We start from the raw sequence: 57671 nt of genomic DNA, 5'->3' as shown, positions 1-57671 counted from the left end.
GCCTCTGAGAGGTAAGCAACGCCGTCGGCATGGCTGTCCTCGTACCCGGCCGCCTTCGCGAGGTGATTGTTCGGCGCCCACATCACGCCGCCGCCTGCCGCCGTCGTGCCGCCCAACAGCGACGCCTTTTCAACCACCAGGACACTGAGCCCGGCGTCGGCTGCGCGGACGGCCGCCACTAGTCCCGCCGCGCCACTGCCCATAACCACGACGTCGTAGGTTGGGTTGAGCTGGCTGGTTTCGGTGAGGACAGGGGTACTCATGCGACACCAGCCGCAGGCATCCCGATGAGGATCTTGCCGATCTTTTCCGTGCGTCCCTGCATGAGCTGGAATGCCTGCTGGAGATCAGAGAAGGCGAAGCGGTGCGTCATGAGCGCCCGGGCTTGTTCAGGATGGCGTGACAACAATGCCAGACCGTCGGGAATGAGGTTCAGGCTCATGCGGCTGCCCATGATGTCCAGTTCCTTGTAGGGGATGTCCTTCATGGAAACGTTGGCCTGCCGGGGCGAAATACCCACTTGGACGATCCTCCCGGCGCTGGCAACAAGCCTGATCGCGTTTTCCAGTGATGAGGGCACGCCCGTTGCCTCCATGACCAGTTGTGGCCCGTAACCGTCGGTTAGTGCGTTCAGGCGCTGAGTCTGATGTGCGTCCGGGAACTCGATTCCTGGAGTCACCAGGAGGGTGTCTGCAGCCCCGAAGTCGATAGCGAGGTCCAAGCGGTGCTGCTCGGTATCGGCACAGATCACCTTGACGCCCAATTCCGTCAGGTAGAGCGTGGCCAGCAAACCGATAGGCCCGCTTCCGAGCACCAGCGCCGTCTCCCCGGTCTCGGGCCTGCCCCGGTTCACCGCTTGCATGGCGATGGAAGCAGGTTCGCCCATGGCTGCGATGTCCAAAGGCAGTTCGTCGGGAACAGGGTGGAGTTTGCCCAGCGGGACGCTGATCAGTTCAGTGAGCGCACCGTCGGAGTAGCAGCCCAGGCAACCGACATTCCGGCAGACGTTGTACCGGCCGCTCAGGCACGGGCGGCACTGGCCGCAGGAGATGATGGGGTTCACGGCAACGCGATCACCCACAGCGAAGCCTTCGCTGTTCCCAGGGGCAAGGGCCTCCACAACCCCGGAGAACTCGTGGCCCTGGATCAGCGGCAACTCTGTGGGGTAGTCGTCCTCCCAAATGTGGAGATCGGTGCCGCAGAGGGTGACGTTGTGGACTCGCACCAGTGCATGGCCGGGTTCCATTGAAGGCTCGGCGGATTCCCGGAATTCGATGGTTTCCCGGGTGACGGTGATGGCTGACAGCATGGGGAAACCTCAGTTCCGGCCGGCGGGTTGCGCTGGCTGCACCGGCTGCGCGGGCTGCGCCGGCTGTACGGCGTCGGCGCCGAAGAAGATGTTCCACTGCCTCACGGTGCGCTCTTCAATGAGGCCGGCTTCGTGGAATGGATCCCGGTTCATGAGGGATTCGACGTCGTCCTTGGATTCACCGGCAATGATCAGGAGGGCGCCCGGAGCTTCGTCCGGTCCGAAGGGACCGCTTTTGAGGAGCCGACCGTTTTCGAACTGGGCTTTGAGGAACTCCACGTGGGCAGGCCGGACAGTGTCCCGGCCAGCGGACGTGGCGTCTGAGTAGGTGTAGGTGACAGCAAAGGTGGCCATGAGGGTGTCCTCTTCATTGAGTTGATGGGGCTCCCTCAATGCTGGGCAACGTATTAGGCCTTGTCCAATACTTAGTTGGTCAAGAACTATGTGAAAATTCTACATAGTGGGGCCTTAGCCCGCCGGAGTGGGAAGTACTTCCTCGGCTACTTGAAGGGCGGCGCGGAGAGCCGGAGACAGACCGCCCGGGTTCCATGCCAGACCGGAGAACAGCAGCACATCGTCGCCGTCGAGGGGCAGGAACACGGTGCCGGTTGGCATGATCCCCTCGATCGATTCCGGCATGAGGCTGATCCCCACCCCACTGGCCACCAGGGAAAGCGCCGTGTAGGGATCGGCAACCTCCTGGCTGATCCTTGGCCGGAAGCCCGCGGCTGCGCAGGCAGCGAAGGTCACCTCCCGCAAGGTGGACCCCTGTGCAGCGGGCATGGTGATGAAGGGGTCCCCGGCGAGGTCCGTCAGGCCCACTGAGGAGCGGGCTGCCAGCGGGTGATCCGTGGGCAAGGTGGCGCCCAAACGCTCAGTGGCAATGCGGCGGGTGGCCAAGGACGGGGCGTCCACGGGAAGGCCGATGAATGCAAGGTCCAACGCCCCGTTACCCAGTTGCTGGAGAGCTTCCTGGGTCAGCAATCCACCGTGCAGCGTCACATCGAGTTGGGGATACTCCTGGCGCAAGGCGCGGGTCAGCGGGGGCAGCGTGGTGTGGTTCAGGGCACCGGAGAAGCCGATGGCCAGCTTGCCGTAAACGGTTCCGTTGCCCGCATTTACGGCCCTCTGCGCCAGATCTACTTCTTCAAGGATCCTGCGGGCATGTGGGAGCAGTGAGTGACCCGCAGTGGTCAGCGTAACGGACCTGGTGTTCCGCTCAAAAAGTGGTGCGCCCAGGCCTTTTTCGAGTTTCTTGATGGTCTGGCTCAGCGGTGATTGTGCCATGCGGAGCCTCTCAGCAGCCCGGCCGAAATGCAGCTCCTCGGCCACAGCCAGGAAGGCCTCAATTTGCCGCAGTTCCACAGTGCCTCCCACGTTTTACGGATCCAGTGCAAGGCTATATTGGGTTCTGGTTCCGGGTGAAAGCAGCCGGACGGTTCAACGGAGGCACCATGGCTAACTCGGCGTCGGGGGAGTCCGTCATTGAGCGCGTTGTGAAGATCATGGATGCGTTCTCCAAGGGCCAGCCGTGGCTTCCCCTGAAGGAACTCGTCCGGATTACCGGTATGTCCAGCAGTACGGTTCATCGCTTGGCCATGGACTTGGCATCCAACGGCCTCCTTGAACGCAATGAAGCCGGCGAATTCGGCGTCGGAATGAAGATGTGGGAGCTGGCATCCCGCAGCAACCCGCTGGAGGAGTTCCGGCGTCGTGGCCTGCCGTTCCTGGAAGGTGTCCATGCGGCCGTCCGGGAACATGTGTCCTTATCCATCCCGGATATCGAGTCCAACAGCGTCCTCTACCTCGAACGGTTGGACCGGCACGGGACGGTGATGAACCTGGCCGAGGTCGCAGGGCGCTTGGACATCCACACCACGTCCTCGGGAATGGCCATGATGGCGCATATGCCCGGCTGGGTCCAGGATCGTTTCGTTGCCGGAAAGCTGGAGAAGACAACCCCTGCAACGGAGACAGATCCTGCCCGCCTCAGGAGCAACCTCGCCCTGATCCGCGAGCGCGGTTATGCCCGTTTGGTGGGTGTGCTGGTGGCTGAAAATACTGCGTACTCGGTGCCCGTGTTCGGCCAGGGCCAGGCAGTCATTGGTGCGATTTCCGTCGTCGTGCCTTCCGTTGACGAAGACGCGGGCCTGATCCTGCCGGTCCTTGTGGCCGCAGGCCGCGGCCTGTCCAGAACCATGGGTGCCGAGCGCCGGCCTTACGGCTCCCGGCCCTGGCTGTCGCAGACTGGTTCCGCGTAGTCAAAGAGCCTGTCCCGTTCAACGGGAAGTTCGTCCACGCGGTGTGACCTGGGTCCTACAGTCGATCTCAGAGGAACAATCGTCAGTGATCTGGAGCACACATCCGGAGTCGTTATCAACGGCAACATGATGGGCTGCACAACAAAGCGGCAGCCGGCGATCCGGACCTCATCCAATTCTTTGCCGGGCAAGGCACCATGGCGGTGCCACTTCCCGCGGCACTCAATGAGGAGACAGTATGGGACACGTGCAGCAGCACTCGCCCTCGGATGTAAACGAACCGGAAGCACTGCTTGGAACAGCGCCGGTTGAACACGTCAAAATGCCCAAGAAAGCGGCACTTGCCTCCTTCCTGGGATCCACCCTGGAGTACTACGACTTCTTCATCTACGGCACGGCCGCAGCGCTGATCTTCCCCAAGATCTTCTTCCCGGGAGGCGACCCCGTGGTTGCCTTGCTCGGAGCCATGGCGACGTTCGGCGTGGGCTACCTTGCCCGGCCGCTGGGCGGGCTCGTGATGAGCCACTACGGCGACAAGATCGGACGCAAGCAGGCGCTGATGGTCACGCTGGTGATCATGGGCCTCGCCTCGATCGGTATCGGGTTCCTGCCCACGTACGGGCAGATCGGCTACTGGGCAACAGCGCTGTTGCTGGTAGGCCGCCTTGCCCAGGGCTTCTCCGCCGGTGCCGAGTCCGCTGGCGCCTCCACCCTGACCATGGAGCACTCACCGGAAGGCCGCAGGGCTTTCTTCACCAGCTTCGTCATGACCGGCTACGCCTCGGGAATGGTGTTGTCCACCATCGTCTTCATCCCGCTCGCAGCGCTCCCCGAAGACCAGCTTCTCAGCTGGGGTTGGCGGGTACCGTTCTGGCTCTCGGTTGTGGTGCTGGCTGTGGCGTACTGGATCCGGACCCGTTTGGACGAGCCGCCCGTCTTCGAAGAAATCGTGGAGAACAGCAAGCCCAAAGCCATCCCCGCCGTCGCCGTCCTCAAGACCCAGTGGCGCGACGTCCTGCGCGTTGGCGTGGTGATGCTGTTCTCTGTCATGCAAACCACCTTCACCGTCTACGCCTTGGCCTACGCAACCGGACCGGCCGTGGGCATCGACCGCACGCTCCTGCTCACGGTGAACGCTGTGACGATCGGCCTTTCGATGGTCACCATCCCCATCTCAGCCATGATCTCCGACCGCGTTGGCCGGAAGAAGGTCCTGCTGGTGGGTGCCCTCGGCTGCGCACTGACCACGGTGGGCTACTTCTGGGCCATCAGCGAGCAGAACATTGCCTTGGTCTTCCTGTTCGGCTTCCTCAACATGACAGTCTTCTATTCCTGCTGGAACGGCGTGTGGACGGTCTTCTTCCCCGAGATGTTCCCCGCCGCTGTCCGCTACTCCGGCATGGCGATCGGCAGCCAGATCGGCCTCATCCTGGCCGGATTCGCACCCGCTATCGCTACGCTGCTGGCCCAGCCCGGGCCGAACGGTTGGATGCCCGTGGCGGGCTTCACCATCCTTTGCCTGGCGGCCTCTGCCATCGCCATCATGACGGCGCGCGAGACCTACAACGTCCCGCTTGAGGATCTCGGCAAACCGCGCGCGGCACGCAACTAACGAACAAACCACGACGCCGGGCGGCACCTTCCAGCCGTCCGGCACCCGCCGCCGGCGCCAGCCGGCTTCCGGCCCGGCGGAGCGCCTGCGGCTTACGCCCCGGGCGCCGCGCCTGCCCGGCGCCGCGCCGTCCCCGCGACGTGCCACAACCACCAAGCAACCCCAGTTCCGAAAGTTGGATACCCCATGACTTCCCCAGCACCGGCAACCCGCACCTTCCGCGTTGGAATCGCGGGTTGCGGCGCCATTTCCCGCAACCACCTGGAAGCTTTCAAGGCCCTGGACAACGTCCAGGTGATTGGCGTCTGCGACGTGGATGCAGACCGCGCCGCGGCAACAGCGAGAGCCTGGGACATCCCCAACGCGCTCACCAGCGTGGATGCGCTCCTGGCGCTGGACCTGGACATTGTTTCGGTCTGCACACCGCACCCCACGCACGAGGAAGTGGTCCTGAAGGCCGCGGCCGCTGGCGTCAACGTCCTCTGTGAGAAGCCCATCGCCACCAAGCTGGAGTCCGCCGAGCGCATGGTCGCAGCCTGCGAGGAAGCAGGAGTCCAACTGGGTGTCCTGTTCCAGCGCCGATTCTGGCCGGCGTCGCAGAAGATCCGTGCAGCCATCGACGACGGCACGTTGGGCAAAGCCATCATGGCGCAGTGCTCAGTGATGCTTCACCGGGCGCCGGACTATTACAACCGTGACGCCTGGCGTGGTACCTGGGACAGCGATGGCGGTGGGGTCCTCATGTCCCAGGCTGTCCACCAGATCGACCTCCTCCAGTGGTACCTCGGCGACGTGGCCGAGGTCTACGGGAAGGTCAACACCTACCGCCACGGTGACTACATTGAGGTAGAAGATTCCGCGACGGCGGTGATCACCTTCACCTCCGGCGCGATGGCCACCTTGGAGGCCTCCACTGCCGTATCGCCAAACCTGGGGATCCAGCTCCGTATCACCGGGGAAACAGGTGCCTCGGCTTCCCTGACGGAGTTCCCGGAAGGCAGCGACGGGCGGTTGGACCTGTGGGCGGTGGGCGAGCGGATCGTCGTCGAACCTGTCCACCCTGAAGGCGTGGAGCCGAACGTCGATCTTTCCGCCATCAACGGCCAGCTGATCCCATTCCATAAACTCCAGGTCCAGGACTTCGTCCAAGCACTCGAGGCTGGTACCGAACCGGCCATCACCGGTAAGGACGCGTTGAAGTCCCTCCGCATTCTCCTCGCCGTGTACGAATCTTCACGGACCGGCCAACCAGTCCGCTTCGCACCCGTTCACCCCGCACACCAGGCGATCCCGGGGCTCCGCGACCTCCAGAAGGTGGCTGGCTGACCATGGCACAGACACGAATCGCCGGAACACCCGTGACCCTTGGCCGCAACGGCCGTACTCCCAAGACCCTCCGCAACCGACTGGCCTCCGCGCCCATGGAGCGCAACTACGGCACCCCGGACGGCTACATCACGGAGCAATACATCGACTACCTGGTCACCCGTGCCAAAGCCGGACTGGGCATGGTCACCACTGAGGCCACCTACGTCCGGGCCGACGGCAAGGGCCGAACCCACCAACTTGGCCTGCACACGGATGACATGATCCCCGGACTTCGCCGGCTCACTGAAGCCCTGCACGCAGAAGGTGCGCTCGCCGCCGTCGAACTTAACCACGGCGGCCGCACCGCGCAGGCCGCAGTTTCCGGTTTCAAGAACCTCGCGCCGTCGCCGGTTCCATGTCCGACGGCGGGAGGCGAGGTTCCGCGCGAACTCACCGCTGCCGAGTGTTACGAGCTTGTGGCAGCGTACGCGGCCGCGGCCCGCCGCGCTGTTGCCGCCGGGTTCGATGTCATCAACCTCCACGGCGCGCACGGGTACCTGATCCACCAGTTCATGTCGCCCATTTCCAACCACCGCACCGACGAGTTCGCAGCTCCCTGGTTCTTCATGAACCTGGTGATCGACGCCGTGCGGGAGGCCGTGCCGGACACGATTGTGGGCATGCGGGTTTCGGTGGTGGAAGGCCCGGCCGACGGCATCAGCGCCGAGCAGCAAGTGGCCATCATCGCCAAGGCGCACCTGGACAAACTCGACTTCCTGGACATCTCGGCCGGCAGTTACGACGCCGGTGAATGGATCGTTCAGTCGGGGGAGTGGAAGCCCGGAATCCTGGCCGACTATGCCAAGGCGTACAGGCAGTTCGGGCTTCCCCTGGGCATGGCTGGCCGCTTGAATTCGCCGGAAATCATCGAAGAAGTCCTGTCCCAGGGCACCTGCGACTTCGTGAGCCTGGCCCGTGCGATCCATGCAGACCCTGCCTTTGTTGGCGGCGTCCTTCGGGGCGAACGCTACCGGCCCTGCATCGCCTGCAACGTCTGCATCGACAACCTCGGGCTCGGCCAGGTCACCTGTACGGTCAATCCGGCCGTCGGACGATCACGGGTTCCAGTTCCTACTCCAGCTGTTCGTCCCGACTCTAAGGTGCTGGTGGTGGGGGCCGGACCCGCAGGCCTTACCGCCGCCCGGGAACTCGCCGAAGCCGGTGCCCGGGTGACGCTGATGGACGACGGCGTGCGCCCCGGCGGGCAATTCGCAATGGCTGAGCGCATGAAATCGACGCCGGACTTCCACCGCTTTGCTGAGTGGTCCAGTTCGGAAAACGAGCGGCTGGGCGTGGAAGTCCGTTTAGGAGCCTGCGTTGATATCTCCGACGCCGGCAAGCTGGCCCGCGAGGTCGGCGCCGATGCCGTGGTCCTTGCTACGGGTGGGCTGCGGCCGACGCCAGGGTTTATCGGGGCCGACTTGCCGCAGGTGTCCGATGTCCGGGACTGGCTGTCCGCCCATCCGGACATCCTGGACGGCGATGCCTCGGCTGCTGTTCCCGAAGCTGTGACCATATGGGGTGCTGATTCCGTGGCCATGACTGTTGCGGACACCCTCGCTTCCTTGGGCACAGCCGTGCTGATCGTGGGCCCGCAGGCGGCGCTGGCTCCTGAGTCGGGGCGCCGTGCCAAGATCCTTGCCGTGCCACGGCTCGAGGCCAACCCCCAGGTGCGGATTTTCCTGTCCAGCACCATCGAGGAGTATGACGGTTCCCGGGTCCGGATCAGCCGAGCGGGTGTTGAGGACCAGTGGGTTGAGGCTCCGGGCGATCTCCTGGTTTCACGTTCCGTGCTGCCGCTGGATGGTTCCCTCACGCTGGAGGAACGGGAAGCAGGACTCAGCGTGGCTGCGTCCGTGCCGGTCGCGCTGGCCGGGACGGTTGTGGATACCTCTCCGGCTATGGTGTCCAACGCTGTGAAGAGTGGGTACGACGCAGCCCAACGCATCGCTTCGACGCTGGCCGGACGCGGGATGGGCGCCGAGTTCGCGGGAACGGTGCCAGGTCGCTGGAGCTTTCCAGCGAAGCCGCAGGCTTCCGGCGATTTCGGCGCACAGCAGAGCGAACGTCAGCCCCGGCGGCTCGGATTGGCCCAGCTTTCCCTTGTCGGCACCGCGCCTCCTGACCTGGTGAGCATCGCAGCCCAGGCAGGATTCGATTTCATTGGCGCACGGGTCCGGCCGGTTACTGCATCCGAGCGACCCTATGACCTTCAACCGGGCTCGCCCATGCTTCGCGAAACCCTGGCCCGCATGGCTGACACAGGGATCACGGTTGAAGACATCGAGTTCCTGCTCTTGGACGGAACAGGGTTGCAGAACGGGACCGATCAGCGCCAGGCGTGGCTGCAGATGATGGAAGCCGGCCAAGCCTTGGGTGCCTCGACCCTGACGGTGGCATGCGCGGACCCGGACCTTGATCGCTTTGGGGACCACCTCGCGCAGATGACCCAGGACGGCAAGGCCTACGGCATCATGCCCACCTTGGAACCCATTGCTTACCAGGCAGTCCGTTCCATACCGCAGGCGGCAGCGCTGGCACGCCGGGCGGGCTGCAGGATCGTAGTGGATGCCCTCCACGTCAACCGCTTCGGCGGTTCACTGGATCAGCTTGAGGCCGCGGCGGACCTTGTTCCTTTGATTCAACTTTGCGACGGACCTTCCTCACCGCCAAGCACCAGGGACGGACTGATCATGGAGTCCCGCTCCGAGCGCGGCGTCCCCGGGGAAGGCGAATTCGATCTTGCGGCCCTCGTAGCGGCGTTCCCCGCGGATACACCTGTCAGTATCGAAACCCCATCGGACCGCCGGGTCGCAGCACTGGGCGAATCCGGATGGGCCACGCACCTCAAAGCGGCAGCCGGAGCTGTCCTCAGCACCCTCGCCATCCACAACGCAGCACTTACCGGGAGCAACAAATGAACACCAAGCAACCTCTGCCTACCGTGGACTGCGACGTCCTGGTGATCGGCTCAGGGGCCGGGGGCCTTTCAGCGGCAGTGACGGCCGCGTATCACGGACTGAAAGTCATCGTGGTGGAAAAGGCTGACGTGTGCGGCGGGGCAACATCGTGGTCCGGCGGCTGGGCCTGGGCACCGGGGAATCCCCTGGCCCAAAAGGAAGGTGTCAGGGAGGACAAGGACACCTTCCGCACGTACCTCAGAGGGGTCCTTGGGGAGGACTATCAGGAGGATAACGTGGATGCCTTCCTGGAGGCTGCCCCGCACATGGTGGGTTTCTTCCACGACAAAACATCCCTGCAGTTCGTTCCCGGCAGCAAGATCAACGACATCTACGGCAAGCTGCCCGGAGCAGGAACCGGCAACCGGTCCGTAGGCCCCAAACCCCTGAACGCCCGCGCCATCAAACCCACCGTGCGAGCCAGGATGCGCCACCAACTGTACGAAACATCGTTCCTCGGCATGGGCATCATGGCAGGCCCGGACCTCAGCAAATTTCTCTCGGCATCACAGGGAAACCCCAAAGGACTGTTCCACGCGGGCTGGCGTTTCGGCTTCCACCTCCTGGACCTCCTGACGCACCGCCGCAACATGCAGTTGGTCAACGGCACAGCGCTCACAGGCAGGCTCATGAAATCGGCTGATGACCTCGGCGTCGACATCCGCGTTTCCACACCGGCCACAGCGTTACTCAAAGACGACGACGGCACAGTGACTGGCGCCGTCGTGCGTTCACCGGAAGGTGAGCTGCAGATCAACGCTGCCCGCGGCGTCGTGCTGGCGTCCGGCGGCTTCCCCAACGATGTGCAGCGACGGAAAGAGTTGTTCCCCAAAACCCCAACGGGCCGTGAGCACTGGACGCTGGCGCCGGGGGAGACCACCGGCGACGGCATCAACCTGGCCCAGTCTGTGGGGGCCAGCTTCAAAACTGCGGTGAAATCGCCTGCCGCGTGGTGCCCGGTGTCCTTGGTGCCCTACCGCAACGGCAGGACGGGGGTGTTCCCGCACATCATGGACCGGGCCAAGCCGGGCAGCATCGGTGTCCGCGCGGACGGTCAGCGGTTCGTGAACGAGGCCAACGGCTACTACGACTACGTCGAGGCGCTCCTGGCCGCAACGCCTGAAGGCGAAACCGTGGAGTCGTGGCAGATCGCGGACAGCCGCTTTGTCCGCAGGTTCCCGCTGGGCATGGCCAAACCTTTGCCCGTGCCTCTGTTCCCGTACCTCCGCTCGGGATACCTGATCAAGGGCAGGACGATCGAAGAACTGGCGGAGAAGTGCGGCATAGACCCCGCCGGTCTACGTCGAACAGTGGCCAGATTCAACGCCAACGCGCGTGCCGGCGTCGACCCCGACTTCGGCCGGGGCGAGACCGCCTTTAACCGGTACGGCGGCGATGCCGGCAACAAGCCCAACCCGTCGTTGGGTCCGATCGAGAAGGGCCCGTTCTATGCCGTGCGGGTGGTTCCGGGCAGCTTCGGCACGTTCGCTGGCGTGGAGACGGACGGCCGCAGCCGCGCCCTCAACCACGACGGCGAACCCATTCCCGGTTTATACGTCACCGGCAATGACCAAGCCAACGTCATGGGCGGCCACTACCCGGCAGGCGGCATCAACCTAGGTCCCGCGCTGACGTTCGGCTACATCGCCGGGCGGGATCTCGCCGGCGTGGACACCTACCGCGGCGCAGTAGGTGCAGGGGTGACCGGAGCCGGTGGGGGAGCCGGTGCAGGGAAGGGACCACTGGGGTAGAGCGCCGTGGCTTCCATCATGTAGTTTGCCCACTGTGGACCTGCGATCATGTAGCCGTCCAGCGACCTGTAGAACTTGCCGTTGATGGTGACGTTTTGGCCCGCCCGTTGCTGGCCCGCCGAGGTATCCCCGAAGAACGACGCCGTAGCGAGCGCCGTGGTGAAGCCGGCCACCCAGGTGGCTCCGTTGTTGTTCGAGGTTCCGGTTTTTGCTGCGACAGGGACCTGGTTCTGAACCTTGGGTTCGATGTAGACGCCGGAACCCATCTTCAGTACGTCCTGCAACACGGCGTTGACTCCGCGGGCAACGGAAGGTTTGACGGCATCCCGGCACTCGGGTTGCTGGGCATCGTATTGCCGCCCCTGGGCGTCCTTGATTTCTGTGATGGCGATGGGGGCGCAGTAGGTGCCGTCGTTGGCGAAGGTGGCGTAAGCGCTCGCCAGGACCACGGGCGCCACGCCGATGGAACCGAGCAGGTTGCCGATCTGGTGCATGTTGACCGGCGCGTTGTCCAGGCCGCTGTGCAGGCCCACGGTGTCCACCATCCGCTGGATGCCGCAGAAATCCAGTTGCGCGGCAGTGGCGAACGTGGCCGTATTGATCGAGTTGTAGAGCCCGTAGTTGATGGGCATGGGACGGTAGTAGCCGGGGTCGTTGTTTTGCAGGTCGTCGTCGGCGCCCAGGTTGGCCGCTTTCTGGGCCGTGCTGTAGCCACCCATCACTTTCCCGCAACTGTCACGCCACGGGAAGCCCACCGGGTAGACCCGGCGGGAAGCATCCACCACCGCGGTTGGATTCTTGCCCTCGTTGAGCCACTCGGCATAGATGAACGGCTTCATGGTGGACCCGGGTTGGAAGCCGCCGGCCCCGTTGAGGTCGTAGCCGTTCGCGTCCTTGGCGTCCACGTTGAAGTTCAGCTGGGTATCGTACTTCCCTTCCTCCGGGACGAACACCGTGTTCTGCGCCATCGCAAGGATTTTGCCGGTACCGGGCTGCACCGTGGTCATGGCTGCGCCCCACTTGTCAGGATTGTCGCCTGCCGAGGCATCGACCTGTTTTTGCGCGGCGGCCTGGAGCCTGCTGTCCAGCGTGGTGGTGATGGTGAGGCCGCCGCGGAACAGGAGCCGCTCGCGTTCCTCCAAAGTTGAGCCATAGGCGTCGTTGTTGAGGATGAGATGCGAAACGTAGTCGCAGAAATACGTGGCGATGGTGGCCCCCGCGCAGCCCTGCATGGACGGGGTGATGTTGAGTTCCAGCGGTGACGCCACTGCAACCCCGTGGTCCACAGCGGTGATCTTGCCCTGCTCCAGCATCCTGTCCAGCACCAGGTTGCGCCGGGCGACTGCGGCGTCCGGGGCAACGGTTGGATCGTAGACGCTGGGCCCGTTCACCAAGCCGGCCAGGAGTGCGGCCTGCGGCAAGGTCAGGTCCTTGGCGGACGTACTGAAGAAGTAGCGCGACGCCGCTTCGATGCCGTACGCGTTCCGGTTGAAAAAGACAATGTTCAGGTAGCCCTCAAGGATTTGGTCCTTGCTGAACCGCTTTTCCAATTCCAGGGCCAGCTTGATCTCGCGGAGCTTGTCTCCCATGGTCTTTTCGCCGCTCAGGACCACATCCTCCGGACGTCCCTGGGTGAGCCTTGACTCGTTAAGGACATTCGTCACGTACTGCTGCGTCAGCGTGGAGGCGCCCTGCCTGGTTCCCTTGGTCAGGTTGGAGCTCAGCGCCCGCATGATGCCTTGGGCGTCCACACCCGGATGCTCGTAGAACCGGCTGTCTTCAATGGCGACGATAGCCTCACGGATGAAGGGTGACATTTCCTCCAGCGGAACCTTCACCCGGTTCTCGGCATAGAAGGTGGCAATGTGTTGGCCGTCGGCAGTGACAACGGTGCTGGAAAGGGACGGCGAGTCGACGTTGAGTTCGCTGGGCAGGCTCTCGTAGAACCCGATGGATCCACCCACCGTGGTGCTGGTGAAGGCGACTACGGGCACCACGAACCCGGAGATCAGCACGCCGCAGAGGATGCTCACGGAAAAGAAACCGAAGATCCTGAGCAGGACCCTACCGAGAGCTGGCTTACGACCCTTGTTCCGCGCCATTTTCGATGCCATTCCGTAGGGATATGAGGCTGAAAAGTAGGTACAGAATACGTCCGGCTCTGCCGCCGATCCATGGGGTCGAAGCCTAAATAAGGTTCCAAATAGGACTCAATCCAGGGGAAGGGTGACCCTTACGCTGGTGCCCCGTCCAACCTCGGAGTCGATGTCCACTGTCCCGCCGGCGTCGTGCACTGCGATCGACATCATGAGGAGCCCGAAACCGTGCCGCCGTCCACTGGGCGCGGCATGGATTTCGAAGCCGCTGCCATCATCGGTGATGGTGAGTTGGATGCCGTGGTAAACCGCGTTGAGGCGGATGGTGAGCTCGCTGGCTCCCGCATAATTCAGAGTGTTGCTGAAAGCTTCCTGGGCCACGTGATACAAAAGGGCCGCCGCGGAGGACGAGATTTCGATTCCATGGTGCGGGGTGTGCCAGTGCACTGTCACACCGGCCCTGCGAAGCGGAGCAGCCAGCCGGTCGATGCATCCTGCGACACCCAGCGCGTAGAAATCCACGGGGTGTTGATCCTGGATGATGCCCTTGACGGCCATCACCTCACTGAGAGCTGCTGACTGGTCCATTGGGTCCCCCACATCGTCGTCTTTCATACTGGAAATTCGATGCCGAAGACTCCGTGTATTGGTGCTTCGACTGCTTCCAGCGTGGCGCTGATGTATCAAGGAACCTTTTCGATTAGCTCAAGTTCGTATCAAGTTTGCGGGGCGAACTTGCGCCGGTCGACTTCCCGAATAACAGCGCCCGACGGCGGTACGTGAGTACCGTCGTCGGGCGCTGTCAGGGTGTCAGCGGTTGCTGTGGTCTGCCTCCACTGCGGCCTGCTCGATGCGGGCCCGGTACGCTGCCCACTCCTCCGTGGACTTTCCCGGTATGTTGAGATCCCCTGGCCGCTGGCCTGCCGAACCGTCAATGAGTTCACGGAGAATATCCGCATGCCCGGCATGGCGGGCCGTTTCGACGCACATGTGCACCAGGATCTGGTGAAGCGTTACGTTCTTCTTTGCCTCGTTCCACCAGGGCACCACGCCTGCCGCGTCCAACGGCAGTGCCTCGATGGTGGCGTCGCTGTGCTCGGCAGAGAAACGGTGGAGTTCCATGATCTCTTCGCGGCTTTCGTTGGCCGGAACCCACATGTCCCCATCAGGCTCGGCACCATCGGCAAACCACGGCAGTTCCCGGCCACTGGGCCGCCCGAACGTCACACCGAAGTAGTCCAACTGGACGCTGGCGACGTGCTTCACGAGCCCCAACAGATTAGTGCCGGTGGGCGTCATGGGCCTGCGGGCGTCGTACTCGCTGAGGTCCTCGACTTTGCTGAGGAGATCCTCCCGCCGATTCCTGAGGTATGTGAGCAGCGTCGCTTTGCCATCCATGTTGTGCACTCTACAGAAGGGGACCGACAGGAATAACTGCTTTATTCCTCCCCTCCTCCTCGCGTTGACTACAACCCAAGCCAGTGGAGGGCCCCGGCCAAAGGATGCCGGACCGTGTCCATCCACGAGTGTTAGGAGCAACTCCTTGTCACTTCAATTCCCTCGCCGGACCCTTCTTCAGGGAGCCGGTGCCCTGTCCCTCGCAGCAGTGGTCAGCTCGATGTTTGCCGAAAATGCGTGGGCCGACACACCTCCGGATGCCTCGGAGTTCGCAGCGTTGCGGAACCGCTGGGTGGACCAGATCACCGGCCGCAAGGTCATCCAGGCCGGTGATCCGGATTTTGCCGCGGCGATCGCTGCCCTGAACAGCAAGGCCGCTGATTCCTTGGCAAAGCTCAACCGGGTGTCCGGCCGTGCATCGGTTTTCACGGACCTGTCCCTGGCCAAGGACGCCGAGATGGTCACCACCTATACACGTCTTTCCCAGCTGGCCACGGCCTGGGCAACACCTACTGCGGCCGTGTTCGGAGATGCCTCGGTGTTGGCTGACATCAAAGCCGGCCTCGCTGATGCCAACGCCCTTTGCTATAACGACACCAAGGAAGAAGTTGGCAACTGGTGGTCGTGGGAAATCGGCGTGCCCCGCGCCTTGGCCGACGCCATGGTCCTGCTTCATGGGGAGTTGTCCGCGGCTGAGATCCAGTCATATTCGGCAGCCATAGATCACTTTGTTCCGGACCCTTGGCTGCAGTTTCCACCGAAGCGCGGCAAGATCACCTCCGTGGGCGCCAACCGGGTGGACCTGTGCCAAGGAATCATCATCCGGTCCCTGGCCGGAGAAGACACGGGCAAGCTCCAGCACGCCATTGCCGGCTTGAGCCAAGTGTGGCAGTACGTCACCAGCGGGGACGGCATCTTCCACGACGGCTCGTTCATCCAGCACAGCACCACGCCCTACACCGGTTCCTATGGGGTTGTCCTGCTTACTGGCCTTTCCAAGCTCTTCGCGCTCCTGGGCGGTACGGCGTTCCAGGTTTCGGATCCGTCCCGCAGTATCTTCTTCGACGCAGTGGAGGGATCATTTGCTCCGGTCATGGTGAACGGGGCCATGGCCGATGCCGTGCGAGGCAGGAGCATCAGCCGGGAAGCCAATACCGGATACGACCTGGGGGCATCAGCGATCGAAGCGATTCTCCTCCTCGCCCGCGCAATGGATACCGCTACCGCCGCCCGATGGAGGGGGCTGTGCGCAGGGTGGATTGCGCGCAATACGTACAGACCAATCCTCAAGGGCGCCAGCGTGCCAAGGACCGCGCTGGTGAAGGAACTCCAGTCCGTAGGGGTTGCACCGGTGGCTGAACAGGCCGGGCACAGGCTCTTCCCGGCCATGGACCGCACCATGCACCGGGGGAGTGGTTGGGCGCTTTCGCTTTCCATGTCCAGCAACCGCATCGCCTGGTACGAATGCGGGAACGGCGAGAACAACCGCGGCTACCACACGGGTTCCGGCATGACGTACTTCTACACCTCGGACCTGGCCCAATACGACGACGCCTTCTGGGCCACCGCCAACTACAACCGACTTCCAGGCACCACGGTGGACACCACGCCCTTGCCGGACAAGGTAGAAGGCGAATGGGGTGCTGCCGTTCCGGCGAACGAGTGGACCGGGTCGGCGGCGCTCGGTGACGTGGCCGCCGTCGGGCAGCATCTAGTGGGTCCGGGCCGGACCGGACTGTCGGCACGGAAGTCCTGGTTCGTGGACGGGGACGTCACCGTTTGCCTTGGTGCCGACATCACCACCGCTTCCGGTGCCACGGTGGAAAGCATCGTTGACCACCGCAACCTGCATCAAGGCACCAACGCACTCACGACGGCGTCGGGCACCATAGCGGACACGACGGGTAACGCCGTTGTGCTGAGTGACGACCGGTGGGTCCACTTGGAAGGGTTTGGCGGTTACGCCGTGCTGGATTCATCTCCCCTTACGGTGCTCAGGGAAAGCCGTTCCGGAAGCTGGTCGGCAGTGAACACCAACGGCAGCAGCACTGTACAGAACCGCAATTTCGCCACCCTCTACCTTGACCACGGTGCCGGTGCTTCACCAAAGAGCTATGCCTACCTGGTGGCCCCGGGAGTGTCCGCGAAGGAATGCAGCAAGCTTGCCAAGGGCGGGCAGTACGTGGTGATCCGAAACGACGCCACCGCGCAGTCCGTGGAATTCAAGGCTGCAAAGACCACTGCAGCGACGTTCTGGAAGCCTGGGACCGCGGGCGACCTCGGAGCCTCCGGCCCGGCGTGCTTGGTGTATTCCAGGCACGGCAACATGCTGAGCCTGGCCGTCAGCGAACCAACGCAAAAGGCCGCCAGCCTTACTTTGATCTTGCCGGAAGGTGCTTGGTCAAGCGTGGTGGAAGGCGCAGGCACCCTGGGAACTGACGCTTCGGGCAGGACTACCCTGACGCTGGACATGTCCGGCCTTGGTGGGCAGGCGCGGGTGGTCAAGCTCCGCCGCTAGGCCCCGGGGCTAGGGACGGGTGACTGCTTTGGACCCACAGGAATCACGAACCACGATCCTTGGCCGCAAACGGATCTGGTACAGCGGGCAAGCATCGCCCTCGGTCAGCCGGCGCAACAGGACATCTGCTGCCATGACACCGAGGCGATGCTTGGCCGGTGATACCGCGGTCAGGGGAACCTGGGCGAGGTCGGCCATTTCGTCGTCATAGGAAACCAAAGCCAGGTCCTGCGGAACCCTGACACCGTGCCTGGCCGCGGCACCTTCCAACAGCGCAGCTTCCCTGTCCCCGAACACCAACGCTGCAGTGGCGCCGCTGCCGGACAGAAGCTGAAACATGTGCTCGGCCTGATCCGCTTCCCATTCCGGCTTGGTGGCGCTGAAAGCCATGGTGTGGCCCTTGTGGTCCAAGCCCAATGATTCGACGGCGGCGGCGTACCCCGCGATTACCGCGGCCTGGGTGGGGTTGCTGCTTCGTGCGGCTTCGTTGGCCCGCGTGAGCAGCCCAATCCTGCGATGACCCAAGCGATAAAGGTGCATGACGGCGTCGTACGCGCCGCCCTGGTGATCGGAGCAGACGTGTTCGGTGCGGTCTCCCGGTCCCAGGTCGTCCAGGCTGCGTTCCAGCAGGACAACCGGAACCGGAAGGGCCATCAGCTCCGCCACCCGCTGCTGGGGATTGGCCAGGCCGGTCAAGGTCGGCACCAGGATGAGCCCGTCCACGCCGGCGTCCAACAGGAACTCGATACTGTCGTTTTCCCGGGTGAAGTCGTAGTGGTACGTGGAAAGCTGAAGGCTGGCACCGCGGGACGACAGATGCTCCTCGATGCCCTGGAGCACCTGCGGATAATAAAGCTGAGTGTCGGGCAGGAGGACGCCAATCACGTATCTCGAACGCTTTGGCGAGCGCTGCGGTGCAGCCACGAAGCTCCCGGCGCCTTGCCTCCGGACGACGAGCCCCTTGTCCACAAGGTCCTCGAAGGCCCTGCGCACGGTGGTCAGGGACAAGCCGGTTTCCACGGACAGCTGCTGCTCGGTTGGGAGCTTTGTGCCAACAGCCCAAGTGCCCGCCAGGATGCCCCTGCGCAGGTTGTCGCTGAGGTTCTGGAACTTCAGGTTTTGCTTTGCCGTGTCGCGGATGGTGGCGGAGGCGGGAGCAGCCTGCTCCGGCCCGGGTGTTTTCCTTGGCATGCTGGGGCTCCGCGTGTCGGCGGTAATTCCTCCCATCTTGCCGCATCAAAGAGAGAGTATTTAGATATTAATTTCGCCTTTTAGTGACGTAATCCTGAATGCTCATTGATTCCTCGCTTCCACGGCACATAGCAATGAAGGGTGTCCAACGAAAAGCCGAATATTATCTTCATCCTCAGCGACGACCAGGGTGCCTGGGCCTTGGGGTGTGCTGGAAACAGCGAGATCCATACGCCAAACCTGGACGCCCTCGCGGCAGGCGGCACACGTCTGGAAAACTTCTTATGCGTCTCGCCCGTCTGCTCGCCGGCCCGTGCAAGCCTCATGACGGGGAGTATCCCTTCACGCCATGGCGTCCATGATTACCTGGCAGGCGTGGAAACAGGCCCGGGAGCGGTGGACTATCTTCAAGGCCAACCTCTCTTCACCGACGCGTTGGCCGAGGCCGGATACCGTCTGGGGCTCTCGGGCAAATGGCACTTGGGCGCCAACGATGTTCCCCGGAAAGGCTTCAGCCACTGGTTCGCGCTGCAGGGTGGAGGCAGCCCTTACGACCGATCGGTGATGTACAGGTTCGACGGCGGCTCCAGCAGCCGGGAGACGGTCACCGAGTACCTGACGGATGCGATCACTCGCGATGCCATCGCCTTCGCCACCGATGCCGTTGAGCAATCCGGGCCCTTCTTCCTTGCCGTCAACTACACGGCACCCCACAAGCCCTGGAAAGGTCAGCATCCGCCGGAGTTTGAAGAGCTTTATGCCCATTGCGACTTCACCAGCTGTCCCCAGGAACCCCTCCACCCATGGACTCCCACCGTGGATGGGGTACCGATCGGGGGCGAGCCGGACGTGAGGGCTGCCCTGGTGGGATACTTCGCGGCTGTCAGTGCCATGGACGCCGGAATAGGCAGGCTTCTGGATCACCTGGACCACCTGGGGATCAGGGATAACACCCTGGTGATCTTCAGCAGCGACAACGGCTTCAACTGTGGCCACCACGGCATCTGGGGAAAGGGCAACGGAACATACCCGCAGAACGTCTACGACTCCTCCGTTAAAGTCCCCGCGATCTTCGCCTTCCCCGGCCGGATCCAGCAGGGGGCTGTCCGGGAGGACCTGCTGTCCGCCTACGATGTCGCCGCCACCGTTCTGGAACTCGCAGGCCTGGACCCGGAACCCTTCGACAACGGACCTGGCCAATCCTTCGCGGGGTTGCTTCGCGCACTGCCGGAGGCGGCAGTCAACGGCACCAACGTGAAGCCCGACGACGGACCGGCCAACGCTGCCGGGGGACGCGCCGTCGTGGTCTTTGATGAGTACGGTCCGGTGCGCATGATCCGCAGCACCGATTGGAAGTACGTCCACCGGTACCCGCTCGGTCCCCACGAACTTTACGACCTGCGGGCAGACCCCCAGGAAAGGACGAACCTCGTGGATGACCCGGCGTACGCCATCCAGGTGTCGGGTATGAGGGCCCAACTCCAGGAGTGGTTCCGACGCCATGCGCTTCCCGGGCTGGATGGGAGTTGGCTCCCGGTAGCCGGTGCGGGCCAGACTGCGACCGTGCTGGAGGATCCCCTGGGGGCTTTCACTCCTCCCAATTGGGACGGCACGGCCGCGGCCCGGCGGAACCGTTAGCGGGTGTGGCTCAGGATCTTGCGATCTGCAGGTGATGCCAGCACCACTTCGTTGCCGGACGCGGCTGCCTCGTAGGACGCCAGGACCACTTCCACAATGTGGCGGGCGTGTTCAACGCTGACTTTCGGTGATCCGCCGTCGAGTGCGTTGACGAAGTCACTGAGCTGCCGGAAGAAGCCCTCCTGGATATCTTCCGGCTTCGGCACCCACACGGTCCGTGTTTTTCCGTCGGACCGGACCTGGGTTCCATGGTTGGGGCTGCAGGAGACTGTGCCGCGCTCGCAAACGATGAGCACCTCATCCATGCGTTGGGCGGCATCAGAGACCACCACGACGCTGACATGGACGCCGTTGCGGAGCGTCAAGGAAATAGTGCCGTCCGTTTCTACAGGAACCCCGAAGCGTTTGAGGGTCGAGGCGGTCAGCGACTGGACGGTTGCGTCGCCGAACCAGATGCTGCGGTCCAGGCAGTGGCCGCCGATATTCATCAGCGCCCCGCCGCCAGCCATGGCCTCGCTGAAGAACCAGTCGGGGCGGGTGCCGGGCCGGTAGTCGGTAGTGCGGTAGTCGCGGATCATCAGGACCCGGCCGAGTTCGCCAGTAGCCAGTACTTCCTCAACGGCCAGTTTCTCCGGGAGGAAGTGCTGGATCTGTCCAATCACCAAGGACACCCCTGCGTTGCCGCAGGCCTCGATCATGCGATCGCAGTCCACCACTGTGGTGGCCATCGGCTTCTCCACCAGCACATGCAAACCCTGGGCTGCCGCGGTCAGCACCATCTCTAAATGCAACCCATGTGGGGTATTGATGATCACCGCATCCAGACCGGCTTCACGGAACATTACCGTGTAGTCCGTATATACGCGGGCGCCCCAAGGTGATGCGACCTTGTCCGCCGCTTCCCGTTGCAGATCGCAGACAGCAGCCAGTTCCACGTTGCTGATCCGCCCGGCGGATTCCGCGTGGAAGTGCGCCACGGCACCGGCACCAATGATTCCCAGTCGTATCAATTTCCCTCTTTAGCTCTGAGCCAAAGCGCGGCAATGCCTGCCCGCGCAGATCACCTTGATTGTTGGGGAGCATCAAGGGAGGAATAAATGCCTAATCCCTCGAATCCTCTGTGGAGCATTCCGGGAAAACAACAGACTTTGCGAAGTACTCATTGAATCCTGCTTTCCGTGACTGTGAGAGTCGTCTCACCGAACCGCATCCGGCCGGTTCCCCCACTCTCGAAAGGTGATCCCCATGGGCAAACCAGCCCGTCATCTTCGCTCACTGGCTGCCCTGATGGGCGTCGCACTTGCACTGACCACGACTGCCTGCGGTGGAGCCACTGACGCCTCCACCATGGCGGATACCGTAGACATCTCCGGCTCCATTTCCGGGCAGACCATCAACTATTGGTCAATGTGGAAAGACGGTGAGCCACAGCAAAAGGTCATTGCTGCTGCCATCGCCGACTTCGAAAAGGAAACCGGGGCCAAGGTCAGCGTCCAATGGCAGGGCCGCAGCAATAGTGAAAAGCTCGTTCCTGCATTGAACACCAACAATGTGCCTGATTTGGTGGACGGAACACTGGCCAAACTCGCGCCCGTCATCGGCGAAACCGGACAGGCCAGCCCGCTGACTTCCGTGTACTCCTACAAGGTTGATGACACTTCAATCAGTGAGGTGATTCCGCAGAAGTTCACCAGCAACGGTGCCTTCAAAGGGGAAGACGGCCAACCGTGGATGGTCCCCTACAGTGTCAGCTCGGATGGCATCTGGTTTGATGCAGCAAAGCACCCTGAGCTCAAGGACAAGCCCCCTGCCACCTGGGATGAATTCATCAACGTACTGGACAAGCTGAAGGCAAGCGGGACAGCTCCCATCGCCGCGGACGGTGACATTGCCGGTTACAACGCCACATGGTTCGTGACATCTCTGCTCCGGCTCAAGGGTGCAGGAAGTTTCAAAGCACTGGTGGAGGACAAGTCCGGCGACGCTTGGGACGCCCCTGAAGTCCTCGAAGCAGCCCGCAAGGTAGAAAACCTGGTCAAGGGCGGGTACCTCAACAGTGGCTATAACGCGAGCAAGTTCCCTGCACAGCAGCAACTGTGGGCGAACGGCGACGCGGCCCTCATGCTCAACGGTTCCTGGACGCCCACCGAGACCGGTTCCTACGCTGTCCCGGGATTCGAATACTCGTCATTCCAGTTCCCGGCCATGAGCGATAAGCCAGCAAGTGCCCGCGTGGACTTCATCGGCTTCGCAGTGCCCGCCAAGTCGAAGAACCAGGTTCCCGCACAACGGCTCGCAGCCTTCATGCTCAACTCCAAGTACCAGAACGCCCTCGGCACAGAAGCCAAAGTGCTCCCGGTCAGGCCGGACGCACCGGTTGCAGCCGCCGTCGAGTCCGTCAAGGCGGCCATCGACGCGGCCCCCGCAACCCACCTCCAAAACGACGGCGTGACTTTTCCCGGTTACATGGAAAAGGTCTTCTTCCCCAAAGACGACGAGCTGTTCCTCGGGAAGAGCACGGCAGATGAGTTTGTCGGAAAGATGAAGGCCGCCCAGATCCAGTATTGGAAGGACAACGGATGAGCCTGAGCCTGAAGGATCACCGGGTAAACCGCACGGCCGATCGGGGACCGGAATCCGGAAAACCGCTTCAGCACACATCACGGCGCGGTAGCCAACGCGGCGGAAGTTCCATCGACGTGCAGCGCAAGAAACTGCTGGTTCCCTTCGTCGGTCCTGCCTTCGTCCTGTACACGGTGCTGTTCATCGTCCCCGCCCTGGGAGCAGTATGGATCAGCCTGCATAAGTGGGCCGGTTCGGGCCCCATGAAATTCGTGGGGCTGGACAACTACGGCAGGATCTTCCGCGACCAACTGTTCATTTCCTCGTTCGGGAACACACTGCTCCTTCTTTTCGTAGTGGGGGCGGCAATCTTCATCCTTGCCTTCGCCTTGACGCTGGTCCTCCGGGACATGGCGGGGAAGAAGATTGCCCGCAACGTCATCTTCTTCCCGCACCTCATCAACGCACTGGTATTCGGCGTCCTGGCCGGGTTCATCTTCAATCCCGGTGGGATGGTCAACAGCCTCCTGGCTCCGCTGGGCGTGACGGATCCGCCAAAGTGGCTGGCGCAGGACAACATTTTCCCGCTCATCATGGTCACCCTGGTGTGCACCACCACCGGTTACTTCACCACCATCCTGATGGCCGGTGTCGACCGAATTCCGCCCTATTACTACGAGGACTGCGCCTTGGCCGGAGCCACGGCCTTCCAACGGCTGCGGTACGTCATCCTGCCGTTGACCTGGGATGTCTTTGGCACCTGCGCGGTGCTGTGGACGATCTCCTCCGTGAAGATCTTCGAGATCGTCTGGGTCTTCGGTGGAAGCTCCGGTGCCGGTGTGCCACCGACGCAAAGCTGGACGGCCGCTGTCTACACCTACGTCAATGCGTTCTCAGGACAGTCAACGCCGGCTTATGGCGCGGCAACAGCGTCAGCGGTGCTGTCCCTTGCCCTGATCTCCGTCCTGGTGGTCCTGTTGCGCCGCGCCATGCGGCGGGACGCCGTCGAATTCTAGAGGAAATGACATGACTGAAGTTGAACTCCTGGTCCCTGCAAAGTCCATCCGCCGGAGGGGGCGGCGTGGGGTCAGCCCGGCCCTGCGCGGAGAACGCAACGTTGTCCGCGGGGCAGGGGTAGCACTGCTGTGGCTGGTGGTCGTCATTAGCATCGCTGCCTTGGTGTGGATGGTGGCCCAGGCGTTCCGTGACACCCGGTCCATCCTCGATGACCCCTGGGGTGTCCCAACGTCCCTGGATTTCGGGAATTTCGTCCGTGCCTGGACCGTGGGTGACTTCGCCGTCGCAACGTGGAACAGCCTGCTGACCACTGTGGTTTCCTCGGTCCTGACGGTAGCCATCGCGGCCCCGTGCTCCTATTACCTCAGCCGCGTGGACAACAGGCTCACCCGAGGCCTGAGCCTGTACTTCATCCTGGGCTTGGGCATTCCGGCGCAAGTCATCCTGATCCCGCTGTTTGTCATGCTCAACAAGGTGTACCTGACCGACAGCATCATCGGGTTGAACCTGGTCTATATCGGGGTCTCGATGCCGTTCACGGTCTTCCTGTTGACGGCGTTCTTCCGATCCCTGCCCCTGGAGATGGAGGAAGCTGCGGCCTTGGATGGGACCACAGCGTTCGGCACGTTCTGGCGCATTACGCTGCCGCTCGCCAAAGGTGGCATCCTGACGGCGTTCATCCTCCAGGTCATCTCGCATTGGAATGAAACGCTCCTGGCCCTTACCCTCCTGCAATCCACGGAAAAATACACCCTGCCAGTAGCCCTGATTTCGTTCGTGCAGCAGCAGACGTACTCCGGGGCTGACTGGGGCGGACTGTTCGCCGGACTCGTGATCGTGGTCCTGCCGATGCTCATCATCTATGTATGGCTGGGTCGCCGGCTGACCGAGGGACTCACGCTTGGGATGGGCAAGTAGCCGGATCGCCATCGGCCGTCGCCGCTAAACAACTGAAGCACCGAGTCCGCCGGAAAACGACGAAATCGCCGGAAAACTCCAGCGAACTGGCAGCTTTCCGGCGATCTCGGCGTAGGCGCAATGCTTAGGTCAGCTTCACCTGGCGGTTCATGTCCTTGTACAGCAGGTAGCGGAACTCGCCCGGACCACCGGCGTAGCAAGCCTGCGGGCAGAAGGCTCGCAGCCACATGAAGTCGCCGGCCTCCACCTCAACCCAGTCGTTGTTGAGCAGGTACATGGCCTTGCCTTCAAGGACGTACAGGCCGTGTTCCATGACGTGGGTTTCCGGGAAGGGGATCACACCGCCGGGCTGGAACGTGACGATGTTGACCTGCATATCATGGGCCAGGTCGCTGGAATCCGTGAAGCGGGTGGTCTTCCAGACGTCGTTGGTGTCCGGCATGGAGGTGGGCTCCACGTCCTTCTCGTTGGTGACGAAGGACTTCGCTTCGAACCCTTCGAGCCGCTCGTACGCCTTGCGGATCCAGTGGAAGGAAACGATGTCGTCGGACACGTTTTCCAGGCCCCACTCCGCACCGGCTGCGAGGTAGGCGTAGCCGCCCTCTTCGAGGTGGTGCAGCTCGCCGTCGAGGGTCAGGTTGACCTGGCCCTTGGTCACGAAGATGACGCCTTCAACGCCGGACTCGAACTCGGCCTTCGGTGCGCCGCCGCCCGGGCCGATCTCCACGATTAGCTGGGAGAACGTGGTGGCGAAGCCGGAAATCGGCCGCGCGATGATCCAGGAGCGGGTGTTGGAGAAGCCCGGCAGGTTGCTGGTGACGATGTCCGTCATGACACCCTTGGGGATCACCGTGTAGGCCTCGGTGACGATGGCCCGTTCGGTGGTCAGGTGGGTCTGCGGGGGCAGCCCGCCCTCGGGGTAGTAGTACTTGCCCATGCGAAATGCTCCTATCAGTGGGAAGTCGGTTGTTCGAGCCGCGGGTGCGCCAGCGCGGTCAGCTGTGAAAGTTCGACGCCGGCAAGCGCCTTGACCTCGTCGGTCCCCACTGCGCCGCACTGGACGCCGCGGAGGACGAAGCCAGCCAGCGCGCGGGCCGTGGCGGGCTCATCCATGACGCCGCCTTCGGTGCGCTCCACGTAGTTGCGGAGGCGCAGAGCCGCGGCGGGCAGGCCTTCGCGGTAAAACGCGTACGACGCCGAGAAGCGGCTGGGCAGTTGCGCGGCGTGGAGATCCCAGCCCTGGTAGTAGCCGTTTTCCAGGGAACGTCGGACCAGGCGGCCGTGCAATTTCCATGCATCTTCCACGGCGTCTCCGACGGGGATGATGTTGGTGGAACCGTCGGACAGGCGGATGCCTGTGCCCGCGACGGCCAGTTGCATGACCTGCTTGGCGAAGTCTGCCACGGGGTGTTCCATGGACTGGTATTCCGCAGAGATGCCCAGCGACGCGCTGTAGTCGTAAGTCCCGTAGTGCAGGGCGCTAATGCGGCCGGGCACCACGTGGGGGAGCTGGGCCACAGGCGAGGTTCCATCCGCGCCGATGATGAGCTGCGGGGTTTCCACCTGCACCTCAAAGCGGAGCCGGCCAGCGGGGAGCCCAAGGACTTCCTCCAGGCGGGACACTGCGTAATCCATGGCCTGGACCTGGGCCACAGTGGTGACCTTGGGCAGGGTGAGGATCAGGCCCGGCGGGAGCTCCCCGGCTGCTGCGAGCGTGGACACGAACAGGTCCAGGGTGCGCAGGCCGCGGGCCCGGGTGGGGGCTTCGAAGCACTTGAAGCGGATACCGATGAACGGCGGTGCTGTTCCGGCTGCGACAGCAGCTGCAACGGCGTTGGCGGCAGCAACGGCGTCGGCGTCTTCTGCCTCGTCGCCGCGGTCACCGTAGCCGTCTTCAAAGTCCAGGCGAAGGTCCTCAATGGGCTCGGAGGCCAGCTTGGAAGCTACCCGGGCGGCAACGGCTGCAGCCAAGTCGGGCTCCTGGCCCAACAGCTGTCCGAGTTTTTCGAGACCGCCGTGGGCTTCCGCCGTCGCGAGTGCCTGGGCGCCCCAGTCCGCCAGGAAAGTGGGCGTGAAGCGGTCCGCCGGAATGTAGAGGGTGTGGATGGGCTGGCGGGAGCCGTCGTCGCCGGGGTAGTTGCGGTCTAGCAACTGGTCCGTCGCGGTCAGCTGTTCCTCGATGTGGGCCAGGTCAGATGAACTCAGTGAACCCATCTCAGCCCACCAGCTCATACGCGGGCGTGGTCAGGAAGTCCGTGTACTCATCGGAGAGACAGATGTCCTCGATCAGCTTGGACGCGGGCTCGTAGTACTTGGTGAAGTTCTCGTCACCGAATTCGATGCGCAGGCGCTCGGTCTCTTCGCCCAGGATGCGGGTGACCAGTTCGCGGGTCACTGTGTTGCCGGTGTCCGCGAGGATCGACTTGTTGCGGAGTTGCTGCCACACCTGCGAGCGGGAGATCTCCGCAGTCGCGGCGTCTTCCATCAGATTGTGGATGGCCACGGCACCACTGCCGGAGATCCACACGCCGGTGTAGGCGACGGCGACATACAGGTTCAGGCGCAGGCCGGCTTCGGTGACGGTACCGCCGGCGGACGCGACGTCGATCAGCTGCTCAGCAGTGACGTTCACCTCGGGGCGCTGCTTATCCAGCTGATTCTTCTTACCGCCGTTTGCAGGGTCGCCAAGCACGGAATCGAAGACTTCGCGACAGGTGGGCACCAGGTCCGGGTGGGCAACCCAGGAACCGTCAAAGCCATCGTTTGCTTCGCGGGTCTTGTCGGCGCGGACTTTGTCGAAGGCTGCGGCGGTGACGTCCGGCTGCTTGCGGTTGGGGATGACGGCGGCCATGCCACCCATGGCGAAGGCGCCGCGCTTGTGGCAGGTCTTGACCAGGAGTTCGGTGTAGGCACGCATGAAGGGTGCCGTCATGGCAACGGTGGCGCGGTCCGGGAGGACGAACTCTTCGCCGGCATCACGGAAGTACTTGATGATGCTGAAGAGGTAATCCCAACGCCCGGCATTGAGGCCGGAAGCGTGGTCACGCAGTTCGTAGAGGATCTCGTCCATCTCGAACGCTGCCGGGATGGTTTCGATCAGCACGGTGGCGCGGACGCTGCCCTGCGGGACGCCGAGGTAGTCCTGTGCGAAGACGAAGACGTCGTTCCAGAGGCGTGCCTCAAGGTGGCTCTCCATCTTGGGCAGGTAGTAGTACGGGCCGTGACCGTTTTCCAGCAACTGCTTGGCGATGTGGAAGAAGTGGAGGCCGAAGTCCACCAGCGCACCAACGGCGGGTTCGCCGTCGAGCAGTACGTGGCTTTCCTCCATGTGCCAGCCGCGGGGGCGGGCAACAACAACGGCCAGGGGAGCATCCGTGCGGAGCCGGTATTCCTTGCCCTCGGGGGAGGTGAAGCTCAAAGTGCCCCGGGCGGCGTCGCGGAGGTTCAGGATGGCGTCGACGACGTTAGGCCACGTGGGGGTGCTGGCGTCTTCGAGGTCGGCAAGCCATACCTTCGCGCCCGAATTCAGGGCGTTGATGGCCATCTTGGCCGGGGTTGCCGGACCGGTCATCTCAACGCGGCGGTCCTGCAAAGCTGCAGGAGCCTCGGCGACTTTCCAGTCGCCGTCGCGGATTTCCTGGGTTTCCGAAAGGAAGTCGAGGCGGGACGTGTCCGCAACCTTCTGGCGCTTGACCTTCCGTGCCTGGAGAAGCTCGTTGCGGGTGCCGGCAAAGCGGGTGTGCAGTTCTTCGATGAAGGCCAGTGCCTCCGGGGTGAGGATCTCCTCGGCGCGATCGATCGGCCGGGGATCAGTGACTCTAATAGCCATGTGAGCGGATTCCTTCTTCTAGGGTGCGCTGGTGCTACAGCGCGCTGGCGGCGTTTGCGTGCGCGGCGGCTGCCACCGCAGCAGCAACATCGGCAGCAACGTGGGGATCGAAGACGCTGGGGATAATGTAACTCGCGTTCAGTTCATCGTCAGCCACCCGGTTGGCGATCGCCTCGGCGGCGGCCACCAGCATGTTGGGCGTAATGTCCGATGCCCCTGCGTCCAGCAGCCCGCGGAAGAATCCGGGGAAAGCCAGCACGTTGTTGATCTGGTTGGGGAAGTCACTGCGGCCGGTAGCTACGACGGCGGCGTGCTTGGAAGCGATCACGGGATCGATTTCCGGCGTCGGGTTGGCCATGGCGAACACAATCGCATTTTCGGCCATCGAGGCGACCTGGTCCTCGCCGATCACGTGCGGTGCGCTGACGCCGATGAACACGTCAGCTCCCTTGAGGGCATCGTGCAGGGTGCCGGAGAAGCCTTTTTCGTTGGTGTTCGCGGCGATCCAGCTGCGGTGCTCGTCGCTGTATTCCTCGCCCGAGTGGATGGCGCCCGAGCGGCCTGCGGCGATAATGTGCTGCGCGCCCTGGGCCTTAAGGAGCTGGATGATGGCGGAGCCGGCAGCACCGACGCCCGAAACCACGATCTTGACCTCGGACAGCTTCTTGTCCACGACGCGCAGGGCGTTGACCAGGGCTGCGAGCGTAACGATCGCGGTGCCGTGCTGGTCGTCGTGGAAGACCGGGATGTCCAGCTCTTCGCGGAGGCGGTTCTCGATTTCGAAGCAGCGCGGTGCGGCGATGTCTTCAAGGTTGATGCCGCCGTAAACGGGGGCCATGGCCTTGGCGATCATGATGATCTCTTCGGTGTCCTGGGTGTCCAGGCAAACCGGCCAGGCGTCAACGTTGGCGAACTGCTTGAACAGCGCAGCCTTGCCTTCCATGACCGGGAGGGCCGCGGCCGGGCCAATGTTGCCCAGGCCCAGGACGGCGGAACCGTCAGTGAGGACAGCAATGGTGTTTCGCTTGACCGTGAGGTTGCGGGCGGCGGCCGGGTCTTCTGCGATGGCCATGCAAACGCGGGCGACGCCGGGAGTGTAGGCGCGCGAAAGATCGTCGCGGTTGCGCAGGGCTACTTTGGGGACGACCTCGAGTTTGCCGCCGAGGTGCATGAGGAAAGTGCGGTCCGAAACGTGCTGGACGGTGACGCCGTCGAGTGCGTTCAGGGCGTCCTTGACGCGGGCTGCGTGGTCGTCGTCGGTGGTGTTGCAGGTGACGTCGACAACGATCTTCTCGTGGTGGGATTCCGTGACGTCCAGGGCGGTGATTGCTGCACCGGCTGCGCCGACGGCTGCTGCCAGTTCGCTGGTAGCGGTGAAGCTCGACGGTGCGGCGACGCGCAGGGTGATCGAGTTTCCGGGGCTCGGATTCGCCATTGAAATTCCTCCTGTTAGGCCCGTTCCCGGGCCGCCGTTCCTACAAAATGTTTTCGTATTATGGATATTATTATCTACAAAGTGGAAACACAACCCCTTGCTTGGTCATGTTCGGTGTCATCGCGCCGCTTGCATGCGTGCTGTATGTTGGGTGTTCTAAGCAATTCTTTTCACGATGCGGATAAGAGTTGTCGGAATCTGAGTCATTGGAGACAAGGGAATGGCTGAAAAAGCCTCCGGAGGCGTGCAGTCCGTTGAGCGCGTCTTTGAACTGCTGGAACTGATCACGGACGCCGGTGGCGACGTCACCCTGAGCGAGCTCTCCTCGTCCACGGATTTGCCCCTGCCTACCATCCATCGCCTGTTGAGGACCCTGGTCTCCCTTGGGTACATCCGCCAGCTGCCGAATCGCCGCTACGCCCTGGGCCCGCGGCTTATCCGGCTCGGTGAAGGTGCCAGCAAGCAACTCGGTGCCGTAGCCCGCCCTCAGCTCAAGACCCTCGTAGAACGACTCGGAGAGACCTCCAACATGGCGGTCCTGGACTCGGACATGGTCATCTACGTGGCCCAGGTTCCGTCCATGCACTCCATGCGCATGTTCACCGAGGTTGGCCGTCGCGCCCACACGCACGATACCGGCGTCGGCAAGGCCATCCTGGCCCAGCTGGATGACGATGTTGTCCGCGGCATCGTGGCCCGCACCGGCATGCCCACCCCGACGGCGAAGAGCATCGGGGACATCGACTCCCTGCTCGCTGACCTGGCATTGATCCGTGAGCGCGGCTACTCCATTGACGAGGAAGAGCAGGAGCTCGGCGTGCGTTGCTTCGCCATGGCCGTCCCGAACGCGCCCACGCCCACCGCAATCTCCGTGTCCGGCCCCATCACCCGCGTGGACCAGAGCTTCGCCGATCGTGCTGTGCCCATGCTGCGTGAGGCGGCCAAGGCGATCTCCGCGGAGCTCAACCAAAACTAAGACCCTGCCGAGTGGCATTTGATGGCAATGTTCCCCGCGAACATTGCCATCTTTTGTCATCTGGGCGGTCCCCGGAAGGTGAGTGGTGCACCCAAGGCGAGTGCCGACGTCGTGCGCTTCCCTGGCACCGCGAAAGGCGGCAGTGTCCCCCAAGGAAACACTGCCGCCTTTCATCCGCGGAAGAGTGGTCAGTGCTCTGACGCGCTGGAAGTCTTGAGCGGGACCTCGTTGCCGTCGGCGTCGATCAACTTGCCGTTCTCAAAGCGGTCGCCTTCGCTGAGGCACTTGATGTCCTCTTCGCTGACAATCCGGTCCGTTCCTGCGACGAACACCGACTGGTTGTCCGAGTTGCCGGCCTTGAAGTGGTTGAACAGGATGTTCAGCAGGATCGCCATGACCGCGGCCGAGCTGATGCCGGAGTGGAATATCGTGGAGAACCAGGACGGGAACTGGTCGTAGAACTTCGGGGCGGCGATCGGGATCATGCCGAAGCCGATCGATGCCGCCACGATGATCAGGTTCATGTTGTTCTTGTACTCGACCTTGGCCAGGGTGCGGATACCGCTGGCGGCAACCGTACCGAAAAGTACGACGCCGGCACCGCCCAGGACGGGCGTCGGAACCGCAGCGACCACGCGGCCGAGGATCGGCAGGAGGCCCAGGACCACCAGGATGAGGCCTCCGGCGCTGACCACGAAGCGGCTCTTGATGCCCGTGATGGCAACGAGGCCAACGTTCTGGGCGAAGGCGCTCTGCGTGAAGGAGTTGAACAGAGGGGAGATGGCGCTGGAGAGCATGTCGGCGCGGAGTCCGTCACCGATGCGGCGGGAATCAACCTTGGTGTCCACGATCTCGCCCACCGCGATGATGTCCGCGGAGGTCTCGGTGAGGGTCACCAGGATAACAATCAGCATGGAGATGATGGCTGCGACTTCGAACGTGGGGGCACCGAAAGCGAAGGGTGTGGGGAAGGCGACGACGTCGCCCTGGCCCACCTTGGAGAAGTCGGCCATGCCGGCGATGAGCGCAATGATGGTGCCGATCACCATGGCCAGCAGGATCGAGAGCCGGGAGATCGCGGCGTTGCCGACCTTGCTTAGGAGCAGTACGACGCCCATGGTTGCTGCGGCCAGTCCGATGTTGGCCATGCTGCCGTAGTTGTCAGCCTTGGCGTTGCCGCCCATGGCCCAGTTCGCGGCCACCGGCATCAGGGTGAGCCCGATGGTGGTGATTACTGTGCCGGTAACAACCGGTGGGAAGAATTTGATGATTTTCGAGAACAGGGGAGTGATGGCCAGGCCGATCAGCGAAGCCACGATCACCGAGCCGAACACCGCCTGGATCCCGCCGCCACCCTGGACGATCGCCACCATGGTGGAAACGCCGGCGAAGGACACGCCCTGGACCAGCGGCAGCTGCGAGCCGAACCACGGGATGCCCACCGTCTGAAGGATGGTGGCGAGCCCGCCTACGAACAAACAGGCGGCGATCAAAAGGCCGATGTCCTGTGAGTTCATGCCGGCCGCTGCACCGATGATCAGCGGCGGGGCAATGATTCCGCCGTACATGGTGAGGACGTGCTGGAAGCCGTAGGCAAACGTGCTTCCGATGGAGAGGCGCTTGTCCTCGGGGCGTTCGGGCTTGTTCGCGCGGTCCGTCCGGGACGAGGTGGTATTCGCAGTGCGGGATTTCTTCTTGATGTTCATGGCAGACTTTCTGGGTTCATGGCAGACGTCTTCGTCTGGCTAACTGTGTCTGGCTAACAAATCTTGGGGTTTTAGGGGTCGGGTTTGTGTACAGGTGATGCCTTTAAAGGGGCTCTTAGGGGCATCACCTGTACACAAACCCGGGGGTTGGCTTTCGCCGGGTGGTTAGCAGAAGCCGGCGATGCCGCTCCATGCAACGGGTGCAGCGTCGATGTCTTCGCGCTGGACGGTTGCTTCGATGAGGCCGTACGGGCGATCAGCCGCGAAGAAGACCTCGTTGGGGTTGTCCAGGCCGAACGGGCTCAGGTCAACCAGGAAGTGGTGCTTGTTGGGCATGGAGAACTTGATTTCGTCCACTTCGCTGTGTGCTTCGAGGACCTTCTTGCCCATGTCGAACAGCGTCTGCTGCAGGGCGTGGGAGTAGTTCTCGGTGAAGCCTTCCAGCAGGAGCGCCCGGATGTCCTCGTAGCTCTTGTTGAAGTCCGTACCGGCGAAGTCCAGGTTGGTGTTGTAGCGCCAGCGGGCGGATACGTCGGTGGCAAGGATGCGGTCGGTGGTTTCCGGCAGGGTGGTGTACTTATCCCGCGGGTAGCCGACAAAACCTGACTGGGTGGTCTTCAGGACGGTCAGGTCCTTGAGGCCGCTGATGAGGTGGGTGGTTGCGCCATCACGGACGACGACGGCGGTACGCACCTCTTGTCCGTTGCGGACGAAGCTGTGGTCGTGTCCCTCGCCGTGTGCCTGGATGCGATCCCAGCTGTAGGCCTCGGCTTCCCAGCGTCCGCCGGTTACCCAGTCGAACCCACCGGTGAAGTGATCGGCAAGGCGCAGGAGGAAGGCTTCGGGGGAGCCGATGCCTTCACGAGCGAAAGCGTAGACCGTGTTCTTCTGGGTGTCGGTGGCAACGACGTGGCCGTTGTCTCCTTCGAGGTGGGCTGCCTGGAAGTCGCCCCGCAGCTGCGAGGTGACGTTCAGGTCTTCGATGTGGTGGCGGTCCGTATCCCGAGTGACCTTGACGACGCGGACTTCTGCTTTGCCGTACTGGTTTTCGCCGAGGACGATGTTGTTGCTCATGGTCATATCCCAACTTCTGTGAGGTGGAACCTAGGTTCCATCAATGAAATTAAGCGCGTGTTTCCACCGCGTTTCTGGTGGAGCCGACCCAACAAAAAAGAGCCGACATCCATTGATGCCAGCTCATTACGACCCTGCCTGCTGCTCTCAGGTTACGTGACCTACGCCACGAACTGATTCGAGAGTAGCGCATGGTTTCGGCCTGTGTATACGGGTTCCCAAGGATCGTTATGAACTACCCGAATGTGACCGGGGCAACTCACTTTGCTCCGGAGGGGCTCTTGACGCCCAGTTTCCCAGCTGCCTACACTTTCCACATAACAATAAAAGTTTTCCGAAGAGCGGAAACTGAGTGCATGAGAAAGAGGAGGAACAGATGGACTCGAAGGATACGAACAACGTCGTGGAATTCCCGGCGCCGGGTCAGGAGCTGTACCTGCCCTTCGGTGCAACAGATCCGGACTTCTACATTCCGGCCGACTGCGACCGCAAAGCCGGCGGGTTCTCCCGTTGGCTGCGCGCGCTTCCGGTGTTCGGCCGGCAGCGCCCCTGATTTTCCTGCATCACGGGCGCGGACTCTGCGCAACAGAGCCAAGGAAGCGGGCGATACCTGGGGAGGTGTCGCCCGCTTTCCCGTTAGCGCCCGATTCGACGCTCCGCTGCGCAGTGTGCCGTGCGCAGCATCGAATGCGCAGCGTGCCCCCGTATTGGATTCAGCGCTTCTCTTGCAGGGCGCGCAGTACCCTCATTTTGAACTCTTGTTCCCTGTGCAGGTCCTGCCACTTGATGCGAAGGGACCTCCAGCCCAGCTCAGTCAAGGCCTTCTCGCGTTGGCGTTCCTGGTAAATTACCTCGGCGGTGGGCGCGTAGTCGAAGTACTTCACCTTTCCGTCGAACTCCATGGCCACCTTCTTCTTGCGCCAAGCGAAGTCCAGCCGATGGCGGCCCTCGGTCGACGCAACTTCTACCTGGAGTTCGGGGAGCTCGATCCTTAGCCGTTGGAGCAACTCACGGGTCAGGGTTTCGCCGGGGGACTCGGATCGGGCGTCCGCGTACGCCAAGGCCCGGCGCAAAGTGAGAACTCCGTTGCGCCCGGTCAGCGACGCGCACATCTCCTGAAGTCTTCGGGCATCGGCCCCCATCCGCAGGGCGTGATCCGTTAGCACCAGGGATTGCTTGTAGTTAAACATGAGGCAGCAGTCCACAATGGTTCGCTCCAAGGACGTGCATGGCATTCCGTCAATGAACACAACCTCGCCAGGGCCCAGCGTGCGGGTGTGCGGAACGACGCCGAAACCATGGGATTTGGAGGACGCAGTTGATCCAGTGGTGACGTGCACGCGGTCATCGACGTTCCAGAGAAACAGGCCATGGAGGCGAGCGGCTGAGTTGTGGCTGTAGACCAGGCCGCCAGCCGACGTCGTAAGCGTTCCGTGCGCGTGCGCGGCGATGAGTTGCCGACTGCGCACCCATGGCTTTTGTGCTGCCCATGTGCTCCCCCGAATGTAGCAACCCCGACGAAGCCGGACCAGCCCTCCCTCGCGCAACAAAGCGGCTATTTTCCTGTCGTTGAAGCCGAGTTCGTGGAGTTCGCTGGTTCGCCACAGATGTATTCCCGCTGGCAGCTCTCCTGGGGAGTTTTTGATCACGTGATAAGCCTCGAATGGCGCCCCCGCAGGGAGAAGGTGTGGGCTGGCCTATGTGGATAAACCCATTTCGATGCGTCGCTGCGTACTGTGCCGTGCGGACGGCTCAGGACGCAGCGAGGCGTCGAATTGGAAAAAAATGGACTCGTCATATTCTGATGGGATGTGGTGTGGGTCACGTATGCTGGGGTGGCGGCCGCTGTTTGATTCCAACCGGTCGTGGCGACCCCCATGGAGGGGTTGTACTTGCTGGCTCGATGGCGCCGGACGCATTGTCCGCACGTGTCGCACCGCAGCAGGTCGAGCGCTGTCGACGCTCGTCATCGGGTAGTGCCGGGTAGTGATCCCGGCTGATATGTCCTGCCATTGCAGGCAATAGAGAACCGGTTGGGGAGCCGGTAACGCAGCAGCCCCTCTTGGCTGCTACCCCAAAGGAACACCGCCATGAAACTCAAGGTCTCACTGTTTGTCGCCACCATCGCAATAGCTCTGACCGGATGTACAGACCCCGGCGCGCCACCGCCTACAACAAGTCCGAGTGCCACATCCACCGCCGAGCCGACGCTCACTGCCGAGCCGACGCCGGACCCGACAGATACCGTGACCTCCACCGCCACGGCCTCGCCCACTGCAACGCGGACGACGACGGTCACGTCCAGTCCGACTGACACCCCGACGACGACGCCAACTGCAACGCCGACGCCGACGACGACGGTCACGTCCAGTCCGACTGACACCCCGACGCCGACGCCCACTGCAACGCCGACGACGACGGTCACGTCCAGTCCGACTGACACCCCGACGCCGACGCCCACTGCAACGCCGACCCCAACCCCCACCGCCACGCCCAGCCCGACTGTCACACCCACGGTCACGCCAACGCCCACCCCGACACCCACACCCACTGGCAGCCTTGCCAATCTCGCCCGTGTCCCGTGGGACGGCGGCCCCGCGTACTGGGCCAGGTTCCCCGGCGCAGCCAAGCTCAACAACCCGAATCTTTTCCCCATCAGCGTCTACTACGGCAAGCCCGAGCACGCCGCCCAGTTGAAGGACATCGGCGTCAACGTGTACCAAAACGCCGAGCACGATGGGTCTTCGATGACGTCAATTACGGACACAGGAATGCTGGTGATCGCCGGGAAAGAGTGGTCGCGCGCTGAGGTGGGCAGTAACCCTGGAGTGGTGGGTTGGGATACCTACGATGAGTGCGACATGCTCGGCTTGGGGTGCGATGGCGCAACCTATGCCCAGAATCTCCAGCAGATGCAGGACAAGGTGGCCCAGATCCATGGGTTCAACGATGGCAGGTTCGCGTTCGCCAACTATTCCAAGGGCATCCTGGGAACCTACTGGGCTCCGGGGCTGATGGACGATTTCATGTCCGCGGTGGACGCTGCGTCTGTGGACAACTACATGTACGCCCGGGCGGATCTTCAGGATGAACTGAACCGGACTCCGTCGTGGCCGCAGGGCGCCATCACGGCAACCTCCGCGGCTTACGGCTGGCAGGTGGATCAGATGCGAAGCTTCCAATCCTCGCCAGGCGTCCACCCGAATTGGATCTTCGTGGAGTCCGCAAAACCGTTCCTCAATGATGTGAATGACCGGACCATCACCCCGGAACAGATGGAAGGTGCCATGTGGTCCGGCATCATCCACGAGGCCCGGGGGATCAGCATTTTCCAGCACAACAACAATGGCCAGGCTGGATTCGGCACGTATTCACTGGTCCAGGCGCCCGCTGATCGCAAGGCAAAGATCAAGGTAGCGCTAGCCGGCATCCAGGCGCTGGCACCTGTCCTCAACACCCAGAGCTATGTGTGGAACGCAGGTGCTGCCGGCACTGACACCATGCTCAAAGCCAAGGACGGCAGCGCTTACCTGTTCGCTGGCATTGGCTTGAAAGGCAGTACTGGTTCCAAGACCTTCACCCTGCCTGCTGGAGTCACCGGTACACAGGTGGAGGTTGTGGGCGAGAACCGGAGCATTTCCGTGCAAAACGGTAAGTTCACGGACTCCTTCGCCAACGAATACACGCACCACGTTTACAAGGTCACCATCTAGGTGCCCGAGTTCGCCGGAAGAGTGCGAAATCGCCGGAACGCTCCCTGCGAAGTGGCGGCGTTCCGGCGAACTCGCGCAAAACCATAACCAACGAGCTACCCGGCCACCAACTTCCGCGCAGCCGCAGAGTGTTCCGCGATCAGCCCGGCCACGTCCAGGTCCGGGATTGCCCCGTCAACGACGCGCCAGGATCCGCCCACCATCACCCGGTCGGCCCGGTCTGCCCGGCAGAGCAGCAACGCAGCTACGGGGTCGTGGCTGCCGGAAAACCTCAACGAATCGAGCTTGAACAGTGCCAAGTCCGCCTGCATCCCGGGAGCCAACTGGCCGATGTCGGACCGCCCAAGAACTGCGGCGGACCCGCGCGTGGCCCATCCAAGCGCGCGTGACACGGGGACCGACGCGCCATACCGCAAGCGCTGCAAATACAGGGCTTGCCGGGCTTCGAGGATCATGTTGGACGCGTCGTTGGAAGCGGATCCGTCCACGCCCAGCCCCACGGGAACGCCAGCGGCTTCCAGCTCCAGGACCCGTGCGGTCCCGGAGGCCAGGCGCATGTTCGACGTCGGGCAGTGGGCCACCGCTGTTCCGGCAGCTCCCAGACGCGCAATCTCCTCGTCATTGAAGTGGATGCCGTGTCCAAGCCAGGTCCGAGATCCGAGCCACCCCACGGACTCCAGGTAATCCACGGTCCGCAGGCCGAACATGGACTGGCAGAAGTCTTCCTCGTCGATGGTTTCGGCAAGATGCGTGTGCAGCCGGACGTCGAAGCGCTCGGCCATGGCTGCGGACTCGGCCATGATTTCCTTGGTCACGGAGAACGGCGAGCATGGGGCAAGGGCCATCTGGACCACAGCCCCATCGCCGGTCTCGTGATACCTGCGAATCAGGCGTTCGCTGTCCGCGAGGATCGCCTCAGGTGACTGCACCGTGGTCCTGGGTGGCAGCCCGCCGTCGTCCTCTCCCAAGGTCATGGACCCGCGCGTCAAGGTGGCCCGCATGCCCATCGACCGTACGGCGGCCACCTCGATGTCGATGGCGTCTTCCATGCCGTCGGGGAACAGGTAGTGGTGGTCCGCCGCGGTGGTGCAGCCGGACAGGAGGAGCTCGGCAAGCGCGACCTGGACTGCCAGTTCAAGGCTGCGCGGGGTAAGCCGGGCCCATACGGGGTAGAGGTTCTGCAGCCACGGGAACAGGGGTGCGTTGGCCACGGGTCCCCAGGCGCGGGTGAGGGTTTGGTAGAAGTGGTGGTGCGTGTTGATGAGGCCCGGAAGCACGACGTGGGAGGACGCATCGAACACGGAACACGGCATGGAAGGCTCAGCGCCGGAAGGCACGAGCTCAACGATGTTTCCGTCGTCGGAGACCACAAGGCCGTTGCCGGCGTCGAGGTCGTTGGCGGTGAAGATACCCAGCGGGTTTTTGATCCAAAGCATGGAGGTCCTTGTCTGGTCGGCGTGTACGCGTTCCAGCTCAGTTAGGCCCTGTCTGCTGATCCAGGTTTCCGGTCCGCCAGAGAGCGGCACGGTCCCAACAGCGTAAAATGGGCGACGGCGGCCGTCAACGCCCGCGCACCGGTTGCGGTCACATTCCGGCGCCAAAAGCACGGCGCAACTTATTTCGCATGACGAAATTAAATTTTCAAAAAACTATGGCGCGGCTCACAACCGTGGTGCTACGCTCTAACTGCCAAAGGCGGGCACCCGGACTTCGGGAAGCTATCTACCAGGCGCAACTTAACCTTCATCGCACATGCTGAAGCCTGGTAACCAAGCTAACTGGAGCTCCTTTTTGCAGCGCGCTCAAACAGGTCACCTGGCTTCCACAGCACTAAGGAAGTCGCAACATGAGTACAACCGTCACGGCCGAGCAATTCCTGGCCACCTCCATTGAGCTGGCAACAGCCAATGTCCTGAACAGTGGTGGCCCTTTCGGCGCCGTCATTGTCACCGCGGACGGACGAGCCTTCGAAGGCGTCAACCGCGTGACCGCCACGAACGATCCCACAGCGCACGCAGAAGTCACGGCCATCCGTAACGCCTGCCGCGAACTGGGAACGTTTGATCTGAGCGGAGCAACTCTCTACACCAGCTGCGAGCCATGCCCCATGTGCCTGGCCTCCGCGCTCTGGGCACGCGTGGACCGCGTGTTCTTCGCCGCAGACCGTCACGACGCCGCATCCGTTGGCTTCGACGACGCAGTCTTCTACGAGTACTTCGAGAACGACAACCGGGACGCGCTGATGCCGGTAGCCAAGCTGGAACTGGGCGATCCCCAGGCTCCGGAGGCCCTCCAGCCGTTCACCACATGGAACACGCTTGATTCCAGGATTGATTACTAGGGCCCGGTGGCTGACATGGAAATCCTGGATACCGCAGATATGCAAAACACTGCTGAAAAGCAGACAGCCGCTGAAAAGCAGGCTGCGCTCTTTCCCCAAGGGGACAGCGCAGAGCCCACAGCGACAAAGCACACGGCAACCGGCCTGGCAGGCGGCAACGGCAAGAAGCCGCCGCATTTCCTGGACAAGTTCTTCGAAATCACAAAACGTGGCTCCACGCTGGCCCGCGAATTCCGCGGCGGCTTGGTCACGTTCTTCACCATGGCCTACATCGTCATCCTGAATCCGCTCATCCTGGGTGGCTTCTCGGCAGAGAACGCGCCAACTGATGTGGCGGGCGGCTGGTTGTCGGCCGCGCAGGTCGGTGCGGTCACAGGGCTCACTGCCGGCGTCATGACCATCATTTTCGGCCTGGTCGCCAACCTTCCCTTCGGCCTGGCCGCAGGTTTGGGCATCAACTCGTTCCTGGCCGTTGCGGTCATCCAGGAAGTTACATGGCCAGAAGCCATGGGCCTGGTGGTCATCAACGGCATCCTCATTGTTCTCTTCGGTGCTACCGGGGCCCGGACAGCGATCTTCAAGGCAGTGCCCAAGGAACTCAAGGCCGCCATCACTGTTGGCATCGGCTTGTTCATCGCCTTCATTGGATTCGTGGACTCAGGGTTCGTCCGTCCCACGGCGGGTGGCCCACCGGTCCAACTGGGTAACGACGGCTCCATCACCTCCATCCCCACCCTCGTCTTCATCGTCGGACTCTTGGCCATGGGTACCCTCGTGGCCCGCAAGATCCAGGGCGGCCTGCTGATCGGCATCGTCGCCACCACCGTCCTCGCCGCAGTTGTCGAGGCCGTCTTCAAGATCGGTCCCGGCAGCGCCACCAACCCCGGCGGCTGGCACCTCAATACCCCCGTCCTGTCCGGCCAACTGGTGTCCGTCCCGGACCTGAGCCTGGTGGGTCAGTTCGATCTCTTCGGCTCCTTTGCCAGGATCGGTGGCCTTGCCGCCACCATGTTGGTCTTCACGCTGGTATTCACCAACTTCTTCGACGCCATGGGCACCATGACCGGGCTGGCGAAGAGCGCCGGCGTGGCGCACAAGGACGGCACGTTCCCCAGGCTGAAGTCGGCTTTCATTGTTGAAGGCATGGGTGCCGTGGTGGGTGGGGCAACCTCCGGATCATCGAACACCGTGTACATCGACTCCGCGGCCGGTATTGGCGAAGGTGCCCGCACGGGCCTGGCGTCGGTGGTCACCGGCCTCCTGTTCCTGGGGTCCATGTTCTTCACGCCGCTCACTTCGGTGGTGCCCCTGGAAGTTGCTGCGGCAGCCTTGGTTGTTGTGGGCGCGATGATGATGGCGCAGATCCGCGAGATCAAGTTCACCAAGTTCTCGGTCGCTTTGCCTGCGTTCCTGACCATCGTGACCATGCCGCTGACGTACTCCATCGCCAACGGCATCGGGGTCGGGTTCATCTCCTTCGCCGTGGTCAACGCCGCGTCGGGTAAGGCGAAGAAGGTGCATCCGCTCATGTGGGTGGTCACGGCCGGCTTCATCATCTACTTCGCACGGGGTCCCATCAACGCCCTGATGGGTGTCTAGCCAGGAACCCCAGCCCGCGCCGGCGGGTCATCATCCGGCACTCAGATCGACGGTCCCCGGTTCCTTCCGCACGAATAGGCGCCCGCCGTCGTCGTCCCTGAAAACAGGCACGACGGCGGGCGGCGGCAGGGTGTCGGTGCTCCGTCAGGGAACGGGGGCAGGGAGATGAAGCCCTTGCCCCCGTTCCTATGAACTCTTACTGACTGAACTTTTACCGAACAGCCGCGACTGCCCCTCAACAGCCTCTGCGAATGAGAACATGGGGCAAGATCGCGCACTGCTCCGGCCGGGCCACCCGGCACGGACACCTGGAATAAGGATGTGTTGCCATGCTGGATCTGATGCCTTCACTGGGCGGCTGGCGGACGGCGGTCTCCGGCCAACGATGCGCTGTGGCCACGATCGTAGGGACCGGCGGCTCCGTGCCGCGGCCCTTGGGGACGTCCATGATGGTCTCCGAACACGGCGAAATTTTGGGCAGCTTGTCCGGCGGCTGCGTGGAGGGTGCCGTGGTGGAAGCGGCCTTGGAGGCAATGCGCGACGGCGGCCCCCGCCTTGAGTCCTTCGGCTTCAGTCCCGAGGACGCGTTCGCGGTGGGACTCACCTGTGGAGGGGAACTGGAAGTCCACATCCAGCCGCTGCAGGAAGGCTCGCCCGAACTCTCGATGCTGGCCGAAACCCGACGCCCTGGCGCACTCATCCGCCGCCTTGATGCCGGTGGTGGAGTCATGGTGGTGGATGATCCCTCACGGTTCCGTGCCATGGAATCGGAGGAACTGGCCAGACTGGTCGGGGACCACCCGGCTACCCTTTTCGCGGCAGCCGCCCAAGTGGAGCCCCTCCTCCAAGGGGGCCGCGCAGGCCTGGTCCGGCTGGCCCCGCCCGAGGGCTGCATCGATGGGTGGGTAACAACCGAGAGGTTGGCTGCGCCGCCCCGGGAAAAGGACGAACCTCAACCCATCACCTTGTTGGTCGAAAGCAGGTTGCCGGCAGCGAGGATGCTGGTCTTTGGCGCCAACGACTTTGGTGCCGCGTTGCTTCCCGCTGGACAACTGCTTGGCTACGACGTCACATTGTGCGACGCCCGGCCGGCCTTCACTCAACAAAGTCGCTTCGCCGGAGCCGACCAGGTGGTGACGGACTGGCCCCACCGCTACCTCGAAGCAGAGGCCGCAGCGGGACGGATCGACTCCCGGACCGTGGTCTGCGTCCTGACCCACGATCCCAAGTTCGACATCCCCTTGCTGGAGACTGCCCTCCTCCTCAACCTGGCCTACGTTGGCGCGATGGGTTCGCGCCGGAGCCACCGCCAACGGGTCGATGCCCTCCTCGAGGCAGGCACTTCCTCAGAGTCCTTGGCGCGGCTGCACTCACCCATCGGCCTGACCCTTGGTGCCGTGACACCAGCAGAGGTGGCGGTCTCCATTACGGCCGAGATCATCGCGGAGCGCGGACCCGGAACCCGCGAAGCGCACAGCACACCCGGTTTCCCGTCCCTCAAAGACGGCACCGGCCCGATTCACCCAGCACCTCAACACCTCACCCAGGAGGACCCATGGACATGAACACCATCGAGGCCGTGGTGCCCACGACGGACCCGGCCCTGTGGCGCGACGGCGATGCCTGGCTCGCCGGCGGCACGGTCCTTTTCTCCTACGGAAGCACCGTCCTCAAACGGCTCCTCGACCTCGGCGAAGCCAACTGGCCCGCTGTGACCGTGACCGACGACGGTATCGAACTGGCTGCCACCTGCACCGTGGCCGAGCTCTACGCCTTGCCGGCCAGCGAAGAAGCAGCCCACCGCGAATGGCCCGGGCTGGCTCTGATCCGGCCCAGCTGCGACTCGTTCGTGGCGTCCTTCAAAATCTGGAACATGTCCACTGTGGGCGGCAACATCTGCACGGGCTTACCCGCAGGACCCATGACGTCGCTATGCGCCGGACTCGACGGCGTCGCCACCATCCTCAGCCCGGACGGTTCCAGCCGCACGGTCCCGGTTGCCGACTTTGTGACCGGCGATATGCAAACCGTCCTGGCCCCGGGGGAGTTGCTCCGCAGCATCCATCTCCCCGCCGAGGCACTCTCGGCGCGCGTAGCATTCAGGCGCTTGTCGCTGAGCAACCTTGGCCGCTCCGGTGTACTGCTGATTGGCAGGCTCGATCCCGTCTTCGGCTTGGTCATCACGGTGACTGCTTCGACCAAGCGCCCGGTGCAGCTCAGGTTCCCGGCCGGGAAGGTTCCGGACGCGCGGACGCTGGCCGACGCCGTCGAACATTCCATTCCCTGGCCGCTCTACCACGACGATATCCACGGTTTGCCGGCCTGGCGCCGTGACATGACGCTGAAGCTGGCGGAGGAGATACGCGCGGAGTTGATGGACGAGTCGATGACTGTCTCCGGCGATTTCTGGCCGCCGCATGCCACGTCGCCCCAGCCGTCCACGCAACCCGACATCCCAGGCACCCAGAAGGAGGCCTCCCATGGCAATTGAGATCAACGGCGCTGCTTCGCAGGCCACACCCCGTCCAGGCCAATGCCTGCGCACCTTCCTGCGGGAGGAGGGCAACTTCGGCGTCAAGAAGGGCTGCGACGGCGGCGACTGCGGAGCGTGCACCGTCCACGTCGACGGAGCTCCCGTGCACAGCTGCATCTACCCGGCCGTCCGCGCCGAAGGCAAGGCGGTCACCACCATCGAGGGCCTCGCCAAGGACGGACAGCTCCACCCTGTGCAGGAGCAGTTCAACGCGGGGCAGGGTTTCCAGTGCGGTTTCTGTACCGCAGGCATGATGATGACCGCCGCGACCTTCGACGACGAGCAACGCGCCAACCTGCCCCGGAACCTGAAGGGAAACCTGTGCCGATGCACCGGCTACCGCTCCATTGCGGACGCAGTCTGTGGCCACGGCGCTGATCACACGCACGACGCCGGAGCGGACGTTTCAGGGGCAAAGTCGCCTGCTGCTGTGGAGGCGACCCCCGGCCAACTTGGCGATAACGTTCCCGCCCTGGCAAGCGACGCCGTGATCACGGGAACCGCCCGGTATGCCTTGGATGTTCCGGCGGAGCAACTCCCCGGCTTGCTGCACCTCAAAGTGGCGCGCTCGCCGCATCCGCACGCCCGGATCGTTTCCATTGACAAGGCCCCGGCGTTGGCGGTGCCGGGCGTAGTTGCAGTGTTCACGTACGAGGACGCACCGCAGCAGCTCTTCTCCACGGCCCAACATGAGAATTACACCGACGACCCCGATGACACCCGAGTCCTGGACAATGTGGTGCGGTTCATCGGGCAGCGAGTGGCCGCGGTGGTGGCCGAATCCGTGGGAGCGGCCGAAGCCGGAGCACGTGCATTGGCCGTGGAGTACGAGATCCTTGAACCCGTTTTCACACCCCAGGAAGCCATCCTTCCCGGTGCCCCGGCGATTCACGGCGAGAAAGACGGAGCCGAGTCCCGCATTTCCAGGCCACTCCAGAACGTTGTGGCCGAGGTTCATGCGGAACTGGGCAGCGTGGAGGATGGCTTCGCCGCCGCGGACTACATCCACGAGCACACATACAAGACCCAGCGGGTGCAGCACGTAGCCATGGAAACCCATTCGTCCATCTCCTGGCTCGATGAGGAAGGCCGTTTGGTTGTCCGTTCCTCCACCCAGGTCCCGTTCCTGGTGAAGCGGACGTTGAGCAGGTTGTTCAACCTGGCACCGGAGACCGTACGTGTGGTGGCAGGCCGGGTCGGAGGTGGTTTTGGTGGAAAGCAGGAAGTACTCACCGAAGATTTAGTGGCTTTGGCGACTCTCGCACTGAAGCGTCCCGTGCAGTTGGAGTTCACACGGACCGAGCAGTTCACGGCAACCACCACCCGCCACCCCTTCACCATCCACCTCAAAGCCGGTGCCAACAAGGACGGATACCTGACGGCCCTGCAGTTGAACGTCCTGACCAACACCGGCGCCTACGGAAACCACGCTCCCGGCGTGATGTTCCACGGCTGCGGGGAGTCGTTGGGCGTGTACAAGTGCGTGAACAAGAAAGTGGACGCCCACGCCGTCTACACCAACACGGTTCCCGCCGGGGCCTTCCGTGGCTACGGGCTGAGCCAGATGATCTTTGCCATCGAGTCGGCGATTGATGAGCTGGCCGTGGGTATCGGCATGGATCCCCTGGAGTTCCGGCTGAAGAACATGGTCCGCCCCGGTGACCACATGCTCTCCACAACCCCGGAACCCGAAGAAGACGTCCACTACGGCAGCTACGGCCTGGATCAGTGCATCGCCTTGGTGCGCGACGCCCTGGACCGCGGGAAGGAACGATACCGGGCCGCCGGCCTTGATGACCTCGGCCCGGAGTGGGTGGTGGGAGAGGGTTCGGCCCTGTCCATGATCGACACCGTCCCGCCCCGCGGCCACTTCGCCCACACCCGGGTGAGCCTGGAAGCGGACGGCCGGTTCGCCGTCGACGTCGGTACTGCCGAATTCGGGAACGGCACCACCACGGTGCACGCGCAGCTGGCGGCCACGGCGTTGGCGACCTCAGCGTCCAAGGTGACCGTGCGCCAGTCCGATACCGATCTGGTGGAGCACGACACCGGTGCGTTCGGCTCCGCGGGAACGGTGGTTGCCGGCAAGGCGACGCTCGGCGCGGCGCTGGAACTGGCCACCCGCATCCAGACAGTCGCGGCCTCGCTCACAGGGGTGGCGCTGGCGGACTGCCGGTTGGTGGATGGCGCTGTCCAGTGCGGCGATCGTACCGTGCAGATGACGGACATCGTCGACGCCGCCCGGCTGCAAGGCGTCCGGCTCGCCACCGACGGCAACTGGGAAGGAACGCCGCGCTCGGTGGCATTCAACGTCCACGGCTTCCGGGTTGCCGTAAACACGGGGACCGGTGAGCTGCGGATCCTGCAGAGCGTGCAGGCCGCCGACGCCGGTGTGGTGGTCAACCCGCGGCAGTGCCGTGGGCAGATCGAGGGCGGGATCGCACAGGCCCTCGGTGCGGTGCTGTACGAGGAAGTGAAAGTGGACGACGCCGGTCGAGTCACCACAGACATCCTGCGGCAGTATCACATTCCATCGTTCGCGGATGTACCGAGGAGTGAGGTCTACTTCGCCACCACCAATGACAGCACGGGTCCGCTCGGCGCCAAGTCCATGAGCGAGAGCCCGTTCAATCCTGTGGCACCGGCGCTCGCCAATGCCATCCGCAACGCTACCGGGATCCGTTTCGGTGAGCTGCCCATCGCCCGGGACAAGATCTACCTGGCGCTCCGCGACCGTAGCCCAGCCTCCGTGTAGCCCGCCTGCCCAATCGGGTTAGAGGGGCAGCTCCATGAAGACGCTGTTCGGGTCCAGGGTGTACTCCGCAAAGGGCCCGCACTCCGTAAAGCCGTGCCTTTGATACAGACGCCGTGCCGGGGCGAAGTAATCCTCGGTACCCGTTTCCAGGCACAGCCGCTGGTACCCGCGGTTTCGGGCGTCGGCGACGATGTGTTCCAGCATCAGTGTCGCCACGCCCCGGCCGCGGGCGCTGGCCGTGGTGCGCATGGACTTGATCTCGGCCAGTCCACCGTCGTGGTCTTTCAAGGCACCGGATCCCAGGAGTTGTCCATCCTCCCGGGCAGTCCAGAACGTGATGGACTCGTGGGACAACGCGGCATGATCCAGCGCATGGACGCTTTCCGCAGGGGAAGTGGCGAACATGTCTGCCAGGTGTTCACTGAGGAGCTGGTGGACGTCCGGGCGTGCAGGATCGTCTGTTTCGATGCGGATCATGCACCCAATGTACCTGCCGCTATCCGTCCAGAAGATGCAGTTGATCCTTGGTGTCCAAGTCCTTACCCGAGCACAAATCGCTGCAGTCCACCAGGTCCACCAGGCCCGGATGCGCCTTGAGGAATGCACGCGCGCCGGTGTCGCCATTGGCGGCCTCGGCGGCCTGCCCGCGAAGCCCGACGTCGAATATGACCGGGTGCCCGCGCTTCAGCCTTCCTGACTCGTCAGGGTAGGCGGCTGCGGTGACCCGCCCTGGACGATGGCTGCCCAGCAACCTGCTCACCGCTGTCAGCGTAAGCCCGGGCTGATCCACCAAAGCCACCATGATGTTGTTCCCAAGGGCTGCCGCTTCGATGCCCGCGCGGAAGGAACCGGCCATCCCCTTGGCCCAATTCTGGTTTTCGACGACGGTGTGCGCACCCAGGTCTGTACTGTTCCGAACGTTCTCGGCTTCGGCTCCGAGAACCACCACCACTTCGCTGCAGCCGCCGTCGAAAAGGGTGTCGGCGAGTACTTCCACCAGCGTGCGCCCACGGAAGGGCAGCAGCGCTTTGGGGCCGCGCCCCAAGCGGGTGCCGGCGCCCGCAGCGAGCAGGACGCCCGTGGTGGGCGTCTCGGATGGAGTCATATCCTCACCATACGCGCGGCCATGCATGCGGTCTCTAGCTCCTGAAGTGCTTTCCATTTGATCTACCAATATCGGTTTCAAACTACTGATGAGTAGGGCTTTTGGCCCCGCGAAATGGCCGTTAGGGTCGATGAGGGAGTTATGAAGTCAGCTCGAGGACGCAACGACGCGTTAAGGACGGGAATCATGGCGGGCACTTTCGAAATTCTCAAAGCAGATAATAATTCATTCCGGTTCCGGCTCACGGCCGACGATGGCACGGTAGTGGCAGTGTCACCACAATTTCCGAACCTCAAAGCCGTGGTAGCCGGTATCAACGCCGTCCGCGAGAACGCGGCTACAGGCTTTGTGGTCGACCGGAGGAACCTGGGCACCTGACGTTGCCCGTCCGGTTCGGACACGACAATCGGCGGCAGTGTTCATCATGAACACTGCCGCCGATTGTTGTTTTTGTGGGGTGTTAGGCGTCGCCGCCCGCGCCCCCGGTGGTGCCGGCGTTCACGTCAAGCAGCTTGTACCGGTCAATGGCGTACGACGGCGCGCCCTCCTCGACTTCGCCCCTCGCCGCCAGCATCTGCAGGGTTTTGGCGACGATGGAGTGGGTGTCGTTTTTGAAGTAGCGGCGTGCGGCTTGGCGGGTGTCGGAGAAGCCGAAGCCGTCTGCTCCGAGGGATGCGAAGTCGTTGGGGATGTATTGGCGGATTTGGTCGGGGACGGCTTTCATGTAGTCGGTGACGGCGATGACGGGTCCGGTGGTGCCTGCGAGTTGTTCGGTGATGAAGGGGGTGGGTGCGGGTTGGCCGGGGTTGAGGAAGGCGTGGTCTTCGGCGGCGAGTCCGTCGCGTCGGAGTTCGTTCCAGGAGGTCACGGACCAGACGTCGGCTGCGACGTTCCAGTCTTCGGCGAGGATCCGTTGGGCTTCGAGGGCCCAGGGGACGGAGACGCCGGAGGCGAGGATTTGCGCGGTGGGCCGGTTGGTGGGTCCTTCGGGGGCGTGGGCGAGGTGGTAGATGCCCTTGATCAGTGCGGTGGTGTCGAGGTTTTCGGGTTCCGCGGGTTGGGTGATGGGTTCGTTGTAGACGGTGAGGTAGTACATCACGTTGTTGTCGTCTGATGCGTCGCCGTACATTTGTTCGAGTCCGTGGCGGATGATGTGGCCGATTTCGTAGCCGTAGGCGGGGTCGTAGGTGCGCACGGCGGGGTTGGTGGAGGCCAGGATGGGGGAGTGCCCGTCGGCGTGTTGGAGTCCTTCGCCGGTGAGGGTGGTTCGTCCTGCGGTGGCGCCGATGATGAATCCGCGGGTCATTTGGTCTGCTGCGGCCCAGAAGGAATCGCCGGTGCGTTGGAAGCCGAACATGGAGTAGAACACGTAGATCGGGACCAGGGGTTCGCCGTGGGTGGCGTAGGAGGTTCCGGCGGCGGTGAACGCTGCGACGGCTCCGGCTTCGTTGATGCCGGGGTGGATCAGTTGTCCGGCGGGTGATTCTTTGTAGGCCAGGACGAGGTCGCGGTCCACGGAGAGGTAGTTCTGGCCTTTGGGGTTGTAGATTTTCGCGGTCGGGAAGAACGCGTCCATGCCGAAGGTCCGGGATTCGTCCGGGACGACGGGCACGAAGCGTGCGCCGAAGTTTTTGTCGCGCATGAGGTCTTTGAGGAGCCTCACGAAGGCCATGGTGGTCGCGGCTTGTTGTTTCCCGGAGCCGCGTTTGGCGACGTCGTAGGATTTCGCGTCGGGCAGGGTCACGGGGGTGTGGGTGCGGCGGCGTTCGGGGACGAACCCGCCGAGTTCTGCCCGGCGTTCCATGAGGTATTGGATTTCCGGGGCGTCCATGCCGGGGTGGTAGTACGGGGGCCGGTAGAGGTCCGCGTCGAGTTGTTCGTCGCTGATGGGGATCCGGAGGTGGTCACGGAAGGCTTTGAGGTCTTCCATGGTCAGTTTCTTCATTTGGTGGGTCGCGTTGCGGCCCTCGAAGTGGGGTCCGAGTCCGTAGCCCTTGACGGTTTTGGCCAGGATCACGGTGGGTTTGCCCTTGAACTCGACCGCTGCCTTATAGGCGGCGTAGACCTTGCGGTAGTCGTGGCCGCCGCGTTTGAGGCCCCAGATCTGTTCGTCGGTCAGGTCCGCGACCATGTCCTTGGTGGCCGGGTTCTTCCCGAAGAAGTGTTCCCGCACGAACCCGCCGGACTCGGCTTTGTAGGTTTGGTAGTCACCATCGGGGGTTTCGTTCATGATTTTCACCAACGCCCCGTCGGTGTCGGCCTCGAGCAGGGAGTCCCACTCCCGGCCCCAGACGACCTTGATCACGTTCCAGCCCGCACCGCGGAAGAACGCTTCGAGTTCCTGCATGATCTTGCCGTTACCGCGGACGGGACCGTCCAGGCGCTGGAGGTTGCAGTTGACCACGAAGTTCAGGTTGTCCAGGTTCTCGTTCGCGGCGAGCTGGAGCAGGCCACGGGACTCGGGCTCGTCCATTTCCCCGTCACCAAGGAACGCCCAGACCTGCTGGTCCGAGGTGTCCTTGATCCCACGGTTCTGCAGGTACCGGTTGGACTGGGCCTGGTAGATCGCGTTCATCGGGCCGATACCCATCGACACGGTCGGGAACTCCCAGAAATCAGGCATCAGGCGCGGGTGCGGGTACGAGGACAGGGCGTGCCCGGCCTTGGACTTCTCCTGACGGAACCCGTCCAGGTCCTCTTCGCTCAGGCGGCCTTCCATGAACGCCCTGGCGTACATCCCCGGGGACGCGTGACCTTGGAAGAACACCTGGTCCCCGCCCGAAGGGTGGTCCTTACCGCGGAAGAAGTGGTTGAACCCCACCTCATACAGGGTCGCGGCACCGGCATAAGTGGAAATATGCCCACCCACACCAATATCGGAGCGCTGCGCACGATGAACCATCACCGCAGCGTTCCACCGCATATACGCCCGATACCGGCGCTCGAACTCCTCGTTCCCCGGGAACGGCGCTTCCTGGTCCACCGGGATCGTGTTCACATAATCAGTGGTCGTCACCATCGGCACACCCACCGACCGGGCACCAGCACGCTGCAACAACGACCGCATAATGAACTGCGCACGCTCAGTACCCTGCTCGGCGATCAACGCATCAAGGGACTCAATCCACTCAGCAGTCTCTTCCGGATCACGATCAGGCAGCTGGGCAGTCAACCCGCTGAGGATGTGTGAGGTCTCTTCTCCTACAGACACGTCCAACCTCTCTTCATTGAATGTATGGGCGCTTGCTCTGTGGGGGCGCTCAAGGAATTTCGTATTGTGAGAATAAAATTCTGCAATTCGAGATTACGTCTACTGGTCGGCAGCGTCAACACGGATCGCCTGTCCGCAACAGTCAACTGGTAAACCCGCCGCCAGGCAACCAAATGTGACCCTGCCTACATCGGAAACGTCTTGACCGCGAGTGACCTGCGTCATAGAGTGTTTTCACTATTCAATAACTTGTTTCCGTAATGCGGAAGCAGTACGAAGTGGAGATCCACGATGCAGACGACTTCATCAGTCGGCGTCACTGAGACTCCGGACGAACCGCAGGGTGGCCCCAACCATCGTGCAGTTGGCAATACAGAATTGTGTGCAATTGCGTCCGAAGCATCAGGCCGTACCATCAGCCCCAGCCTTTACAACATTGATCTCGCTCCCACCAAGGCCAAAGGCCGTAAGTGGACCAGTTACAGCATCTTCACCCTCTGGGCCAACGACGTCCACAGCCTGGGTAACTATGCTTTCGCCATTGGTCTTTTCTCGCTTGGACTCGGTGGCTGGCAGATCCTGGTGGCACTGGGAATCGGTGCCGTCCTCCTTTTTGCCCTCTTGAACTTCTCGGGGTTCATGGGCCAGAAGACCGGCGTCCCCTTCCCTGTCATGAGCCGCATCAGTTTCGGCATCCGGGGTGCACAGATTGCCAGCCTGATCCGCGGCGCCGTTGCCGTGGCGTGGTTCGGAATCCAGACCTACCTGGCATCCGTGGTCCTGCGCGTCATGCTCGTTGCCATGGCACCGGGCCTGAAGGACCTGGACAGCAACTCCATCCTGGGGCTTTCCACCTTGGGGTGGTTCTCCTTCGTCGCCCTGTGGATCGTCCAGCTGGTCATCGTGAGCTTCGGCATGGAAATGATCCGTAAGTACGAGGCGTTCGCTGGTCCCGTCATTCTGGTCACCATGGCCGCGATCGCCGTGTGGGTCTTCGTCGAGGCCGGCGGAGCCATCCAGTGGTCCGGAATCAAGGGGCTCGAAGGCGGCGAAATGTGGTTGACCATTTTCGCCGGCGGAGCCCTGTGGGTGTCGATTTACGGAACCTTCGTGCTGAACTTCTGCGACTTCACCCGTTCTTCCACCACCAGGAAGTCGATCGTCAAGGGCAACTTCTGGGGCATCCCCATCAACATGCTGGTCTTCGGCGCCATTGTGGTGGTCATGGCCGGCGGGCAGTACAAGATCAACGGCACGGTCATCGAAAGCCCGTCGGACATTGTCCAGAGCATCCCCAACACGCTCCTGCTGGTGTTGGCCTGCCTGGCCTTGCTCATCCTGACCGTGGCCGTGAACCTGATGGCCAACTTCGTGGCCCCGGTGTACGCGCTGACCAACCTCTTCCCGCGGCACCTGAACTTCCGTAAGGCAGCGTGGGTCAGCGGCACCATCGGCCTGGTCATCCTGCCCTGGAACCTTTACAACAACCCGATCGTGATCGTCTACTTCCTGGGCGGACTTGGCGCCTTGCTCGGCCCGCTGTTCGGAGTCATCATGGCCGACTACTGGCTGGTCCGCCGGGGCAAGGTCAACGTCCCCGAGCTGTACACCGATGATCCCAAGGGTGCCTACTTCTACAAGCGCGGCGTGAATCCCAGGGCCATCATCGCCCTGATTCCGGCCGCTGCCATCGCCGTTGCCATCGCATTCATCCCGGCGCTGGCACCTGCAGCACCGTTCGCGTGGTTCATCGGAGCAGGCGTCGGCGCCCTGACGTTCTTCGCCGTTGCTGACAGGAAGCAACTTCACGACGACGTGTCCGGTGAGCCGATCGCCGTCGCCAGCACCCACTAGCAAAATCGCCAGCACTCACTAGCAACCCAGCACCAAGGCCAAGCCCACCCTCGCCGACAACCGGACTTCGCTCCAGTTGCCCGGGGGTGGGTGTCGCCGTTGAGAGGATTTCCATGCGCATCCTTGTCGCAAACGTCAACACCACCCAGTCCATGACAGACTCCATCGCTGCCCAGGCGCGGGCAGCGGCTGCTCCGGGCACCGAGATCATCGGGATTACGCCCCGCTTCGGCGCCGATTCCTGTGAAGGCAATTTTGAGAGCTACCTTGCAGCAATCGCCGTCATGGATGCCGTGGTCAACTATCCTGAACCGTTCGACGCCGTCATCCAGGCCGGCTATGGCGAACACGGCCGCGAAGGCCTGCAGGAACTCCTGGACGTGCCCGTCGTCGACATCACCGAAGCCGCTGCCAGTACGGCGATGTTCCTCGGCCACAAATATTCGGTGGTCACCACCCTTGATCGCGCGGTGCCGCTGATCGAGGACCGCCTCAAGCTTGCCGGCCTGGATGCGCGCTGCGCTTCGGTCCGGGCCAGCGGCATGGCTGTGCTGGAACTCGAGGAGTACCCCGAGCGCGCCGTTGAAGCGATCGTTAGCCAGGCCGAAGAAGCCGTCCGCAACGACAAGGCCGAGGTCATCGTCCTTGGCTGCGGGGGTATGGCGGGGCTGGACGAGCAGATCCGGCAGCGCACCGGTGTTCCCGTCGTGGACGGTGTCGCTTCGGCCGTCACCATCGCGGAGTCACTGGTCCGCCTCGGCCTGTCCACATCCAAGGTGCGAACCTACGCCACGCCGCGCCCCAAGACTGTCATAGGCTGGCCGATAACTGCAGCCCAGCATTCGGCAGCCCAGCATTCAGCAGACCAGCAAGAAACCGCACGCTGACGCTGCCCACAGTATCTCCCGAAAGGCAACTACATGACTGACTCCAGCCTGCCCGCAGACTCAAGGGTCGCCGTCGTCACCGGGGCCGGTTCCGGTATTGGGCGTGCGGTCGCCCGTCTCATGCTCGCCGAAGGCTACCGGGTGGCGCTGGCCGGCCGTCGTGAAGCCCAGTTGATCGAAAGCGCGGGCGGCCACCCGGAGGCGCTGGCGGTTCCGTGCGACGTGACAGTGCCCGACGACGTCGCCCGCCTTTTCGCGGCGGTTCGCCAGCGCTGGGGCCGGGTTGATGTGCTGTTCAATAACGCAGGCATTTTTGGCCCTGCCGGCGACGTCGGCGAGATTGACGTGGACGAATGGGAAGCGACCCTGAGGGTCAATGTCACCGGTTCCATGCTGTGCGCGGCTGAAGCGGTACGCACCATGAAAGCCCAGGAACCGCAGGGCGGGCGGATCATCAACAACGGGTCCATCTCGGCCCATTCGCCCAGGCCGCGGTCCGTGGCGTACACGGTCACGAAGCACGCGATGACCGGCCTCACCAAGAGCATTGAGCTCGATGGGCGGGCTTTTGGCATTACGTGCGGTCAGATCGACATCGGCAATACCCGGACCGAGATCATGGACACGATTGGTGTCGGATCGGGAGCCCTGCAGGCCGACGGTAGCCGCAAGGTGGAGCCGATGTTCCCGGTGGACGACGCGGCCCGTGCCGTGCTGATGATGGCCAACATGCCGGCGTCGGCCAGTGTCGGATCACTGGTGGTCACCGCAGCCGGCATGCCGTTCGTGGGCCGCGGCTAGCGAGTTAGGAGCGCCCGCCGGGGGAGCGGATGTACCGGCCCCACCCACTTTGCTTTTGAATGCCCGGGACACGCCTGAGGAGGAGTGTGTCGCGGGCTTTTCTGCGCCCAAACAAGGTGGTGGAGGCCCGGATCCCGGAGCCTTCCAACCGAATGTGACTTCCATAATATGGAAACGCATTTTCCCCTTGCGGAATGATGTGACCCGGCTTACATTGAAAACATCCCCCCAAAACGAGGGGCTGTTCCCAAACTGATTGGTTCAGATCAATGAAGATCCCAGACTCCGCGGCGCTGAAGGCGAGTTCGGCCCCGCAGAAGAAAAAGCGGCTGTACCAGTCGCTCTTTTTTCAAATTCTGATCGCCGTCGTCGCAGGTGTGCTCATCGGTCATTTTTGGCCGACCATCGGGTCCGCCCTCCGGCCACTGGGTGATGGATTCATTCAACTCATCAAAATGATCATCGCCCCGCTGATCTTCCTCGTGATCGTCACGGGAATCTCGGCAGTGGGCGACGTCAAGGCGGTCGGAAGGGTTGGGGTCAAGGCGCTCCTGTACTTCACCGGCGCCACGCTTTTCGCCCTCGTTTTCGGGCTCATCGTAGGAAACATCGTCCAGCCGGGTGCCGGGCTGAATATCGATCCCTCAACGCTTTCCCAGGAAGCGCTCGACGCCAAGACCGGCCACGCGGTCCCCAAGGACGCGGCCGCCTTCATCCTTGACGTCATTCCTTCGAGCGTCATCGGCGCCTTCGCCAACAACAGCCTGCTCCAGGTGCTGTTCTTCTCCGTCTTCTTCGGCGCTGCAATCGTCGTCATCGGCCGGGAACGGTGCCTGCCGGTCATCAGCCTCATGGAGACGGTCCTGGAGCTGATCTTCAAGATCATGTCCTGGATCATGAGGGTGGCCCCGATCGGTGCCTTTGGTGCCATGGCCTTCATCATCGGCCAGTACGGTGTGGGGACTCTGGGAACGTACGCACTGTTGATCGCATCGTGCTACGGAGCGGCGATCATCTTCATCGGGTTGCTGTTCCTGGTGGCGTGGGGCTTCGCGCGGGTTCCGCTGTGGCAGTTCCTCAAGTACACCCGCGAAGAATTCCTGCTGGCACTTGGCACGGCATCCACTGAAGCCGTCATGCCGCGCATCATGACCAAGCTGACCAACGCCGGCTGCTCACGGGCAACCACCGGCCTGGTCGTTCCCACCGGATATTCGTTCAACCTCGACGGCGCCGCAATCTACCTTTCGATTTCGCTGCTGTTCCTGGCCCAGGCATTCGGCCATAACCTGGACCTCGGCCAGCAGTTGGCTGCCCTTGGCGTGCTGCTCCTTACCTCCAAGGGAATGGCAGGCGTCCCGGGCTCGTCGTTCCTGGCACTCTCGGCGACCGCTGCGGCCTTGGGCATCTTCCCGGTGGCCGGTGTCGCTCTTCTCCTTGGAGCGGACCGCCTCATGGACTCCATGCGCGTCGTCGTGAACCTCCTCGGCAACTGTGTGGCAACGTTCGTCGTCGCCAAATGGGAAGGCCAGTTCGACCGCAGCGTCATGGTCCGTGCGTTCAACGGTGAGATCACCAATGAGGACACCGCCATCATGCTCGGCAAGGAAGACGTCTTTGCGCAACAGGAACTGGAACGCATCAGCAGCGGCCAGAACCCGTCGCCGAAATTCCGCGGCGGCCCGACCTCCGATGAGATACCGCAATTCGAGATGAGCAAGCCGGGCAAATCACAGGACCCGATCTGCCCTGACTGACGTGAATGGTGATGCCCTCCGGAAAGCTCCGGGGGGCATCGCCGTTTAAAGGGGCAGCAAGCCGGACAGGTCGGCCCGCAAACCCGAGGCTGTCACTTTGTGCGACGATACGGCGTCCGCCCACGAGATCCGGCCCGTCACCAGCGAAAGCCAGGTGTCGGCGTCGCACTCAATGACGTTCGGGGGAGTACCGCGGGTGTGGCGGGGCCCTTCAACGCACTGGGTCACGCCAAACGGCGGCACCCGGACTTCCACCGAATTGCCGGGCGCGCGGGCGGTGACTTCCTCCAGCGAGTAGCGGACCGCCGTCGCAATCAACGGGCGCGACGGCGGCGTCCCGGCGTCGGCGGTTGTCCCACCGGCGGTTTCGGAACGTTCGACGGCGGTTTGCCAGGTTGCCAGGGCGGCGCGGCCGTCCTCGATGTTGACTCGGCGTCGTGCAACAGCCATGGGTATGTCCTTATCCTGTGCGGGTTAGTCGAGCAGTGCGGAGACGGCATGGCCCAGGCGGATCCTGCCTACCGCACGTCCGCCGCCGAGCACCGGCTCCACTACGCGTTCCAGGACGTTGGAAACCGCCGGGATGTCCACTGCTCCGCTGACGGCAAGCAGCGTCAGCCCCACCAGGGTGGTGGCACGGAGATTGCCGTCCAGAACCTTGACCGCCACGGTGGCGCCGGTGGGCGTTGCCAGGACAAGGACGCCCTCTGCGCCGATCTTTGCCAGGACTTCAAGTTCCTCCATGACCACCGTGTTGGACTCGCCTTTGCCTTGAACGGCCCAGGGGTAATCCAGCATGGACGTGGCGATGGTGGCTGCACGGGCGTTGGAAGAGGAGTCGCCGGGCGACTTTGCCAGCTTGGAGTAGGCGCGCGCAAGACCGGTGAGCGACAACGCTGCTACCGGCGCGCCGCACCCATCGATGCCCAGATGGGAGATCGTCTCTTCGCTGTATTCCTCAATGACGGAACGAACGCGCTGCTGGAGCGGGTGGTTCGGTTCGAGGTAGCTGCGGAGGTCCCAGCCGTTCTCGGTGCAAGCCCACAGGAAGGCTGCGTGCTTGCCGGAGCAATTGAAAGCGAGCTTGGATTGGCCCCGCTCGGAGCGTACCAGCCAGTTACGGGCCGTCTCATCCTGCGGCCACGCTGTGGGGCAGTGCAGGTTCTCCTCGCGGACTCCGGCGGCCTTGAGCATCCCTTCCACCACATCCATGTGTTCCAGGGACCCGGTGTGGCTACCGCACGCCACTGCCACCTGCGCGCCACGCAGCGGGACGCCGGACTGCATGGAAGCCAACGCCTGGAAAGGTTTGAGTGTGGAGCGGGCGAAGACGGGGGCATCGATGTCACCCAGCCGGGTCACCACGGAACCATCACCGGCGAGGACCACGGCAGCACCAACATGCCGGGACTCGATGAAGCCGCTGCGTTCGATCACTGCCAGTTCCACTGCGGAGTCTACGTTGAACGTTTCGTGCGAACTCATTGGCATGCAGT

General features: G+C 63.1%; 45 protein-coding genes (1 of these 45 running past the window's edge). 23 read left to right on the top strand and 22 right to left on the bottom strand.

The genetic code is table 11. The features are described from left to right. The 4 genes from LRQ04_RS02835 to LRQ04_RS02820 all read right to left on the bottom strand — a co-directional run. A protein-coding gene (locus LRQ04_RS02835) for an FAD-dependent oxidoreductase (RefSeq protein ID WP_235517508.1) crosses the window boundary here: on the bottom strand, nucleotides 1-263 show its start. It extends 1366 nt beyond the left edge of the window; 263 of the gene's 1629 nt are visible here — the first part of the coding sequence; it begins with the start codon at nucleotides 261-263; the stop codon falls past the left edge of the window. After that, the gene (locus LRQ04_RS02830; RefSeq protein ID WP_235517506.1) at nucleotides 260-1309 is read right to left on the bottom strand and encodes an alcohol dehydrogenase catalytic domain-containing protein; all 1050 of its coding nucleotides are present in this window, start codon (nucleotides 1307-1309) and stop codon (nucleotides 260-262) included. The genes LRQ04_RS02835 and LRQ04_RS02830 overlap by 4 nt, the downstream gene beginning before the upstream one ends. A gap of 9 nt (nucleotides 1310-1318) precedes the next feature. After that, nucleotides 1319-1663 (bottom strand): YciI family protein, encoded by a 345-nt coding sequence (locus LRQ04_RS02825; RefSeq protein WP_235517505.1) that lies wholly within the window; start codon nucleotides 1661-1663, stop codon nucleotides 1319-1321. A 114-nt stretch (nucleotides 1664-1777) separates the two neighbouring features. Continuing rightward, nucleotides 1778-2674: a LysR family transcriptional regulator gene (locus LRQ04_RS02820; RefSeq protein WP_235517504.1), complete on the bottom strand. Its 897-nt coding sequence runs from the start codon at nucleotides 2672-2674 to the stop codon at nucleotides 1778-1780. A gap of 89 nt (nucleotides 2675-2763) precedes the next feature. Here LRQ04_RS02820 and LRQ04_RS02815 point away from each other — a divergent pair, with 89 nt between their 5' ends. The 5 genes from LRQ04_RS02815 (at nucleotide 2764) to LRQ04_RS02795 (ending at nucleotide 11261) form a co-directional block, all read left to right on the top strand. Continuing rightward, complete coding sequence (locus tag LRQ04_RS02815) at nucleotides 2764-3570, top strand: IclR family transcriptional regulator (RefSeq protein ID WP_235517502.1); 807 nt, start codon at nucleotides 2764-2766, stop codon at nucleotides 3568-3570. A gap of 238 nt (nucleotides 3571-3808) precedes the next feature. Beyond that, nucleotides 3809-5182 carry an MFS transporter gene (locus LRQ04_RS02810; RefSeq protein ID WP_235517500.1) on the top strand — a complete coding sequence of 458 codons (1374 nt, stop codon included), beginning with the start codon at nucleotides 3809-3811 and terminating at the stop codon, nucleotides 5180-5182. A gap of 186 nt (nucleotides 5183-5368) precedes the next feature. Continuing rightward, nucleotides 5369-6508 (top strand): Gfo/Idh/MocA family protein, encoded by a 1140-nt coding sequence (locus tag LRQ04_RS02805; protein WP_235517498.1) that lies wholly within the window; start codon nucleotides 5369-5371, stop codon nucleotides 6506-6508. A gap of 2 nt (nucleotides 6509-6510) precedes the next feature. Further along, nucleotides 6511-9471: an FAD-dependent oxidoreductase gene (locus tag LRQ04_RS02800; protein WP_235517496.1), complete on the top strand. Its 2961-nt coding sequence runs from the start codon at nucleotides 6511-6513 to the stop codon at nucleotides 9469-9471. Beyond that, the gene (locus tag LRQ04_RS02795) at nucleotides 9468-11261 is read left to right on the top strand and encodes an FAD-dependent oxidoreductase (protein WP_235517494.1); all 1794 of its coding nucleotides are present in this window, start codon (nucleotides 9468-9470) and stop codon (nucleotides 11259-11261) included. Before LRQ04_RS02800 ends, LRQ04_RS02795 begins: the two co-directional genes overlap by 4 nt. Here the strand turns inward: LRQ04_RS02795 and LRQ04_RS02790 are convergent. The 3 genes from LRQ04_RS02790 to LRQ04_RS02780 all read right to left on the bottom strand — a co-directional run bounded on the left by LRQ04_RS02790 (nucleotide 11186) and on the right by LRQ04_RS02780 (nucleotide 14755). Then, nucleotides 11186-13363: a transglycosylase domain-containing protein gene (locus LRQ04_RS02790; RefSeq protein ID WP_235518636.1), complete on the bottom strand. Its 2178-nt coding sequence runs from the start codon at nucleotides 13361-13363 to the stop codon at nucleotides 11186-11188. The genes LRQ04_RS02795 and LRQ04_RS02790 overlap by 76 nt on opposite strands. A gap of 108 nt (nucleotides 13364-13471) precedes the next feature. After that, complete coding sequence (locus LRQ04_RS02785) at nucleotides 13472-13972, bottom strand: sensor histidine kinase (protein WP_235517492.1); 501 nt, start codon at nucleotides 13970-13972, stop codon at nucleotides 13472-13474. Nucleotides 13973-14167: 195 nt separating this feature from the next. After that, a complete protein-coding gene (locus LRQ04_RS02780; protein ID WP_235517491.1) occupies nucleotides 14168-14755 on the bottom strand; it encodes a DinB family protein in 588 nt (195 codons plus the stop codon). Nucleotides 14756-14900: 145 nt separating this feature from the next. On the opposite strand from LRQ04_RS02780, the gene LRQ04_RS02775 reads away from it, so the two are divergent. After that, nucleotides 14901-17273, top strand: a complete 2373-nt coding sequence (locus tag LRQ04_RS02775; protein WP_235517489.1) for a polysaccharide lyase 8 family protein — start codon at nucleotides 14901-14903, stop codon at nucleotides 17271-17273. 9 nt (nucleotides 17274-17282) lie between these two features. Here the strand turns inward: LRQ04_RS02775 and LRQ04_RS02770 are convergent, their stop codons facing one another. Beyond that, entirely contained in the window at nucleotides 17283-18464 is a 1182-nt protein-coding gene (locus LRQ04_RS02770; RefSeq protein ID WP_235517488.1) for a substrate-binding domain-containing protein, read from the bottom strand. A gap of 141 nt (nucleotides 18465-18605) precedes the next feature. Here LRQ04_RS02770 and LRQ04_RS02765 point away from each other — a divergent pair, with 141 nt between their 5' ends. Then, the gene (locus LRQ04_RS02765; RefSeq protein ID WP_235517486.1) at nucleotides 18606-20102 is read left to right on the top strand and encodes a sulfatase-like hydrolase/transferase; all 1497 of its coding nucleotides are present in this window, start codon (nucleotides 18606-18608) and stop codon (nucleotides 20100-20102) included. Here LRQ04_RS02765 and LRQ04_RS02760 read toward each other — a convergent pair. Further along, complete coding sequence (locus tag LRQ04_RS02760) at nucleotides 20099-21112, bottom strand: Gfo/Idh/MocA family protein (RefSeq protein ID WP_235517483.1); 1014 nt, start codon at nucleotides 21110-21112, stop codon at nucleotides 20099-20101. The two genes, LRQ04_RS02765 and LRQ04_RS02760, sit on opposite strands and share 4 nt — an antisense overlap. A gap of 235 nt (nucleotides 21113-21347) precedes the next feature. Between LRQ04_RS02760 and LRQ04_RS02755 the strand changes: the two genes are divergently transcribed. The 3 genes from LRQ04_RS02755 to LRQ04_RS02745 are packed head-to-tail and all read left to right on the top strand — an operon-like array spanning nucleotide 21348 to nucleotide 24599. Next, entirely contained in the window at nucleotides 21348-22685 is a 1338-nt protein-coding gene (locus LRQ04_RS02755) for an ABC transporter substrate-binding protein (RefSeq protein ID WP_235517481.1), read from the top strand. Continuing rightward, complete coding sequence (locus LRQ04_RS02750) at nucleotides 22682-23680, top strand: carbohydrate ABC transporter permease (RefSeq protein WP_235517479.1); 999 nt, start codon at nucleotides 22682-22684, stop codon at nucleotides 23678-23680. Before LRQ04_RS02755 ends, LRQ04_RS02750 begins: the two co-directional genes overlap by 4 nt. Before the next feature lie 10 nt (nucleotides 23681-23690). Beyond that, complete coding sequence (locus LRQ04_RS02745; RefSeq protein WP_235517478.1) at nucleotides 23691-24599, top strand: carbohydrate ABC transporter permease; 909 nt, start codon at nucleotides 23691-23693, stop codon at nucleotides 24597-24599. A gap of 124 nt (nucleotides 24600-24723) precedes the next feature. Here the strand turns inward: LRQ04_RS02745 and LRQ04_RS02740 are convergent, their stop codons facing one another. From LRQ04_RS02740 to LRQ04_RS02725, 4 genes are read right to left on the bottom strand one after another with little or no spacing between them, the layout of a single operon-like run. Then, nucleotides 24724-25536 carry a bifunctional allantoicase/(S)-ureidoglycine aminohydrolase gene (locus LRQ04_RS02740; protein WP_235517474.1) on the bottom strand — a complete coding sequence of 271 codons (813 nt, stop codon included), beginning with the start codon at nucleotides 25534-25536 and terminating at the stop codon, nucleotides 24724-24726. Nucleotides 25537-25550: 14 nt separating this feature from the next. Further along, on the bottom strand, nucleotides 25551-26813 hold the full coding sequence (locus tag LRQ04_RS02735) for an aldolase (RefSeq protein ID WP_235517472.1): 1263 nt from the start codon (nucleotides 26811-26813) through the stop codon (nucleotides 25551-25553). 1 nt (nucleotide 26814) lies between these two features. Beyond that, entirely contained in the window at nucleotides 26815-28428 is a 1614-nt protein-coding gene (gene aceB / locus LRQ04_RS02730; RefSeq protein ID WP_235517470.1) for a malate synthase A, read from the bottom strand. Between the two features lie 34 nt (nucleotides 28429-28462). Then, nucleotides 28463-29863, bottom strand: coding sequence for an NAD-dependent malic enzyme (locus LRQ04_RS02725; RefSeq protein ID WP_235517468.1), 1401 nt, complete (start codon nucleotides 29861-29863; stop codon nucleotides 28463-28465). Between the two features lie 220 nt (nucleotides 29864-30083). Between LRQ04_RS02725 and LRQ04_RS02720 the strand changes: the two genes are divergently transcribed. Next, complete coding sequence (locus LRQ04_RS02720; protein ID WP_235517467.1) at nucleotides 30084-30839, top strand: IclR family transcriptional regulator; 756 nt, start codon at nucleotides 30084-30086, stop codon at nucleotides 30837-30839. 188 nt (nucleotides 30840-31027) lie between these two features. On the opposite strand, the gene LRQ04_RS02715 is transcribed toward LRQ04_RS02720, so the two are convergent. Both LRQ04_RS02715 and pucL read right to left on the bottom strand, forming a co-directional pair. Then, nucleotides 31028-32545, bottom strand: coding sequence for a nucleobase:cation symporter-2 family protein (locus LRQ04_RS02715; RefSeq protein ID WP_235517465.1), 1518 nt, complete (start codon nucleotides 32543-32545; stop codon nucleotides 31028-31030). Nucleotides 32546-32710: 165 nt separating this feature from the next. After that, a complete protein-coding gene (gene pucL / locus LRQ04_RS02710) occupies nucleotides 32711-33625 on the bottom strand; it encodes a factor-independent urate hydroxylase (RefSeq protein ID WP_235517464.1) in 915 nt (304 codons plus the stop codon). Nucleotides 33626-33995: 370 nt separating this feature from the next. Between pucL and LRQ04_RS02705 the strand changes: the two genes are divergently transcribed. Then, nucleotides 33996-34172, top strand: coding sequence for a hypothetical protein (locus LRQ04_RS02705; RefSeq protein WP_014922716.1), 177 nt, complete (start codon nucleotides 33996-33998; stop codon nucleotides 34170-34172). A gap of 160 nt (nucleotides 34173-34332) precedes the next feature. Here the strand turns inward: LRQ04_RS02705 and LRQ04_RS02700 are convergent, their stop codons facing one another. Further along, nucleotides 34333-35268 (bottom strand): hypothetical protein, encoded by a 936-nt coding sequence (locus LRQ04_RS02700; RefSeq protein WP_235517461.1) that lies wholly within the window; start codon nucleotides 35266-35268, stop codon nucleotides 34333-34335. 441 nt (nucleotides 35269-35709) lie between these two features. On the opposite strand from LRQ04_RS02700, the gene LRQ04_RS02695 reads away from it, so the two are divergent. Next, nucleotides 35710-37332, top strand: a complete 1623-nt coding sequence (locus LRQ04_RS02695; RefSeq protein WP_235517458.1) for a hypothetical protein — start codon at nucleotides 35710-35712, stop codon at nucleotides 37330-37332. A 95-nt stretch (nucleotides 37333-37427) separates the two neighbouring features. On the opposite strand, the gene LRQ04_RS02690 is transcribed toward LRQ04_RS02695, so the two are convergent. After that, nucleotides 37428-38768 carry an 8-oxoguanine deaminase gene (locus LRQ04_RS02690; protein ID WP_235517457.1) on the bottom strand — a complete coding sequence of 447 codons (1341 nt, stop codon included), beginning with the start codon at nucleotides 38766-38768 and terminating at the stop codon, nucleotides 37428-37430. A gap of 410 nt (nucleotides 38769-39178) precedes the next feature. Between LRQ04_RS02690 and LRQ04_RS02685 the strand changes: the two genes are divergently transcribed. The 5 genes from LRQ04_RS02685 to LRQ04_RS02665 all read left to right on the top strand — a co-directional run bounded on the left by LRQ04_RS02685 (nucleotide 39179) and on the right by LRQ04_RS02665 (nucleotide 46560). Then, a complete protein-coding gene (locus LRQ04_RS02685; RefSeq protein WP_142937997.1) occupies nucleotides 39179-39673 on the top strand; it encodes a nucleoside deaminase in 495 nt (164 codons plus the stop codon). A 6-nt stretch (nucleotides 39674-39679) separates the two neighbouring features. Further along, entirely contained in the window at nucleotides 39680-41272 is a 1593-nt protein-coding gene (locus tag LRQ04_RS02680; RefSeq protein WP_235517456.1) for an NCS2 family permease, read from the top strand. 329 nt (nucleotides 41273-41601) lie between these two features. Beyond that, a complete protein-coding gene (locus tag LRQ04_RS02675) occupies nucleotides 41602-42837 on the top strand; it encodes an XdhC family protein (protein WP_235517455.1) in 1236 nt (411 codons plus the stop codon). Then, entirely contained in the window at nucleotides 42828-43763 is a 936-nt protein-coding gene (locus LRQ04_RS02670) for a xanthine dehydrogenase family protein subunit M (protein ID WP_235517454.1), read from the top strand. The genes LRQ04_RS02675 and LRQ04_RS02670 overlap by 10 nt, the downstream gene beginning before the upstream one ends. Then, the gene (locus tag LRQ04_RS02665) at nucleotides 43753-46560 is read left to right on the top strand and encodes a molybdopterin-dependent oxidoreductase (protein WP_235517453.1); all 2808 of its coding nucleotides are present in this window, start codon (nucleotides 43753-43755) and stop codon (nucleotides 46558-46560) included. The genes LRQ04_RS02670 and LRQ04_RS02665 overlap by 11 nt, the downstream gene beginning before the upstream one ends. Before the next feature lie 18 nt (nucleotides 46561-46578). On the opposite strand, the gene LRQ04_RS02660 is transcribed toward LRQ04_RS02665, so the two are convergent. Next, nucleotides 46579-47037, bottom strand: coding sequence for a GNAT family N-acetyltransferase (locus LRQ04_RS02660; protein WP_235517451.1), 459 nt, complete (start codon nucleotides 47035-47037; stop codon nucleotides 46579-46581). Between the two features lie 19 nt (nucleotides 47038-47056). Further along, complete coding sequence (gene nboR / locus LRQ04_RS02655) at nucleotides 47057-47692, bottom strand: nicotine blue oxidoreductase (protein ID WP_235518633.1); 636 nt, start codon at nucleotides 47690-47692, stop codon at nucleotides 47057-47059. 159 nt (nucleotides 47693-47851) lie between these two features. Here nboR and LRQ04_RS02650 point away from each other — a divergent pair, with 159 nt between their 5' ends. Beyond that, nucleotides 47852-48043, top strand: a complete 192-nt coding sequence (locus LRQ04_RS02650) for a DUF1508 domain-containing protein (protein WP_235517449.1) — start codon at nucleotides 47852-47854, stop codon at nucleotides 48041-48043. A gap of 82 nt (nucleotides 48044-48125) precedes the next feature. On the opposite strand, the gene aceE is transcribed toward LRQ04_RS02650, so the two are convergent. Continuing rightward, a complete protein-coding gene (gene aceE / locus LRQ04_RS02645; protein ID WP_235517448.1) occupies nucleotides 48126-50876 on the bottom strand; it encodes a pyruvate dehydrogenase (acetyl-transferring), homodimeric type in 2751 nt (916 codons plus the stop codon). Between the two features lie 291 nt (nucleotides 50877-51167). On the opposite strand from aceE, the gene LRQ04_RS02640 reads away from it, so the two are divergent. The 4 genes from LRQ04_RS02640 to LRQ04_RS02625 all read left to right on the top strand — a co-directional run bounded on the left by LRQ04_RS02640 (nucleotide 51168) and on the right by LRQ04_RS02625 (nucleotide 56175). Beyond that, nucleotides 51168-52730, top strand: a complete 1563-nt coding sequence (locus LRQ04_RS02640; RefSeq protein WP_235517446.1) for an NCS1 family nucleobase:cation symporter-1 — start codon at nucleotides 51168-51170, stop codon at nucleotides 52728-52730. Nucleotides 52731-52843: 113 nt separating this feature from the next. Next, a complete protein-coding gene (locus LRQ04_RS02635; protein ID WP_235517444.1) occupies nucleotides 52844-53617 on the top strand; it encodes an aspartate/glutamate racemase family protein in 774 nt (257 codons plus the stop codon). Nucleotides 53618-53650: 33 nt separating this feature from the next. Beyond that, nucleotides 53651-54418 carry an SDR family oxidoreductase gene (locus LRQ04_RS02630; RefSeq protein ID WP_235517441.1) on the top strand — a complete coding sequence of 256 codons (768 nt, stop codon included), beginning with the start codon at nucleotides 53651-53653 and terminating at the stop codon, nucleotides 54416-54418. A gap of 269 nt (nucleotides 54419-54687) precedes the next feature. Next, entirely contained in the window at nucleotides 54688-56175 is a 1488-nt protein-coding gene (locus LRQ04_RS02625; RefSeq protein WP_235517439.1) for a cation:dicarboxylate symporter family transporter, read from the top strand. A 45-nt stretch (nucleotides 56176-56220) separates the two neighbouring features. Here LRQ04_RS02625 and LRQ04_RS02620 read toward each other — a convergent pair whose 3' ends face one another. Both LRQ04_RS02620 and LRQ04_RS02615 read right to left on the bottom strand, forming a co-directional pair. Beyond that, entirely contained in the window at nucleotides 56221-56625 is a 405-nt protein-coding gene (locus LRQ04_RS02620; protein WP_235517437.1) for a sterol carrier family protein, read from the bottom strand. 24 nt (nucleotides 56626-56649) lie between these two features. After that, nucleotides 56650-57666 carry an asparaginase gene (locus LRQ04_RS02615; RefSeq protein WP_235517436.1) on the bottom strand — a complete coding sequence of 339 codons (1017 nt, stop codon included), beginning with the start codon at nucleotides 57664-57666 and terminating at the stop codon, nucleotides 56650-56652. Between the last annotated feature and the right edge of the window lie 5 nt (nucleotides 57667-57671).

Source organism: Paenarthrobacter sp. AR 02 (assembly GCF_021538675.1).
Classification (GTDB): domain Bacteria; phylum Actinomycetota; class Actinomycetes; order Actinomycetales; family Micrococcaceae; genus Arthrobacter.
This window is presented reverse-complemented; position numbering and strand designations above follow the sequence as displayed.

Bases quoted from the DNA above. Each gene is read 5' to 3' on its own strand.
- LRQ04_RS02705 (WP_014922716.1), top strand. From the start codon at position 33,996: ATGGACTCGAAGGATACGAACAACGTCGTGGAATTCCCGGCGCCGGGT.
- LRQ04_RS02720 (WP_235517467.1), top strand. From the start codon at position 30,084: ATGGCTGAAAAAGCCTCCGGAGGCGTGCAGTCCGTTGAGCGCGTCTTT.
- LRQ04_RS02665 (WP_235517453.1), top strand. From the start codon at position 43,753: ATGGCAATTGAGATCAACGGCGCTGCTTCGCAGGCCACACCCCGTCCA.
- LRQ04_RS02650 (WP_235517449.1), top strand. From the start codon at position 47,852: ATGGCGGGCACTTTCGAAATTCTCAAAGCAGATAATAATTCATTCCGG.
- LRQ04_RS02810 (WP_235517500.1), top strand. From the start codon at position 3,809: ATGGGACACGTGCAGCAGCACTCGCCCTCGGATGTAAACGAACCGGAA.
- aceB (WP_235517470.1), bottom strand. From the start codon at position 28,428: ATGGCTATTAGAGTCACTGATCCCCGGCCGATCGATCGCGCCGAGGAG.
- LRQ04_RS02675 (WP_235517455.1), top strand. From the start codon at position 41,602: ATGCTGGATCTGATGCCTTCACTGGGCGGCTGGCGGACGGCGGTCTCC.
- LRQ04_RS02635 (WP_235517444.1), top strand. From the start codon at position 52,844: ATGCGCATCCTTGTCGCAAACGTCAACACCACCCAGTCCATGACAGAC.
- LRQ04_RS02690 (WP_235517457.1), bottom strand. From the start codon at position 38,768: ATGCTTTGGATCAAAAACCCGCTGGGTATCTTCACCGCCAACGACCTC.
- LRQ04_RS02695 (WP_235517458.1), top strand. From the start codon at position 35,710: ATGAAACTCAAGGTCTCACTGTTTGTCGCCACCATCGCAATAGCTCTG.
- LRQ04_RS02750 (WP_235517479.1), top strand. From the start codon at position 22,682: ATGAGCCTGAGCCTGAAGGATCACCGGGTAAACCGCACGGCCGATCGG.
- LRQ04_RS02660 (WP_235517451.1), bottom strand. From the start codon at position 47,037: ATGATCCGCATCGAAACAGACGATCCTGCACGCCCGGACGTCCACCAG.
- LRQ04_RS02805 (WP_235517498.1), top strand. From the start codon at position 5,369: ATGACTTCCCCAGCACCGGCAACCCGCACCTTCCGCGTTGGAATCGCG.
- LRQ04_RS02790 (WP_235518636.1), bottom strand. From the start codon at position 13,363: ATGGCGCGGAACAAGGGTCGTAAGCCAGCTCTCGGTAGGGTCCTGCTC.
- LRQ04_RS02630 (WP_235517441.1), top strand. From the start codon at position 53,651: ATGACTGACTCCAGCCTGCCCGCAGACTCAAGGGTCGCCGTCGTCACC.
- LRQ04_RS02740 (WP_235517474.1), bottom strand. From the start codon at position 25,536: ATGGGCAAGTACTACTACCCCGAGGGCGGGCTGCCCCCGCAGACCCAC.
- LRQ04_RS02830 (WP_235517506.1), bottom strand. From the start codon at position 1,309: ATGCTGTCAGCCATCACCGTCACCCGGGAAACCATCGAATTCCGGGAA.
- pucL (WP_235517464.1), bottom strand. From the start codon at position 33,625: ATGACCATGAGCAACAACATCGTCCTCGGCGAAAACCAGTACGGCAAA.
- LRQ04_RS02745 (WP_235517478.1), top strand. From the start codon at position 23,691: ATGACTGAAGTTGAACTCCTGGTCCCTGCAAAGTCCATCCGCCGGAGG.
- LRQ04_RS02625 (WP_235517439.1), top strand. From the start codon at position 54,688: ATGAAGATCCCAGACTCCGCGGCGCTGAAGGCGAGTTCGGCCCCGCAG.
- LRQ04_RS02770 (WP_235517488.1), bottom strand. From the start codon at position 18,464: ATGCCAAGGAAAACACCCGGGCCGGAGCAGGCTGCTCCCGCCTCCGCC.
- LRQ04_RS02780 (WP_235517491.1), bottom strand. From the start codon at position 14,755: ATGGATGGCAAAGCGACGCTGCTCACATACCTCAGGAATCGGCGGGAG.
- LRQ04_RS02815 (WP_235517502.1), top strand. From the start codon at position 2,764: ATGGCTAACTCGGCGTCGGGGGAGTCCGTCATTGAGCGCGTTGTGAAG.
- nboR (WP_235518633.1), bottom strand. From the start codon at position 47,692: ATGCATGGCCGCGCGTATGGTGAGGATATGACTCCATCCGAGACGCCC.
- LRQ04_RS02725 (WP_235517468.1), bottom strand. From the start codon at position 29,863: ATGGCGAATCCGAGCCCCGGAAACTCGATCACCCTGCGCGTCGCCGCA.
- LRQ04_RS02785 (WP_235517492.1), bottom strand. From the start codon at position 13,972: ATGAAAGACGACGATGTGGGGGACCCAATGGACCAGTCAGCAGCTCTC.
- LRQ04_RS02715 (WP_235517465.1), bottom strand. From the start codon at position 32,545: ATGAACATCAAGAAGAAATCCCGCACTGCGAATACCACCTCGTCCCGG.
- LRQ04_RS02685 (WP_142937997.1), top strand. From the start codon at position 39,179: ATGAGTACAACCGTCACGGCCGAGCAATTCCTGGCCACCTCCATTGAG.
- LRQ04_RS02755 (WP_235517481.1), top strand. From the start codon at position 21,348: ATGGGCAAACCAGCCCGTCATCTTCGCTCACTGGCTGCCCTGATGGGC.
- LRQ04_RS02735 (WP_235517472.1), bottom strand. From the start codon at position 26,813: ATGGGTTCACTGAGTTCATCTGACCTGGCCCACATCGAGGAACAGCTG.
- LRQ04_RS02670 (WP_235517454.1), top strand. From the start codon at position 42,828: ATGGACATGAACACCATCGAGGCCGTGGTGCCCACGACGGACCCGGCC.
- LRQ04_RS02615 (WP_235517436.1), bottom strand. From the start codon at position 57,666: ATGCCAATGAGTTCGCACGAAACGTTCAACGTAGACTCCGCAGTGGAA.
- LRQ04_RS02795 (WP_235517494.1), top strand. From the start codon at position 9,468: ATGAACACCAAGCAACCTCTGCCTACCGTGGACTGCGACGTCCTGGTG.
- LRQ04_RS02640 (WP_235517446.1), top strand. From the start codon at position 51,168: ATGCAGACGACTTCATCAGTCGGCGTCACTGAGACTCCGGACGAACCG.
- LRQ04_RS02800 (WP_235517496.1), top strand. From the start codon at position 6,511: ATGGCACAGACACGAATCGCCGGAACACCCGTGACCCTTGGCCGCAAC.
- LRQ04_RS02825 (WP_235517505.1), bottom strand. From the start codon at position 1,663: ATGGCCACCTTTGCTGTCACCTACACCTACTCAGACGCCACGTCCGCT.
- LRQ04_RS02620 (WP_235517437.1), bottom strand. From the start codon at position 56,625: ATGGCTGTTGCACGACGCCGAGTCAACATCGAGGACGGCCGCGCCGCC.